Origin of the sequence: Listeria valentina (assembly GCF_011800755.1) — a bacterium.
Taxonomy (GTDB): domain Bacteria; phylum Bacillota; class Bacilli; order Lactobacillales; family Listeriaceae; genus Listeria; species Listeria valentina.
In genome coordinates this window covers 1-55,823 of sequence record NZ_JAATJW010000003.1, presented here as the reverse complement: position 1 = coordinate 55,823, position 55,823 = coordinate 1, and the positions used below count along the sequence as shown (strand labels likewise).

The 55,823-nt window shown below is 41.7% G+C and carries 68 protein-coding genes (1 of these 68 running past the window's edge); 53 read left to right on the top strand and 15 right to left on the bottom strand.

All coding sequences use genetic code 11. The annotated features are described in order from the left end of the window. Positions 1-687, bottom strand: partial view of a rhamnulokinase gene (gene rhaB, locus HCK02_RS01495; RefSeq protein WP_167628431.1) — the 5' end (the start) only. It extends 762 nt beyond the left edge of the window; only the first 687 of its 1,449 coding nucleotides appear in the window; its start codon is at positions 685-687; the stop codon falls past the left edge of the window. Between the two features lie 2 nt (positions 688-689). After that, on the bottom strand, positions 690-2,009 hold the full coding sequence (locus HCK02_RS01490) for an MFS transporter (protein WP_167628389.1): 1,320 nt from the start codon (positions 2,007-2,009) through the stop codon (positions 690-692). A gap of 115 nt (positions 2,010-2,124) precedes the next feature. On the opposite strand from HCK02_RS01490, the gene HCK02_RS01485 reads away from it, so the two are divergent. Beyond that, positions 2,125-3,120 (top strand): helix-turn-helix domain-containing protein, encoded by a 996-nt coding sequence (locus HCK02_RS01485; protein WP_167628388.1) that lies wholly within the window; start codon positions 2,125-2,127, stop codon positions 3,118-3,120. Positions 3,121-3,174: 54 nt separating this feature from the next. Here the strand turns inward: HCK02_RS01485 and HCK02_RS01480 are convergent, their stop codons facing one another. The 3 genes from HCK02_RS01480 to HCK02_RS01470 all read right to left on the bottom strand — a co-directional run bounded on the left by HCK02_RS01480 (position 3,175) and on the right by HCK02_RS01470 (position 5,212). Next, positions 3,175-3,486 carry a PTS sugar transporter subunit IIA gene (locus HCK02_RS01480; RefSeq protein WP_115753668.1) on the bottom strand — a complete coding sequence of 104 codons (312 nt, stop codon included), beginning with the start codon at positions 3,484-3,486 and terminating at the stop codon, positions 3,175-3,177. A gap of 41 nt (positions 3,487-3,527) precedes the next feature. After that, positions 3,528-4,817, bottom strand: a complete 1,290-nt coding sequence (gene celB, locus HCK02_RS01475) for a PTS cellobiose transporter subunit IIC (RefSeq protein WP_167628387.1) — start codon at positions 4,815-4,817, stop codon at positions 3,528-3,530. Between the two features lie 89 nt (positions 4,818-4,906). Next, entirely contained in the window at positions 4,907-5,212 is a 306-nt protein-coding gene (locus HCK02_RS01470) for a PTS sugar transporter subunit IIB (RefSeq protein ID WP_167628386.1), read from the bottom strand. Between the two features lie 346 nt (positions 5,213-5,558). Between HCK02_RS01470 and kdpA the strand changes: the two genes are divergently transcribed. The 6 genes from kdpA to HCK02_RS01440 all read left to right on the top strand — a co-directional run bounded on the left by kdpA (position 5,559) and on the right by HCK02_RS01440 (position 16,025). Then, a complete protein-coding gene (kdpA, locus tag HCK02_RS01465; protein WP_167628385.1) occupies positions 5,559-7,250 on the top strand; it encodes a potassium-transporting ATPase subunit KdpA in 1,692 nt (563 codons plus the stop codon). Positions 7,251-7,262: 12 nt separating this feature from the next. Next, a complete protein-coding gene (gene kdpB / locus HCK02_RS01460; RefSeq protein ID WP_167628384.1) occupies positions 7,263-9,308 on the top strand; it encodes a potassium-transporting ATPase subunit KdpB in 2,046 nt (681 codons plus the stop codon). An 11-nt stretch (positions 9,309-9,319) separates the two neighbouring features. Further along, the gene (gene kdpC, locus HCK02_RS01455) at positions 9,320-9,850 is read left to right on the top strand and encodes a K(+)-transporting ATPase subunit C (protein ID WP_167628383.1); all 531 of its coding nucleotides are present in this window, start codon (positions 9,320-9,322) and stop codon (positions 9,848-9,850) included. Next, positions 9,837-12,500: an ATP-binding protein gene (locus HCK02_RS01450; RefSeq protein ID WP_425482829.1), complete on the top strand. Its 2,664-nt coding sequence runs from the start codon at positions 9,837-9,839 to the stop codon at positions 12,498-12,500. Before kdpC ends, HCK02_RS01450 begins: the two co-directional genes overlap by 14 nt. Further along, positions 12,490-13,191 carry a response regulator gene (locus HCK02_RS01445; RefSeq protein WP_167628380.1) on the top strand — a complete coding sequence of 234 codons (702 nt, stop codon included), beginning with the start codon at positions 12,490-12,492 and terminating at the stop codon, positions 13,189-13,191. Before HCK02_RS01450 ends, HCK02_RS01445 begins: the two co-directional genes overlap by 11 nt. Before the next feature lie 335 nt (positions 13,192-13,526). Further along, positions 13,527-16,025 carry a bacterial Ig-like domain-containing protein gene (locus tag HCK02_RS01440; RefSeq protein ID WP_167628378.1) on the top strand — a complete coding sequence of 833 codons (2,499 nt, stop codon included), beginning with the start codon at positions 13,527-13,529 and terminating at the stop codon, positions 16,023-16,025. Between the two features lie 337 nt (positions 16,026-16,362). On the opposite strand, the gene rpiB is transcribed toward HCK02_RS01440, so the two are convergent. From rpiB to HCK02_RS01425, 3 genes are all read right to left on the bottom strand, one after another. Then, positions 16,363-16,818 (bottom strand): ribose 5-phosphate isomerase B, encoded by a 456-nt coding sequence (gene rpiB / locus HCK02_RS01435; protein WP_167628376.1) that lies wholly within the window; start codon positions 16,816-16,818, stop codon positions 16,363-16,365. 165 nt (positions 16,819-16,983) lie between these two features. Beyond that, positions 16,984-17,448 (bottom strand): universal stress protein, encoded by a 465-nt coding sequence (locus HCK02_RS01430; protein ID WP_167628374.1) that lies wholly within the window; start codon positions 17,446-17,448, stop codon positions 16,984-16,986. Between the two features lie 80 nt (positions 17,449-17,528). Continuing rightward, positions 17,529-18,092, bottom strand: a complete 564-nt coding sequence (locus HCK02_RS01425) for a class I SAM-dependent methyltransferase (protein ID WP_167628372.1) — start codon at positions 18,090-18,092, stop codon at positions 17,529-17,531. A gap of 156 nt (positions 18,093-18,248) precedes the next feature. On the opposite strand from HCK02_RS01425, the gene HCK02_RS01420 reads away from it, so the two are divergent. From HCK02_RS01420 to HCK02_RS01390, 7 genes are all read left to right on the top strand, one after another. Continuing rightward, positions 18,249-19,643 (top strand): deoxyguanosinetriphosphate triphosphohydrolase, encoded by a 1,395-nt coding sequence (locus tag HCK02_RS01420; protein ID WP_167628370.1) that lies wholly within the window; start codon positions 18,249-18,251, stop codon positions 19,641-19,643. Positions 19,644-19,664: 21 nt separating this feature from the next. Further along, positions 19,665-20,072: a DUF2871 domain-containing protein gene (locus HCK02_RS01415; protein ID WP_167628368.1), complete on the top strand. Its 408-nt coding sequence runs from the start codon at positions 19,665-19,667 to the stop codon at positions 20,070-20,072. Between the two features lie 396 nt (positions 20,073-20,468). Continuing rightward, entirely contained in the window at positions 20,469-20,882 is a 414-nt protein-coding gene (gene rpsL, locus HCK02_RS01410) for a 30S ribosomal protein S12 (RefSeq protein ID WP_115753688.1), read from the top strand. Positions 20,883-20,923: 41 nt separating this feature from the next. Next, positions 20,924-21,394 (top strand): 30S ribosomal protein S7, encoded by a 471-nt coding sequence (rpsG, locus tag HCK02_RS01405; protein WP_115753689.1) that lies wholly within the window; start codon positions 20,924-20,926, stop codon positions 21,392-21,394. Positions 21,395-21,473: 79 nt separating this feature from the next. Then, a complete protein-coding gene (gene fusA, locus HCK02_RS01400; RefSeq protein WP_167628366.1) occupies positions 21,474-23,561 on the top strand; it encodes an elongation factor G in 2,088 nt (695 codons plus the stop codon). A 119-nt stretch (positions 23,562-23,680) separates the two neighbouring features. Continuing rightward, complete coding sequence (gene tuf / locus HCK02_RS01395; protein WP_167628364.1) at positions 23,681-24,865, top strand: elongation factor Tu; 1,185 nt, start codon at positions 23,681-23,683, stop codon at positions 24,863-24,865. 117 nt (positions 24,866-24,982) lie between these two features. Beyond that, positions 24,983-25,375 (top strand): hypothetical protein, encoded by a 393-nt coding sequence (locus HCK02_RS01390; RefSeq protein WP_167628362.1) that lies wholly within the window; start codon positions 24,983-24,985, stop codon positions 25,373-25,375. A 41-nt stretch (positions 25,376-25,416) separates the two neighbouring features. Here HCK02_RS01390 and HCK02_RS01385 read toward each other — a convergent pair whose 3' ends face one another. From HCK02_RS01385 to HCK02_RS01370, 4 genes are all read right to left on the bottom strand, one after another. Then, positions 25,417-26,397 (bottom strand): polyprenyl synthetase family protein, encoded by a 981-nt coding sequence (locus HCK02_RS01385; RefSeq protein WP_167628360.1) that lies wholly within the window; start codon positions 26,395-26,397, stop codon positions 25,417-25,419. A 23-nt stretch (positions 26,398-26,420) separates the two neighbouring features. Beyond that, entirely contained in the window at positions 26,421-26,963 is a 543-nt protein-coding gene (eetB, locus tag HCK02_RS01380) for a flavinylation system FAD exporter subunit EetB (protein WP_167628358.1), read from the bottom strand. A 32-nt stretch (positions 26,964-26,995) separates the two neighbouring features. Beyond that, the gene (locus HCK02_RS01375; RefSeq protein WP_167628356.1) at positions 26,996-27,436 is read right to left on the bottom strand and encodes a NusG domain II-containing protein; all 441 of its coding nucleotides are present in this window, start codon (positions 27,434-27,436) and stop codon (positions 26,996-26,998) included. Positions 27,437-27,593: 157 nt separating this feature from the next. Next, positions 27,594-29,486, bottom strand: coding sequence for an FAD-dependent oxidoreductase (locus HCK02_RS01370; protein WP_167628354.1), 1,893 nt, complete (start codon positions 29,484-29,486; stop codon positions 27,594-27,596). 434 nt (positions 29,487-29,920) lie between these two features. Between HCK02_RS01370 and pplA the strand changes: the two genes are divergently transcribed. The 32 genes from pplA (at position 29,921) to rplQ (ending at position 47,779) form a co-directional block, all read left to right on the top strand. Further along, the gene (gene pplA / locus HCK02_RS01365) at positions 29,921-30,820 is read left to right on the top strand and encodes an extracellular electron transfer flavoprotein PplA (protein WP_167628352.1); all 900 of its coding nucleotides are present in this window, start codon (positions 29,921-29,923) and stop codon (positions 30,818-30,820) included. 148 nt (positions 30,821-30,968) lie between these two features. After that, positions 30,969-31,928: a 1,4-dihydroxy-2-naphthoate polyprenyltransferase gene (menA, locus tag HCK02_RS01360; RefSeq protein ID WP_167628350.1), complete on the top strand. Its 960-nt coding sequence runs from the start codon at positions 30,969-30,971 to the stop codon at positions 31,926-31,928. A 20-nt stretch (positions 31,929-31,948) separates the two neighbouring features. Next, on the top strand, positions 31,949-32,749 hold the full coding sequence (gene fmnA, locus HCK02_RS01355) for an FAD export ECF transporter transmembrane subunit FmnA (protein WP_167628348.1): 801 nt from the start codon (positions 31,949-31,951) through the stop codon (positions 32,747-32,749). Positions 32,750-33,434: 685 nt separating this feature from the next. Then, on the top strand, positions 33,435-33,743 hold the full coding sequence (rpsJ, locus tag HCK02_RS01350) for a 30S ribosomal protein S10 (RefSeq protein WP_007474836.1): 309 nt from the start codon (positions 33,435-33,437) through the stop codon (positions 33,741-33,743). A 52-nt stretch (positions 33,744-33,795) separates the two neighbouring features. After that, positions 33,796-34,425, top strand: coding sequence for a 50S ribosomal protein L3 (rplC, locus tag HCK02_RS01345; protein ID WP_167628346.1), 630 nt, complete (start codon positions 33,796-33,798; stop codon positions 34,423-34,425). A 24-nt stretch (positions 34,426-34,449) separates the two neighbouring features. Continuing rightward, entirely contained in the window at positions 34,450-35,073 is a 624-nt protein-coding gene (gene rplD, locus HCK02_RS01340) for a 50S ribosomal protein L4 (RefSeq protein WP_167628344.1), read from the top strand. After that, positions 35,073-35,357 (top strand): 50S ribosomal protein L23, encoded by a 285-nt coding sequence (rplW, locus tag HCK02_RS01335; RefSeq protein WP_167628342.1) that lies wholly within the window; start codon positions 35,073-35,075, stop codon positions 35,355-35,357. The genes rplD and rplW overlap by 1 nt, the downstream gene beginning before the upstream one ends. A gap of 41 nt (positions 35,358-35,398) precedes the next feature. Further along, a complete protein-coding gene (gene rplB, locus HCK02_RS01330) occupies positions 35,399-36,232 on the top strand; it encodes a 50S ribosomal protein L2 (protein ID WP_167628340.1) in 834 nt (277 codons plus the stop codon). A gap of 90 nt (positions 36,233-36,322) precedes the next feature. After that, positions 36,323-36,601 (top strand): 30S ribosomal protein S19, encoded by a 279-nt coding sequence (gene rpsS, locus HCK02_RS01325; protein ID WP_167628338.1) that lies wholly within the window; start codon positions 36,323-36,325, stop codon positions 36,599-36,601. 21 nt (positions 36,602-36,622) lie between these two features. Beyond that, the gene (gene rplV, locus HCK02_RS01320; RefSeq protein WP_036072854.1) at positions 36,623-36,979 is read left to right on the top strand and encodes a 50S ribosomal protein L22; all 357 of its coding nucleotides are present in this window, start codon (positions 36,623-36,625) and stop codon (positions 36,977-36,979) included. Positions 36,980-36,982: 3 nt separating this feature from the next. Next, on the top strand, positions 36,983-37,639 hold the full coding sequence (gene rpsC / locus HCK02_RS01315) for a 30S ribosomal protein S3 (protein WP_167628336.1): 657 nt from the start codon (positions 36,983-36,985) through the stop codon (positions 37,637-37,639). Positions 37,640-37,641: 2 nt separating this feature from the next. Then, positions 37,642-38,076 carry a 50S ribosomal protein L16 gene (gene rplP / locus HCK02_RS01310; RefSeq protein ID WP_007474821.1) on the top strand — a complete coding sequence of 145 codons (435 nt, stop codon included), beginning with the start codon at positions 37,642-37,644 and terminating at the stop codon, positions 38,074-38,076. Beyond that, positions 38,066-38,257: a 50S ribosomal protein L29 gene (rpmC, locus tag HCK02_RS01305; RefSeq protein ID WP_036072858.1), complete on the top strand. Its 192-nt coding sequence runs from the start codon at positions 38,066-38,068 to the stop codon at positions 38,255-38,257. Before rplP ends, rpmC begins: the two co-directional genes overlap by 11 nt. Before the next feature lie 28 nt (positions 38,258-38,285). Further along, positions 38,286-38,549 (top strand): 30S ribosomal protein S17, encoded by a 264-nt coding sequence (gene rpsQ, locus HCK02_RS01300; protein ID WP_036072860.1) that lies wholly within the window; start codon positions 38,286-38,288, stop codon positions 38,547-38,549. Positions 38,550-38,617: 68 nt separating this feature from the next. Continuing rightward, positions 38,618-38,986, top strand: coding sequence for a 50S ribosomal protein L14 (rplN, locus tag HCK02_RS01295; RefSeq protein WP_003723686.1), 369 nt, complete (start codon positions 38,618-38,620; stop codon positions 38,984-38,986). A gap of 35 nt (positions 38,987-39,021) precedes the next feature. Beyond that, entirely contained in the window at positions 39,022-39,333 is a 312-nt protein-coding gene (rplX, locus tag HCK02_RS01290; protein WP_115753705.1) for a 50S ribosomal protein L24, read from the top strand. A gap of 31 nt (positions 39,334-39,364) precedes the next feature. Next, entirely contained in the window at positions 39,365-39,904 is a 540-nt protein-coding gene (gene rplE / locus HCK02_RS01285) for a 50S ribosomal protein L5 (protein ID WP_122865647.1), read from the top strand. A gap of 28 nt (positions 39,905-39,932) precedes the next feature. After that, positions 39,933-40,118: a type Z 30S ribosomal protein S14 gene (locus tag HCK02_RS01280; RefSeq protein ID WP_036072865.1), complete on the top strand. Its 186-nt coding sequence runs from the start codon at positions 39,933-39,935 to the stop codon at positions 40,116-40,118. 31 nt (positions 40,119-40,149) lie between these two features. Next, the gene (gene rpsH, locus HCK02_RS01275; protein WP_036072868.1) at positions 40,150-40,548 is read left to right on the top strand and encodes a 30S ribosomal protein S8; all 399 of its coding nucleotides are present in this window, start codon (positions 40,150-40,152) and stop codon (positions 40,546-40,548) included. A gap of 25 nt (positions 40,549-40,573) precedes the next feature. Then, positions 40,574-41,110, top strand: coding sequence for a 50S ribosomal protein L6 (rplF, locus tag HCK02_RS01270; protein WP_115753707.1), 537 nt, complete (start codon positions 40,574-40,576; stop codon positions 41,108-41,110). Positions 41,111-41,144: 34 nt separating this feature from the next. Then, complete coding sequence (gene rplR / locus HCK02_RS01265) at positions 41,145-41,504, top strand: 50S ribosomal protein L18 (RefSeq protein ID WP_167628334.1); 360 nt, start codon at positions 41,145-41,147, stop codon at positions 41,502-41,504. Positions 41,505-41,526: 22 nt separating this feature from the next. After that, positions 41,527-42,030: a 30S ribosomal protein S5 gene (gene rpsE, locus HCK02_RS01260; protein WP_115753709.1), complete on the top strand. Its 504-nt coding sequence runs from the start codon at positions 41,527-41,529 to the stop codon at positions 42,028-42,030. 16 nt (positions 42,031-42,046) lie between these two features. Continuing rightward, positions 42,047-42,226, top strand: coding sequence for a 50S ribosomal protein L30 (gene rpmD / locus HCK02_RS01255; protein WP_036072876.1), 180 nt, complete (start codon positions 42,047-42,049; stop codon positions 42,224-42,226). Positions 42,227-42,276: 50 nt separating this feature from the next. Then, a complete protein-coding gene (gene rplO, locus HCK02_RS01250) occupies positions 42,277-42,717 on the top strand; it encodes a 50S ribosomal protein L15 (RefSeq protein ID WP_167628332.1) in 441 nt (146 codons plus the stop codon). Beyond that, on the top strand, positions 42,717-44,012 hold the full coding sequence (gene secY / locus HCK02_RS01245) for a preprotein translocase subunit SecY (protein WP_167628330.1): 1,296 nt from the start codon (positions 42,717-42,719) through the stop codon (positions 44,010-44,012). The genes rplO and secY overlap by 1 nt, the downstream gene beginning before the upstream one ends. A gap of 63 nt (positions 44,013-44,075) precedes the next feature. After that, positions 44,076-44,723, top strand: a complete 648-nt coding sequence (locus HCK02_RS01240; RefSeq protein ID WP_167628328.1) for an adenylate kinase — start codon at positions 44,076-44,078, stop codon at positions 44,721-44,723. Positions 44,724-45,060: 337 nt separating this feature from the next. Further along, complete coding sequence (gene infA, locus HCK02_RS01235; RefSeq protein WP_036072884.1) at positions 45,061-45,279, top strand: translation initiation factor IF-1; 219 nt, start codon at positions 45,061-45,063, stop codon at positions 45,277-45,279. Positions 45,280-45,381: 102 nt separating this feature from the next. Continuing rightward, positions 45,382-45,495: a 50S ribosomal protein L36 gene (gene rpmJ / locus HCK02_RS01230; RefSeq protein ID WP_003720928.1), complete on the top strand. Its 114-nt coding sequence runs from the start codon at positions 45,382-45,384 to the stop codon at positions 45,493-45,495. Positions 45,496-45,524: 29 nt separating this feature from the next. Continuing rightward, positions 45,525-45,890: a 30S ribosomal protein S13 gene (gene rpsM, locus HCK02_RS01225; protein ID WP_036072887.1), complete on the top strand. Its 366-nt coding sequence runs from the start codon at positions 45,525-45,527 to the stop codon at positions 45,888-45,890. 27 nt (positions 45,891-45,917) lie between these two features. Beyond that, complete coding sequence (gene rpsK, locus HCK02_RS01220) at positions 45,918-46,307, top strand: 30S ribosomal protein S11 (RefSeq protein ID WP_036072890.1); 390 nt, start codon at positions 45,918-45,920, stop codon at positions 46,305-46,307. Positions 46,308-46,411: 104 nt separating this feature from the next. Further along, entirely contained in the window at positions 46,412-47,356 is a 945-nt protein-coding gene (locus HCK02_RS01215; RefSeq protein ID WP_036072892.1) for a DNA-directed RNA polymerase subunit alpha, read from the top strand. Between the two features lie 24 nt (positions 47,357-47,380). Further along, on the top strand, positions 47,381-47,779 hold the full coding sequence (gene rplQ / locus HCK02_RS01210; protein ID WP_167628326.1) for a 50S ribosomal protein L17: 399 nt from the start codon (positions 47,381-47,383) through the stop codon (positions 47,777-47,779). A gap of 206 nt (positions 47,780-47,985) precedes the next feature. Here the strand turns inward: rplQ and HCK02_RS01205 are convergent, their stop codons facing one another. After that, entirely contained in the window at positions 47,986-48,648 is a 663-nt protein-coding gene (locus tag HCK02_RS01205; RefSeq protein WP_167628324.1) for an MgtC/SapB family protein, read from the bottom strand. Positions 48,649-48,768: 120 nt separating this feature from the next. Between HCK02_RS01205 and HCK02_RS01200 the strand changes: the two genes are divergently transcribed. The 7 genes from HCK02_RS01200 to HCK02_RS01170 all read left to right on the top strand — a co-directional run bounded on the left by HCK02_RS01200 (position 48,769) and on the right by HCK02_RS01170 (position 53,659). Further along, positions 48,769-49,608: an energy-coupling factor ABC transporter ATP-binding protein gene (locus HCK02_RS01200; protein WP_167628322.1), complete on the top strand. Its 840-nt coding sequence runs from the start codon at positions 48,769-48,771 to the stop codon at positions 49,606-49,608. Beyond that, entirely contained in the window at positions 49,584-50,456 is an 873-nt protein-coding gene (locus HCK02_RS01195; protein ID WP_167628320.1) for an energy-coupling factor ABC transporter ATP-binding protein, read from the top strand. The genes HCK02_RS01200 and HCK02_RS01195 overlap by 25 nt, the downstream gene beginning before the upstream one ends. Continuing rightward, positions 50,453-51,250 (top strand): energy-coupling factor transporter transmembrane component T family protein, encoded by a 798-nt coding sequence (locus HCK02_RS01190; RefSeq protein WP_167628318.1) that lies wholly within the window; start codon positions 50,453-50,455, stop codon positions 51,248-51,250. The genes HCK02_RS01195 and HCK02_RS01190 overlap by 4 nt, the downstream gene beginning before the upstream one ends. A gap of 15 nt (positions 51,251-51,265) precedes the next feature. Beyond that, positions 51,266-52,024, top strand: coding sequence for a tRNA pseudouridine(38-40) synthase TruA (gene truA / locus HCK02_RS01185; protein ID WP_167628317.1), 759 nt, complete (start codon positions 51,266-51,268; stop codon positions 52,022-52,024). A 222-nt stretch (positions 52,025-52,246) separates the two neighbouring features. Next, a complete protein-coding gene (rplM, locus tag HCK02_RS01180; RefSeq protein WP_167628316.1) occupies positions 52,247-52,684 on the top strand; it encodes a 50S ribosomal protein L13 in 438 nt (145 codons plus the stop codon). A 21-nt stretch (positions 52,685-52,705) separates the two neighbouring features. After that, positions 52,706-53,098: a 30S ribosomal protein S9 gene (gene rpsI, locus HCK02_RS01175; RefSeq protein WP_036072905.1), complete on the top strand. Its 393-nt coding sequence runs from the start codon at positions 52,706-52,708 to the stop codon at positions 53,096-53,098. Between the two features lie 234 nt (positions 53,099-53,332). Then, positions 53,333-53,659, top strand: a complete 327-nt coding sequence (locus tag HCK02_RS01170) for a hypothetical protein (RefSeq protein WP_167628314.1) — start codon at positions 53,333-53,335, stop codon at positions 53,657-53,659. 237 nt (positions 53,660-53,896) lie between these two features. On the opposite strand, the gene HCK02_RS01165 is transcribed toward HCK02_RS01170, so the two are convergent. Both HCK02_RS01165 and HCK02_RS01160 read right to left on the bottom strand, forming a co-directional pair. Beyond that, positions 53,897-55,081 carry an ABC transporter permease subunit gene (locus HCK02_RS01165; protein WP_167628312.1) on the bottom strand — a complete coding sequence of 395 codons (1,185 nt, stop codon included), beginning with the start codon at positions 55,079-55,081 and terminating at the stop codon, positions 53,897-53,899. Continuing rightward, positions 55,011-55,727, bottom strand: coding sequence for an ABC transporter ATP-binding protein (locus HCK02_RS01160; protein ID WP_167628310.1), 717 nt, complete (start codon positions 55,725-55,727; stop codon positions 55,011-55,013). The genes HCK02_RS01165 and HCK02_RS01160 overlap by 71 nt, the downstream gene beginning before the upstream one ends. Positions 55,728-55,823 lie beyond the last annotated feature (96 nt).

Here is a 55,823-nt window from a genome sequence, read left to right as displayed (position 1 = left end):
GATGACATCCGTATCCGGCAAGTCGAATTTTTCATGCCATTCGGGCTTCAGTTTGCCAAGATACGTTCCGGCATCACGAAGCTCCGCAAATTTGCACGGGTCAATCCCGAGGTGTTCTAGCAAGTCCGAATCAAACAACTGCTCCCGCAAATTGAGCATCTGCGTTGTCGATGAATTGGTGGTTTCGGCAACTTGCTTGCCGGTCAAGACGAATCCAATGTAGTCTGGAATCAGTAGAATTTTGTCTGCTGCCGCAATTAAATCCTTGTCCTCCACATAAAGCTGATAAAGTGTGTTTAATTCGAGAAATTGAATCCCCGTTTTCTTGTAAATATAATCTTTCGGGTATTCACTTGTTAGCTCGCTAATTTTGCCCGTCGTTCGACTGTCGCGGTAGCTTACCGGGTCGCCAAGTTTGTTTCCCGCCGAATCGACGAGGACGTAATCTACGCCCCACGTGTCGATTCCAAGCGTGCACGAGGAAATCCCCATTTGTTTCACTTTTTCAAGACCAGCAAAAATTTCGCGAATCAGCGAGTCAATATCCCAGCGGTCATGCCCGTCGCGGAAAGTAAAGCCATTTTTAAAACGATGGATTTCGCTTAGTTCCAATTTTCCGTCTCGAATATTTCCAAGTAGGAGTCGCCCACTTGATGCCCCAATGTCAATGGCAACATAGTTTTTCATCATCATTCACTATCCTTTAAAATGCCTGCCGCTTCTTTTTTTACAAGGTTAGGCTCTAAATTTCCATAACGTTCTTCTGTAATTTCATCAAGTTTTCGTCCGCGCGTATTTGGCGTCCAAATAACACCAATTAGAAGGGAAACTATAAGAAGTCCGATCATAATGGTTCCTGCAACTGTGAAACCGAGATTTGCAAGGATCACAGGGAAAATAATCGACCAAATTCCTGCACTACCGCGAACGAGGAAGAACATGATTCCTTGAACCCCGCCACGATATTGAGTTGGGAAGAGTTCCGTTGACCAAAGTGCATAAAAAGCTTGCGCGCCGATTCCGGCAGAAATGCCCCAAAGAACAACGAATGTCCAAAGTCCAAGCCAGCTCATACCCACATAAGTAAGGACGACCCAAGAAGCAACTGCCATTGCTGCGCCAACAAAGAATAAAAGGCGATGGCTTACGCGGTCGCCAAGTTTGGCGAAGCCGAAATATGTTCCAGCAGCTGTTAGAATCCAAAGTACCGCTTGTAGCAGGTTGGCTTGTGTGTTAGTCAGTCCGCCAACGGTTTCATAAACGAATGGCATGAAGAAGCCCATTGCCCCGGCAACAAGGTTCCAGAACATGTAAACTCCAACAAGGAATAAAATCGATTTGATGTTCACTAAGTTTGAAAAAGCGTTTTTTATTGGATGAGCAGGTTTTGCTCCGGATGCTTTTATTTTCGCTTGCTCCGCTTCCCAGTCTTTCGATTCATCGAGTTTGCGTTGTAAATTCCAAGCCACAACCGCAACGATCAAAAGAGATAAGAAAAGTAAGCGGTTTCCAAGAAGACCAAGTGGTGAAAGTAAAATGCCAAGGGTGAAAATGATGGCTGGACCGCAAGACCAGGCGAACTGGGAAATTCCGATGTTTCTTGCCCGAGTTTTAGGGTCTGCCATTTCAGAAATATAAGTCCAAGAAGCGGGAACGCCCGCGCCGACTGAGAGGCCGGTGATTAAAAATCCTGCTAAAAGCATGGCGAAGTTCATCGAAAACATGATGATGGCAACGCCGAGAATGTAAACTAACATGTTATAAGTATAGATGAATTTACGACCATATTTATCGGACAAATGCCCACCGATAAGGGCGCCGAAAGCGGATCCAAACGCATTTGCGCTGACCGCTCCTAAAAGTCCAACGGCAAAACTGCTAAGTCCAAATTGTTGTGCCCATAAAGTAAGCCCACTAGCACCTGCAACAATACAACCTGAGTCTAGATAATTCGTTAATGATACTGCGATAGTTCCTTTTTTACTACTACCATTTGCAACACTACTCACAATTAACCCTCCTACGTATTTTGTTAAGCGCTTACTTATAATATATGATTAAATGGTTGCGCTTACAATATCGAAGAGTTATGATAATAGTATCAAATATACAGGTGGAGATTCTATGGAAGAACGTGTTGAAAAGCAGCTATATCGTTTAAACGCCAAGGAAAAACGGCAAAAAGAAACCGGGCAATTTTCGATGGATTACCCGAAAAATTCTTTTTCTGAGAAAAATGGCACGATGAATTTGTTAAATGAATATTTTTTTCGCAATAAGGATATTTATGTGAGCAAGCACAACCGATTTGCGGATTATCCGGCGCATTCGCACCAGTTTTTGGAACTAAATTACATGTTGCGTGGTGAGTGTAAGCAGGTGATTGAAGGGAAGGAAGAAACTTTGCAAGAGGGGGAGTTACTGCTACTCGATATTGGCTGTCATCACTCGATCAAAGCGACGGGAGAAAATGATATTTTGATCAACATTCTTTTCCGCGATCAAAACATTAATTTGGAGTGGCTCACGGGGATTAAAAAGAAAAATAGTTTAGTTTATGACTTTTTGTTAAACTCAGCGGTGGACGGCCAACGAATGAAAAAATATATTATCTTTAAAAGCGCCAATATCCCACATATTAAACGAGTTTTGGAACAAATTATTGTAGAATATTTTTTAGATGAAGAGTTTTCAACAAAAATAATAACGCTTTATTTGCCGATATTATTTACTGAACTGGTGCGGAAGTGCGATACGTATTTATCAGATGAAGTGAAAAATTTATATTCGGAAACGAATAATATTGCTTTAAACACGCTGCAGTTAATCGAAAAAGAGTATCGCGAACTAACTCTAAGTGGCGCAGCAGAAGCGCTCGGGTATAATAAAAATTATTTAAGCAATGTAATCAAACAAAAAACGGGAAAAACGTTTACTGAGCTTGTGAACAAGCAAAAGTTACTTGCGGCAGATCTTTTGATTGAATCAACGAGTTTGCCAATTAGCGAAGTCATTGAACAAGTTGGTTTTCAAAACAAAACTTATTTTTACGCGCTTTATAAGAATCGTTATGGCATGTTACCACTTGAAAAGCGGAATACAAGTGGAGGAGTAAAATAAACACAAAAAAGCCCGCTTAGTTCAGCTAATCTGAACTAAGCGGGCTTTTTGGTTTTAACGTACGCGATACAATTCAACGATTTCTTTTGCTAGGTCTTTGAATGTAATCCCGTTCATCAAGTGATCTTGCGCGTGAACTAATAATAATGATACAGGCGTTCTTTCACCGCGCGCCTCACCTTGGATAAGGGCTGTTTGCGAATGGTGAGCTTCAAGAAGTGCTTTGTCTGCTTCATCAAGATACTTATCCGCTTCTTCGAAATTACCTTCTTTAGCGGCTTGAATAGCAAGCATTGCATTACTTTTCGCATTTCCGCCATTGACAATGAGTCCCATGATTGTTTGTTCTAGATTTTCTGTATCCATTTTAACACGTCCTTAATTCTTTAATACTATATACAAGGTGATTAAGCTTCTGCTTCTCCTTTTTCACGACGAAGCTCTTGGATTTGAGCCATTTTCGCGAATGGAAGATAAATCAAGACAGCTACAATCAAGTTAACGGCTGCAAGAATACCACCTGCAACACTTTGCGTTGCGAGCGCGCCACCGATAACTGGCGGCATTGTCCAAGGCGTAATGATCGTTGCTGCTGGAACAAGCCCCAATTTTGTTGCAAAGTAAGCAATTGTTACAAGAACCATTGGTGTTAAGATATATGGAATGAACATGATTGGGTTCAGTACAATTGGAAGACCGAACATCATTGGTTCATTGATATTGAACACACCTGGTGCTGCTGAAAGTTTTGATACAGTCATGTAAGCTTTGTGCTTACGAGCAACGATGAAGATCGCGATGATCAAACCGATTGTTGCCCCTGTTCCACCCATGTTAACGAACGAATCGAAGAAAGGTTTGTTAACGATGTAAGGAAGTTCTTTACCAGCTTTAAGTGCTTCTTGGTTAGCTGTGATTGCTGGAGCATTGATTGTTTGCATGAACGGGTCGATGATGTTCGCGCCGTGCAAGCCGAAGAACCATAGGAATGCCGAGATAAACGCAAGTAAAAGTGCTACTCCCCATGAGTTTGCAAGTCCCATGAACGGTTCTTGGATAAGTTTATAGAATTCATTTACAAGGTTTGTAATTCCAAATGCTTGGAAAAGAGCTGTGATTAAAGCAAAGATTGAAACTGTAATCATCGATGGGAATAGTGCTGCGAATGAACGAGATACTGCTGGCGGAACACCGTCAGGCATTTTGATGATTAGTTTTGGATTTCCACTTAAACGTGTGAAAATTTCAGTAGATAAAATAGCAACGATAAGAGCTAAGAAAAGACCGACAGAACCAAGTCCGCCAACTCCTGGGATCCCTTTATCATCAGGAGCAATTGCACCAATCGTGAAGAAAGTGGCAACTGAGATGACACCAGAAGACAACGCATCTTTATCGTAAGATTTGGCAAGGTTATAAGCTACTGTAAAAGCAATTAAAAGTGCAAGAATCGCAAATGTACCATTCCAGATGTTTCCACCGAAGTTTTGCCATTTTCCTTCGCCGAAAATATTATTCATGAAATCTAAATAACCAGGAATTGGTAAGTTGTTAATTAGTACTGCGAATGATCCTAGAATCATTAGCGGCATTGTCGCGATGAATCCGTCACGGACAGCAACTAAGTGACGTTGCCCACCGATTTTAGCTGCGTATGGAATAAAGTGTTTTTCCATAAAAGCGATAAAACCATTCATTTTAATACTCTCCTTTTTGTGATCCAACTTGGATCGTTATTAGTATTTATAGAAACAACTTGTCAAAAGAAGTTGTTCGCTAACAAAAATTACTTCATTAACTCTTTAGCTGATGCAAGAACTTTTTCGCCATTCATTGTACCGTAATCAGTCATATCGATAACGCCAACCGGTATACCTTTTGGTTCAAGTTTTTCTTTCATTTTCCCTTCAAGGAAACGAACTTGTGGTCCAAGCATTAAGACGTCAATCTCATCAAAGTGATTTGCTGCTTCTGCTTCAGCGACAGCGAAAATATTTGCTTCAAGCCCTTCTGCCTCAGCTGCTTTTTGCATTTTGGTTACCAGAAGACTTGTTGACATTCCAGCGGAACAAACTAACATAATGGTTTTCAAAATCAAAACCTCCTAAAATTTCATTTTATATTAACTATATATGCAACTTCCGTGCCAACTTTTAAAAACCCTGAAATGGCTTTAATAATAGCGTTTTCAAAAATGTTTTTGCGTTACACATACAAAAATAACTGTGTAAAAGTTACACGGATGTCTTAACGAAATCTTTATGCCATTGCAAAAGACCTTAACACTGTCTTTATATGCTTTTTGTTAGGATGGATACGTAGAAAAAGTGTGGATTTAAAGGAGTGGGAAAAGTGGCTGTTTTAACTGGAATCATGATCTGCATCACTGCGGGCTTGATGGTTTATTTATTTTATATCCTGTTTCGAGGTGAAGACATATGAGCAGGATTGTGATGCAAGATATCGTTTTTCTTCTACTATTAATAGCGCTTGCGATACCTGTTGGGATTTATATTTACCGGATTCTAACATTTAAGCCTGTATTTTTAACGAAAGTGATCGCCCCACTTGAGAAGTTGGCGTATAAAATGATTGGAAAAAATGCGGAAGAAGAAATGAGTGCAAAAAGATACGCCACATCCGTCGTTTTATTCAGCGGAGTGGGTTTGCTTTTTTTAATGGCGATACTCATGCTTCAAGGTGTGTTGCCGCTTAATCCAGAGCATCAAAAAGGGATGTCGCTCGGGCTTGCTTTTAACACGGCAGCGAGTTTTGTCACAAACACAAACTGGCAAGCTTATTCTGGGGAAAGCACGCTTTCGTATCTCTCGCAAACGCTCGGACTCACGGTGCAAAACTTTGTCTCGGCGGGAACAGGGATCGCCGTATTGTTTGCGCTTGTACGCGGTTTTATTTTGAAAAAAACACATTCGGTCGGGAACTTTTGGCAGGACTTGATTCGAGTCACATTGTACTTGCTCGTTCCGCTGTCGCTCATTTTGGCTATTCTTCTTGTTTCGCAAGGAGTTGTGCAAAGCTTCGCACCATATGTGACGACGGAAACACTCCAAGAAGGAGCGAAACAACTGATTCCACTTGGTCCAGCCGCAAGTCAAATTGCAATTAAACAACTTGGGACAAATGGCGGCGGCTTCTTCGGAGCAAATTCGGCATTTCCATTTGAAAACCCAACCGCTTTTAGCAACTTATTAGAAATCCTTGCAATTCTTTTGATTCCGGCAGCGCTTGTCGTTGCATTCGGACGTGCTGTGAAAGATGCAAAACAAGGACGCGTGCTCTTTACAGTAATGCTGATTTTATTTTCAGTAGGACTCATTGCCATGACAGCTGCTGAACAATTTAGTTTACCTAATACGGCGGGTGTAGCAGATTCAGCTGGGAATATGGAAGGGAAAGAAGCACGCTTTGGTGTTTCAGGCTCGATGCTATTTGGTGTCGCCACGACAGCTGCCTCGAACGGCTCGGTGAATGCCATGCATGACAGTTTAACACCGCTTGGCGGAGCTGTGCCACTCTTTATGATGCAACTCGGGGAGATTGTCTTCGGTGGCGTCGGGAGCGGACTTTACGGCATGATCGCCTTTGTCATTTTAACGGTCTTTATTGCGGGACTATTAATTGGGCGGACTCCCGAATACCTAGGCAAAAAAATCGAGCCATTTGATATGAAGATGGTCTGCTTGATTATTTTAGGGCCGCCGCTTCTTACATTGTTTGGGACTGCGGCCGCCGTACTTTTACCAGCTGCAACGAGCTGGCTAACCAATTCAGGAGCCCATGGTTTTTCCGAAATCCTATATGCCTTTACGTCTATGGGAAACAATAACGGGAGCGCCTTTGCGGGATTTTCAGCAGACACCGCTTTTACCAACTGGATTGGCGGCATCATTATGATTCTTGCAAGGTTCTTACCCTTGATTGCGACTTTATTCTTGGCAGGAAATCTGGCACAGAAAAAAGTGGTTCCTGAAAGTAGCGGGACGCTTTCGACAAAAAATGGGATGTTTGCAGGACTTTTGATTGGCGTTATTTTACTAGTAGGCGCCCTTAGTTTCTTGCCAAGTTTGGCGCTTGGACCAATTGCTGATTTTTTCACGGCTGGTAAGTAGGAGGACTTGAAGATGAAGAAAAAAGAAATTTATACGGATGCAGCGGCACAGTCTTTCTTTAAGCTGTCGCCGAGAATTCAAATTAAAAACCCAGTTATGTTTGTGGTGTATTTAGGAGCAGTCCTAACGACAGTTCTCTACTTCCTTGGTTTTTTCGGCATTCAAGATGAGGCGCGCTGGTATACATTTGCGATTGCCCTTCTTTTATGGTTTACGGTTCTTTTCGCAAATTTTGCGGAGGCGATTGCAGAAGGACGCGGCCGGGCGCAAGCGGGAAGTTTGCGCGGAGCAAGGAAAGACGTTTCGGCGCGGAAATTGCAAGATCCAGAAAATCACGATCTTTATACGGAAGTGCTTTCAAATGAACTCAAGAAAAATGACGTAGTCTTAGTGAAGATGGGGGAACAAATTCCGATGGACGGTGAAGTTGTCACTGGAGCGGCTTCGGTCGATGAAAGTGCAATCACCGGGGAATCGGCTCCTGTGATTCGTGAGTCGGGTGGCGATAGAAGTGCTGTCACTGGCGGGACAACGCTCGTTTCGGATTGGCTCGTGATTCGGATTACGGCTGAAGCGGGGGAAAGTTTTCTTGATAAGATGATTGCGATGGTAGAAGGCGCTGCGAGAAAGAAAACGCCGAATGAAATCGCTTTGCAAATTTTACTTGTCACACTGACGATTATTTTTCTGGCGGTTTCAGCGACACTCATTCCATTTACGGAGTTTTCAAGTAAGCTTGCTGGGAAGGGCGAAGCGATTTCGATTACCAATGTTATTGCGCTGCTTGTTTGTCTCGCTCCAACAACGATTGGTGCACTGCTTTCTTCGATCGGGATCGCTGGGATGAGTCGCTTGAATGAAGCAAATGTTCTCGCAATGAGTGGTCGGGCGATTGAAGCAGCTGGAGATGTGGATGTCCTCTTGCTGGATAAGACGGGTACGATTACGCTCGGAAACCGGCGAGCAAGTGAATTTTTGCCCGTAGCGGGTGTTTCGGAGCGCGAATTAGCAGATGCGGCGCAGCTTTCCTCATTAGCTGATGAAACGGCTGAGGGAAGGAGCATTGTGGTGCTTGCCAAGGAACGCTTTGATATTCGCGGGCGGGAGCTTTCACAGTCGGAAGCGGAGTTTATTCCTTTTACGGCGAAAACGCGGATGAGCGGTACAAATTTTGGTGGCGATGAAGTTAGGAAAGGTGCCGCGGATGCGGTGAAACAATATGTCGAATCGGTGGGATCGGTTTATCCGGCAGAGTGTGAGAAACTCGTTTCGAAAGTTGCACAGGCTGGTGGGACGCCGCTTGTTGTTGTGAAGAATAAGCAGGTGCTCGGCGTCATTTACTTAAAAGATATCGTGAAAAATGGCGTCAAGGAGAAGTTTCAAGATTTGCGCGCAATGGGGATTAAAACGATCATGATTACGGGCGATAACCCCATGACGGCGGCAGCGATTGCGGCAGAAGCTGGCGTGGATGACTTTTTGGCGGAGGCGACTCCGGAAGCGAAACTGGACTTGATTCGTTCGTATCAAAAGGAAGGTCACTTAGTTGCGATGACGGGCGATGGCACGAATGATGCGCCGGCGCTTGCGCAGGCGGATGTGGCGGTGGCGATGAATTCGGGCACGCAAGCGGCAAAAGAAGCGGGAAATATGGTCGATCTTGATTCTAGCCCAACGAAATTAATTGATATTGTGAGAATCGGGAAGCAGCTTTTGATGACACGTGGCGCGCTTACGACATTTAGTGTTGCAAATGATATCGCTAAATATTTTGCGATCATCCCCGTGCTTTTTTACGGGATTTATCCTGAACTCGAAGTGCTCAATTTGATGCAACTAACGAGCCCAGTCACAGCACTCTTATCAGCTGTGATCTACAATGCGTTTATCATTGTCTGCTTGATTCCATTGTCGCTAAGAGGTGTGAAATATCGCGAACTTCCAGCACAAAAATTACTAGGACGGAATATTTTGATCTACGGACTAGGCGGTATTATTGCGCCATTTATAGCGATTAAAGCGATTGACATATTGCTTACGGTGATCGGGATTTCTTAGGAGGCGAGAAAATGAAAGTTTTGATGAAACAGGCTTTATTGGCATTTTTGTTTTTGACACTAGTTTGCGGTGTGGCATATCCGGCGGTTGTAACTTTGATCGCGCAAGCTGCTTTCCATGACCCGGCAAATGGAAGTATAATAGAAGGAAACAAAGGTTCAACATTAATAGGTCAGACCTTCACGGATCCTAAATACTTGCTTGGCCGACCAAATGAAGCGGCTTCGAATTTGAATCCAGCTAGCCAAGAAGCAAAACTTGAGCGGGAGGAGCGTACAAAAAAATGGCAACAGCTTGATCCAAACCAAGACGCTTTTGTTCCTGCTGATTTAGTAATGGGTTCTGCGAGTGGAGTTGATCCGCACATTTCAGTTGCGGCGGCGGAATATCAAGCGAAGCGGATTGCGAATGAACGCGGGATTTCAACTGAGCAAGTTGAAGAAATTACCCGGAAGCACACGACGAAGCGCTTGCTTGGCTTTATCGGCGAACCTGTCGTGAATGTACTAGCCGTTAATTTAGAACTCGATCAAAATGGATAAAGGAGGGGAGCCCGCTTTGGAATTAGTAAATCGGGATGAGCAAAATGAAAAACGTGGCAAGCTGAAAATTTATTTTGGCTATGCGGCAGGCGTTGGCAAGACTTACGCGATGCTAAACGATGCGCGCGAGGAGCTCGCGCGCGGTGTGGACATTCGGATTGGCTATCTGGAACCGCATATGTGGAAAGAAACAGCCGAGCTTGCAGCAGGGCTTCCCCAAATTCCGCTCAAGTCGATTCGCCACCGCGACATCGACTTAGCGGAGCTAGATTTGGATGGCATCTTGGATGAGCATCCGGATGTTGTACTTGTGGATGAACTGGCGCATAACAATCCCGAAGGCATGCGAAATCGCAAGCGGTATCAAGATGTGAGTGAGCTCCTAGATGCGGGCATCAGCGTGTATACGACCGTTAACGTGCAGCATATTGAAAGCTTGAACGACCTTGTTTCGGGCGTAACGGATAGCGAAATGACAGAAACCATCCCAGATTGGTTTTTTGACCGGGCAGACCAAATTCGCTTGATCGATATTGAGCCGGACGAACTCATTAAGCGGCTTGAAGAAGGGAAAATTTATTCCAAAGATAGCATCCAAGTGGCGCTCACGCATTTTTTCACGAAGCCTAATTTACGCCTCTTACGGGAAATGGCGACGCGCAAGGCGGCTGACCGAATTAGTTCCTCCAATCAAAAAGAAGCATGCCGCGGCGAAACCAACTGGCTCGTATGCGTTGATGCCTCCTTGTCCGCCAAAAAACTCATTCGCTGGACAGCGCGTGCCGCAGAAGCTTTCCACGGTTCCTTCACCGCTTTACACGTTGCAAGTGGCAAATCGCTTTCGAAAGAAGAAACAGAGCGGCTTCGCGAAAACATGGAACTTGCAGAAGAACTTTCGGCAGAAGCCGTTACCATAACAGGGAGTGAGCTTGCGACCGCGATTTCCGAATATGCGAAGCTGTCCGGGGTGACAAATATCGTGATCGGCAAGTCGAAAAAACACAACTGGATTTTTGGCGAAGAGCTGGAAGATACACTGTTTCGTTTGCTAGATAAAACCGAAATTCATATGGTGAAAACTGCGTCAGAAAAAACTAAACGGGGGACGCGGTTTTCTTTGCGTGACACAATTAGTTGGAGCGATACCTTCAAGATGCTATTTGCGCTCATCCTAGCAACGCTTGTATCAGAAGTCTTGCTACGCCTCGGGATCGGCGACCAAAATATCATCATGGTCTACCTTTTAGCGATTGTCATCCTTTCACGTATAACGACCGGCTACTTCTATGGCATCATCGGATCGTTTTTTGCCGTTTTGATGTTCAACTTTTTTTTCATGCGACCGCTTTACACCTTCGATACCATCCAAGCCGGTTATCCCGTCACATATGGCATCATGCTGATCGTAGCGCTCACAACGAGCGCACTTACCGTTCGAATCAAAAATTTGGCCAAACAAGCGGTCATCAGAGAGAAGCATACCGAAATTTTATACGAATTAAATCGTAAGCTGCTAGCCGCGCAAAATATACAAGCCATCCTCGAGCTGTCGACTAATTACATGTTGCGGTTGTTTGCGCGATCTGTTGTTTTCTACCCAAAAGATCCTGAAAACGAGTCAAATGCAGTTTTCTTGCAGGCAGAAGATGAAGCGAAAGCCGGGGAACTGCTTACGGAATCGGAGAAAGCGGTTGTTCACTGGGTGTTTCATAACGGAAAAGCGGCTGGGAAATCGACGGATACACTAAGTGGTGCGGCGGGTTACTATATGCCAGTCATTGCGCAGGGTCAGGTGCTTGGCGTCATTGGCCTCTACGTCAGTCGTGAAAAAGACGCCATTTCGCAGGAGGATCGGAATTTCTTGCGAATGATCGGGTCGCAAATCGCGTTAGCGTTGCTCAAACAAAAACTTTCGGATGAGCAAAATGAAATTTTAGTTGCTGCTGAAAAAGAAAAAATGCGTGGCAACTTGTTGCGAGCCGTGTCACATGACTTACGTACGCCGCTTACGGGCATCCTTGGCGCGAGCTCGGTGCTACTTGAAAATGAAACGAAGCTCGACGGGGAAACGAAGACGAAACTGGTGCGAGATATCAAAGAAGATTCCGAGTGGCTAATTCGGATGGTAGAAAATTTGCTGTCGGTTACGCGCATTAGTGATAAAGAATTTACGTTAAAACCCGAAAATGAAGCGGTTGAAGAAATTGTAGGCGAAGCGGTCGAACGTGTGCGTGCAAGATTTCCTGGACGGGAAATCAACGTACAAGTTCCAAATGAAGTCATTTTCGTACGCATGGATGGTACACTGATTGAGCAAGTTTTAATTAACTTAATGGAAAATGCACTGCGACATGGCGGGGAGTCGGCGCGCGTTTGGATTACGACGATGCTTGCTAAAAACGAGGTGCAGTTTACAGTGAAAGATGATGGAAAAGGAATCCCGTCCGAAAAAAGGGCGCATCTCTTTGACGGGATTTCTGCTTTAGAAGCGAGTCGAGTCGATCAGTCACGCGGGCTCGGGATTGGTCTTTCGCTTTGCATGTCGATTATTCAAGCACATGGTGGTAAAATGGAGGCACTAGAAAATCCAGGTGGCGGAACGATTTTCCGTTTCACACTGCCCTTAGGAGGAAACGCGGATGGGGACTAATCAATTCGTACTCGTAGTTGAAGACGAAGAAGGCATTGGCCGGTTTATTCAAGCTGTATTAGAAGCGAGCGACTATAAAGTTTTGAGCGCGAAAACGGGTAAAGAGGCATTGAGTATGGCAGCATCACACACGCCAGATATCATCTTGCTAGACTTGGGATTGCCTGATATGGATGGGCTTGAGTTATTAAAATCCCTTCGTGTTTGGTCAAGCATCCCCGTGATCGTAGTATCGGCTAGGCTTCATGAGCGAGAAAAAGTAGAGGCGCTTGATTTAGGCGCTGATGACTACATTACGAAGCCTTTTGGAACCTCCGAACTACTCGCGCGAATTCGAACAGCACTTCGTCATCGCAGTAGCCATCCTGCAAGCGGGCAAGATGGAGAAGTGACAACCTTTCAGCTGGCGGATTTACGGCTTGATTTTTTGAAGCGGCAAGTTACTTTAAGGAATGAGGAAGTTCACTTTACGCCGATTGAGTATAAAATTGTTGCCTTGCTTGCTTCTCACGCAGGAAAAGTCTTAACGCATGATTTCATCATGCATGAAATTTGGGGTCCATATGCGAATGAAAATCAAGCCTTGCGAGTCAATATGAGTAATATTCGCCGAAAAATTGAAGAAAACCCAGCAGAGCCACGCTATATTCGAACGGAAGTTGGCGTAGGCTATCGAATGACAGAAGAATAAGAGCGGAAGCAGAAATCAATTCAATTGGTTTCTGTTTTTTTGTTTCTTGAACAAGTGTTCGTAAGTTAAAATACTTAATTTTTTTAATTATGTCTAAACGGTGAATAAATTTTGTCTAAAATGTGTCGAATAAAAATATTTTGAGCAAACGAGATAGACTTTAAAGAAACGAGTTGATAGAGTAAGGGGAGTAAGGTAATCAAATATGAGTATGTTCTTTGAGGGTTTTTGGAACATCAATATTGGGGGGGATGTGGACGTTACTTAGGTAAATACTGAATGAGTTTTTTCTATGTATTCGGAATTTTAAAATAAATAAAAAGGGTTGAGGGTAAATGAAAAAGCTAGTCATCTTAAGTTTATGTACATTGCTTCTTTTTCCGTTTTCGCTGCAAGGGCAAGTAAAAGCTGAAGAAGTTCAAGGAGAGCCTGTAGAAATACAAAAAAATGAAGGCTCAGTGCTTGAAAATGTAGTGGAACAGGAGGATACACTTAGCGATCAAGCGGATTCAAAGGAAACAAATGTAGCTGCTTCAAAGAAAACACAAGAAAATGAACAAACAGAGCCGAATGCTTTACCAGAAGTGAAAGAAAAAGCGGCGGCAAAGGCAGAGACGGATACAAAACCGGAAGCGGAACAAAAGCCAGAAGCAAAAGAAGTCAATAATGATTATTTGATTCCAGATGTGGAATTCCGTAAAGTCGTTAATAAAAGTTTAGGGAAACTGGGTGGCTATTCTGCAACAAAAGAAGAACTTGCCGGCATTAAATTCCTAAATGTACAAGGAACAAGAACGAAACAATTAAAGATTGATTCTTTTGAAGGATTAGAGTATCTAACAGGACTTGAGACGTTGCAAGTGACATATTTAACTACAGCAGCAGATTTTCTAACGCAAATTGGGAAATTGTCTAGCTTGCAAGATTTAAAACTGAATACAGTCCTTTTTACGGGGACAGATGATATCCTTACAACCAGTTCTGGTGAGAGAGTGGAAATTCAACAAGATGTAGACTTTTCACCGATAGGCAATGCAACGACGCTTAAAAGTTTGTCACTAACTTTTATTAATACACGTACGGTTAACTATCAATCCTATAATCGACTTCGTGCAGGCCTAATAGGACTTGGGAAATTGTCAAATTTAGAAAAATTGACTATTGGGCAGATGGGAGACTTGGATGATCCAAGTGCTGCTTGGCTTAAGAATTTAACGAAGTTGACGTCGTTTTCTGCAACAGATACGGCGCTGAACAGTGTAGCAGGTCTGGGAAATTTATCTAATTTGGAGTTTTTAAATGTTAGTGACAATGCCATTAGAGATTATTCAGCTGTAGCGGGAAAAGCTTACTTCCAAAATACAAGCTCCAATAATTTTATTCTAGATACTCAGTTTATGTATGATGACCCAACAAAAGGTGATAACTTAGTTACGATTAAAGATATCATTAAGGTTGGCGAAGTTGGACTTTCTTCTGTTACTGTTCAAAAATTTACTGCTTTCCAGAATTATGATTTTGTGTCAGCTAAACAAAACGAAGTTGGGTCACTAGATGTGACGCTGAAAATGACAAGCCTTGCCAATGTTAATGTGTATAACTGGAAAACAGGAGAGAATGATATTAAAATTCGTGGGACAGCTGTTCCATTTGTGGTAACACTAGGAAATGGTAAGACGATTTCTGCTTATGGGATTATGCCTGTAGGGACTGTCATTACTTATGATGAAAACTATGAAGGCGGTGCTAAACACATTCATAGTTACGATCCCTATGCGAAAATCGAAAACATCGAGCCAAACATTCGACCTGGCTATGCCTTTGATGGTTGGTATGTGGATAAAGAAGGAACAACACCATTTGATTTCTCGCAAGATGTAGCGCTGAACAAAACACTTTATGCAAAATGGCGTACAAGTTATGCTTCTGTTGAGGCCAAGGATTCTGAAATTTATGAGGGTGACAGTTGGAGCCCACAAGATAATTTTATTTCAGCAACAGATCAAGATGGAAATGAAGTTCCAAACTTTGATTCTGTGAAAGTTACTGGTCAAGTGGATACAACAACACCGGGAACTTATGAAATGACTTATAGCGTGGCAGATGCTTCGAAGACGATTACTGTAACGGTAAAACCAGATCAAAGCGCTGTGCACGTCAAAGATTCGGTTCTTTATGTAGGAGATACATGGAATGCTGAGGATAATTTTGAATCTACAGCCGACAAAGACGGGAAGATCGATCCCACGTTTTCCCCCGAAAAAATCCAAGTCAGTGGATCGGTAGATACGACCAAAAGCGGTGAATACCGAGTGACTTATAGTGCCAATGGACGAAGCGCGACAGCCGTTATAACAGTCAAAGATGATCTTACAGAAGTGAACGCGCATGATTCAGAGATTTATGTGGGCGATTTGTGGGCAGCAGCAGATAACTTCGACGGCGCACTTGATAAAGACGGAAAAGAAGTTCCGTTTGCAGAAGTGACGGTAACAGGCGAAGTGGACACAACAACGGCGGGAGTTTATCCAGTCGTTTACAGCTTTGACGATGTTCAAGTAGAGGTAAACGTAACGGTGAAGCCAAAAGGAGCAGCCGTTCTTCCTCCGAAACCAGCTGATCCCGCAAAACCTCAGCTGGAAAAAAATGAAATTATGAAAGAAAAGCCAGTGACACAAACCAAAAAACCAACTAAAGCGCCAGGAAACAAAGGCAAGATTCCTTCAACAGGTGATATGCTTTGGGATACTATCCTCTATGGATCACTTGGACTTGCTCTCGTTTTACTCGCAGCACGTATTTTACTACAAGCTCGCGTTCGAAAAGAAAAATAAGCAGTTAAGAAAAAACAGTCGCCAAATCGTAAATTTGATTTGGCGACTGTTTTTTTATGGAAATGGAGGAAAAGAAGCGAATCTGAAAAAGTTATCCACAATCTAAAAAAGATGGCTGAAAAAGGGATTGTGGATGGCAATTGTGGAAAGTGTGGATAACTTGTGAGTAAACGATTGGCTTTTTGACGGGCAAATAGGTATTTTTATACAAAAATATACAGAGGGAAATGGCTTTGTTAAGCGAAACAGCACTTTTTCAAACGTATGAAAAAGAGATATCCACAAACTATTCACAGAATTTGTTCCTGTTGATAACTTGTGGATATCTCGAATAAGTTTAGAGATGCTCGCGCTCGAACGCGTTAATTTGGTCAATTCGATTTGCGTGTCTGCCACCTTCATATTCAGTATGCAGCCAAATTTTTACAATATCAGAAGCGAGGCCAGGCCCGATGACGCGGGCTCCAAGTGCGATCACGTTTGAATCGTTGTGTTCACGAGTTGCGTGCGCGGTAAATGTATCTCCGACGAGAGCGCAGCGAATTCCTGGCACTTTGTTTGCAGCGATACTCATACCAACGCCAGTTCCGCAGATGAGGATACCACGATCGACTTCGCCACTTTTGACTTTTTCAGAAACCGTAAAAGCAAGTTCAGGATAATCCACAGATTCCGGCGTTTCCGGACCAAATTCCTGATAAGTGATTCCGAGCGATTCCAGTAGTTGAACGATCGATTTGCGGAGCTCAATTCCGCCGTGATCAGAAGCAATAGCAACAGTTAAAGCAGACATAAATCAAAATCCTCCTCGCGTAATCTTATTTTCCTCTCTATTATAACCTTTTCTGCAAGAAATAGGGAGGGGGCTTGCAGTATTTCATGAGCAGACAAAAATACTGAGCGATGCTAGTAGATTTTCAGAAACGTTCCATAAAAACCCACTATTCGCTCAGTATTTTCATATAGTTTTCTTTTTTTTATTCCAAGCTTCGCTGCGAACTACAATTACATCGCAAGGCGCGTTTTCGGCAACGTATTCCGTGACGCTTCCAAGTATCATTCGTTCGGTTGAACTCAGCCCAGTTGCGCCAACAAGTACAAGGTCGGCATGGAAATCAGCTAGAATTTTTTTCACGAATGTACTTTTTGGAGTGCCAAAGTGGACAAAGGTTTCAACTTGTTTTACTCCAGCTTTTTTTGCTTCATTCTCATAAATTCCGACAAGCTCTTCTCCGTAGTTTCTTGCCTTGTGAACAAAGGTTTGCTCATAGTCAATTAGTGGGACAATGCGGCGGATATCTGCAACGAAAGCGATGCCAAGCACGGCTTCATCGCTAGCAGCCATTTTTGCTGCACGACGGAAAGCTGCCTCGGCCTCGTTAGAACCGTCAACACCAACTAAAATGCGGCTATAAGTCGTCATTTTTCTCATCCTTTCAGATGTGCCTTTTTCTCTCCTATACCCGCTTTTGCTCGTTATAGACGCAGATAATCTGTAAAATTTTAGGGTTTTATAACAAGCGGTTTATGTGCATCCAAAATGATCGATACCATCCCAAGTTTTTCGGTACTATTTCGCGTATCATAACGAAATGAGCGTCCGACTAAGCCGTCATCTGGATTCCAATAATGGAAGTGAAAGTCTCCATCCGAATCGCAGTATTCTAATAAATGAGTGACAAACCCGGCGGCTTCAAAAATGGCTGTCAATTGTTCGGCGTCGTAAACAATTTTATGACTAGCTGCCGGGTGGTCGGCGGGTCCGGGCCCGCCGATTTGGACCAATTCTTGATAAGCTTGATTCTGGAAATTCCGATCAGGAACGGCCGCACGGATGTATCCGCCAGGCTTTAAAAAGTGGAAACAATTTTTAGCAGCTAGAATGCCCTCTTCGACATCCAAGTGTTCAAAGACGTGCTCGGCTAGAAGGGCATCAATACTATTCGCAGAAAACTGCCGGTTCCAGCTTGCTATGTTGAGTAAGTCAAGTTCATTTTCCTGTGTTGCGATCCAGCCCGGGTAGCGCGTTTCGCCAGCGCCAATAATAATTTTTAAAGCTTCTGTCAAAAAATCACCCCATATTTTATTATTTTATAGGACAAGTATAGCAAATTTTCTGCTGATCTCTCGAAATGTGTGCGAAAACGCGATTTAATGTAGAGCGCAAAATCTCACTTTTTCTGTTATAGTAAGAGAGAAACCTTGAAAAGTGAGGGATGCTAAATGGATTGGGATACACTTTTAAATGATAAACGTCGGCGTGAATCCTCTGTTACACGCAGTAAAAGTACGGATATTCGAAGTGCTTTTGAAAATGACTATCAACGAATCGTAATGAGCGCTTCGTTTAGGCGTTTGCAAGATAAAACACAAATTTTTCCACTTGAAAAAAGTGATTTTGTGCGGACGCGTTTAACGCATTCGATTGAAGTTGCAACGATTGCTAAATCAATGGGAAATATGGCCTCGCATAAAATTGTGGAAGGCGGGCTAGATCCGAGTTTTAAGCCTGAACACGCTGAAAAAATTGCGGATATCCTAGCCTGCACGGGATTGCTGCATGATATGGGGAACCCGCCGTTCGGTCATTTTGGTGAAGAATCCATCCGCGAATGGTTCAAAGAAAACTTGGAGCGTCTCGAATATGGCGGGAAGAAGTTAACAACTATTTTGACCAAGCAAATGAAGGAAGATTTCTATCATTTTGAAGGGAATGCACAGGTTTTGCGCGTTGTTTCCAAGCTTCACTACTTATTTGACGAGTATGGACTTAACTTGACCCACGCCACGCTGAACGGTGTGATCAAATATCCGGTTTCTTCGCTCGAAATTAATAAAAAACGAACTCGCAGTAAAAAATTAGGATACTTTTACGCGGACGAAGCCATATTTAAAGAGGTGACAGCCGCAACGGGCGCCTTTAACAAGCGCCACCCGCTCACGTTCCTGCTAGAAGTAGCCGATGATATCGCCTACTTGAACGCCGATTTAGAAGATGGTGTGAAAAAGGGGACGGTGACGATTCAGCAAATTTTACGGGGCTTTGAAGAATTTGATGAGCATAACTGGGTCACGTCAGCCTGCTTTAATGAGCTTAAGAAAAAAGCAGATCGTTACGAGGGTCAAGAAGAGGCTTTTATTGCGCAACAATGGCTGGCATCGAATGTGCGTGGTCAACTTATTAACCGTGCGCTCGAAGTCTTTTATGAAAACTACGAAGCCATCATGAAAGGTGAATTTGATGACTCCTTGTTAGATGCGTCTGAAGCTTCTCAGCTCGTTCAAGTCTTACAATATCTATCTCGTACGTATATTTACACGAATCAAGGTGTTGTCGAATCGGAAATCGCAGGAAGTGAAATCATCTCGGCGCTACTTGACAGTTACATTCCGGCCGTTTTATATTTTGATAGTGAAGAAGGCAAACAAACGGCAAAAGATAAACGATTAATGTCACTCATTTCGGATAACTATCTAGGTTGCTATCGTAAAAACGCAGCGGACCAAGACGAAATCGTGAAGTTGTATCTGCGTTTGCTGCTTGTCACAGACTTTATCTGCGGGATGACAGATAATTACGCCAAAGATTTATATCAAAAACTCAGAGGATTACGCTAAACAAAAAGGAGCAACTAATTTATGAAAAAACTGCTAACAACATCGCTTTTCTATTGTGTTCTAGGACTTATCTCAGGAATTTACTACCGAGAAATCACGAAATATACGGGTTTCACAGGAGAAACGCAACTCTCTGTTTTGCACACGCATTTACTGATGCTTGGCATGTTCATGTTTTTAATCGTGCTACTACTTGAGAAAAATTTCGGAATCATGTCGAGCAAAAAATTCAACGCCTTCTATTACATTTACAATGCAGGCTTGCTACTTACCGTGGGCTTATTAACTTTCCACGGCACAATGACAGTACTTGGGCAAGAAACAGGAGCGGCGGTTTCCGGCATAGCCGGCCTAGGCCACATACTACTCGCAGTGGGACTTGTCTTCTTGTTTGTGATCATGTACGAGAAATTGAAAGAGAAGAAATAATCTAGCTAGATAGGCGAAAAAGGAGGCTTTGTGTATGACATCATACACAAAGCCTCCTTTTATGATCTCCAAAATTATGGGAATCCGAATATTTATATGTCCATTTTTTAATAAAATATGTCTGTATTTTGAATTTTTGATGAGGTTGTAATGGTGGACCGATTGACGAGTCAAAGTAAGTTTCGCTCTTACTTAAAGTGGGGTAGAGTCTATTTGTATAGATCGGGAATATCTCTTGACACCCACAACTCAAAGTGCTATCATAATCAAGGTGCCTCTTCTATAGAGGTCTTGAAAATGAAAATTGTTGTAGATCATCTACAGCACTTTTATTTTTTCGAAAAAATGAACCACCTGGATGTGTGGAACTACTAAAGGAAAGGAGGAACCCATCCAATGCCTACTATTAACCAATTAGTTCGCAAACCGCGTCAATCTAAATCGAAAAAATCTGACTCTCCAGCACTTAACAAGGGACTAAACACTTTCAAGCGTGAACTTACTGATGTAAATTCTCCGCAAAAACGTGGTGTTTGTACTCGTGTTGGTACAATGACTCCGAAAAAACCGAACTCCGCGCTTCGTAAATATGCTCGTGTGCGCTTGAGTAACGGAATCGAGGTTACAGCTTATATCCCAGGTATCGGACACAACTTGCAAGAGCACAGCGTTGTTCTTATTCGTGGTGGACGTGTAAAAGACTTACCAGGGGTGCGTTACCATATCGTACGTGGTGCTCTTGATACAGCTGGTGTTGAAAATAGAGCTCAAAGCCGTTCTAAATACGGTACGAAAAAACCTAAAAAATAATAGATTTATTTTAAATCCAATTTATGAAAGGAGGATATCCAATGCCTCGTAAAGGTCCTGTTGCTAAACGTGACGTTTTGCCAGATCCGATTTACAATTCTAAACTTGTAACTCGTCTAATCAATAAAATGATGGTTGACGGTAAACGTGGAAAATCCCAAGCGATTCTATACGCTGCTTTCGATATCATTAAAGAAGAAACTGGAAACGATCCTATGGAAGTTTTCGATCAAGCGATCAAAAACATCATGCCAGTACTTGAAGTAAAAGCTCGTCGTGTCGGCGGTGCGAACTACCAAGTTCCAGTTGAAGTACGTGCTGATCGTCGTACTACTCTTGGTCTTCGTTGGTTAGTAAACTATGCGCGTCTTCGTGGAGAAAGAACGATGGAACTTCGTCTTGCTCGCGAAATCATGGATGCAGCGAACAACACTGGTGCGTCTGTTAAGAAACGCGAAGATACACACAAAATGGCGGAAGCAAACCGTGCATTCGCTCATTATCGCTGGTAATCAGAAATTGGCTGCTACTTTCATTTTTGAAACTCGGCTAGCCGTTTAAAAAAATGTTTTATGGAAGGAGAAAGACAACATGGCAAGAGAGTTCTCCTTAGAAAAGACACGTAATATTGGGATTATGGCGCACATTGATGCTGGTAAAACCACTACTACGGAACGTATTCTTTTCTATACAGGGCGTATTCACAAAATTGGTGAAACGCATGAAGGTGCCTCCCAAATGGACTGGATGGAGCAGGAACAAGAACGTGGTATCACGATCACTTCTGCTGCAACAACAGCTCAGTGGAAAGGTTACCGTGTAAATATCATTGATACACCAGGACACGTAGACTTCACAGTTGAAGTTGAACGTTCACTTCGTGTACTTGATGGTGCGGTTGCGGTTCTAGATGCACAATCTGGTGTTGAACCACAAACAGAAACTGTTTGGCGTCAAGCTACTACTTACGGGGTTCCTCGTGTAGTATTCGTCAACAAAATGGACAAAATCGGCGCAGACTTCTTATATTCTGTAAAAACTTTGCATGAACGTTTACAAGCTAATGCTCATCCGATTCAACTTCCAATCGGTGCGGAAGATACTTTCACTGGTATCATCGACTTGATTGATATGCACGCGTTGTATTATGAAGATGACCTTGGAAACGATCCACATGTCAAAGAAATTCCTGAAGATATGAAAGATCTTGCTGAAGAATATCATGGTAAACTTATCGAAGCAGTTGCTGAACTTGATGAGGAACTTATGATGAAATACCTAGAAGGTGAAGAAATCACAAAAGACGAACTTAAAGCTGCGATCCGTAAAGGAACACTAGCTGTTGAGTTTTACCCAGTCGTTTGTGGTACTGCATTTAAAAACAAAGGTGTTCAACCAATGCTTGATGCAGTTCTTGACTATCTTCCAGCTCCAACTGACGTTCCTTCTATTAAAGGTACTCTACCTGATGGTGAAGAATCTGAACGTCACGCAAGCGATGAAGAACCATTCTCATCTCTTGCATTTAAAGTTATGACTGACCCTTATGTTGGTCGTCTAACTTTCTTCCGCGTTTATTCTGGTACTTTGAACTCTGGTTCTTACGTACAAAACTCAACAAAAGGTAAACGTGAACGTGTAGGTCGTATCCTGCAAATGCACGCTAACCACCGTGAAGAAATTGATATTGTTTACGCTGGGGACATTGCAGCAGCTGTAGGACTTAAAGACACTACTACTGGGGACACACTATGTGATGAAAAGAACCAAATCATCTTGGAATCCATGGAATTCCCAGAACCAGTTATCTCGGTTGCAATCGAACCTAAATCGAAAGCTGACCAAGATAAAATGGGTCAAGCTCTTGCAAAACTTGCAGAAGAAGATCCAACTTTCCGTACTGAAACAAACACGGAAACTGGTCAAACGATCATCTCTGGTATGGGTGAACTTCACCTTGATATCTTAGTTGACCGTATGAAACGTGAATTCCGCGTTGAAGCTAACGTTGGGGCTCCACAAGTATCTTACCGTGAAACATTCCGCTCAGCAGCTGACGTCGAAGGTAAATTTGTTCGTCAATCTGGTGGTCGTGGACAATATGGTCACGTTGTAATTCACTTCGAACCTAACGAAGAAGGTAAAGGCTTCGAATTTGAAAATGCGATTGTCGGTGGGGTTGTTCCTCGTGAATATATCCCAGCTGTTCAAGCAGGCCTTGAAGGCGCACTTGAAAATGGTGTCCTTGCAGGTTATCCGCTAATCGACATTAAAGCAAAACTATTTGATGGTTCTTACCATGACGTTGACTCCAACGAAATGGCCTTCAAAGTAGCTGCTAGTATGGCGCTTCGTAACGCTGCTAAGAAATGTGACCCAGTTCTTCTTGAACCAATTATGGGCGTTGAAGTTGTTATCCCAGAAGAATACCTTGGGGATATCATGGGTAACATTACAAGCCGCCGTGGTCGTGTAGATGGCATGGAAGCTCGCGGAAATGCACAAGTTGTTCGTGCTTTCGTTCCACTTGCAGAAATGTTTGGTTACGCAACAGACCTTCGTTCATCAACACAAGGTCGCGGAACTTACACAATGCAATTTGACCACTATGAAGAAACACCTAAATCAATCACTGAAGAAATCATCAAGAAAAACGGCGGAAATAAAGGCGAAGAATAATCGTTGCATTTCTGACTGACATCAAGTATAACTTTAATTAAGGAAGTACTTGCCGAGTGAAATTCACTTGGCAGCTATTAAATATCATTTTTTTAAACATTAAGGAGGATTTTATTAAAATGGCAAAAGAAAAATTTGACCGCTCAAAACCCCATGTAAACGTTGGAACAATTGGACACGTCGACCATGGTAAAACTACACTAACTGCAGCTATCACTACAGTTCTATCTAAAGACGGAATGGCACAAGCATCTGCTTATGACCAAATCGATGGTGCACCAGAAGAACGTGAACGTGGTATCACTATCTCTACTGCACACGTAGAGTATGAAACTGCTAACCGTCACTATGCACACGTTGACTGCCCAGGACACGCTGACTATGTTAAAAACATGATCACTGGTGCTGCGCAAATGGACGGAGCTATCCTAGTAGTATCTGCTGCTGATGGCCCAATGCCACAAACTCGTGAACACATTCTTCTATCTCGTCAAGTAGGTGTTCCTTACATCGTTGTATTCCTAAACAAATGCGACATGGTTGACGACGAAGAACTACTTGAACTAGTTGAAATGGAAGTTCGTGAACTTCTAAGCGAATACGACTTCCCTGGCGACGACATTCCTGTAATCAAAGGTTCTGCACTTAAAGCTCTTGAAGGAGATGCTGAATGGGAAGGCAAAATCCATGAATTAATGGACGCTGTTGATTCTTACATTCCAACTCCAGAACGTGATCATGACAAACCATTCATGATGCCAGTTGAAGACGTATTCTCGATCACTGGTCGTGGTACAGTTGCAACTGGACGTGTTGAACGTGGACAAATCAAAGTTGGTGACGAAGTTGAAATTATCGGTATCAAAGATACTGCTAAATCAACTGTTACTGGTGTAGAAATGTTCCGTAAGCTTCTTGACTATGCAGAAGCTGGAGACAACATTGGTGCGCTTCTTCGTGGGGTTGCTCGTGAAGATATCGAACGTGGACAAGTTCTTGCTCAACCAGGATCGATCACTCCACACACTAAGTTCGAAGCTGAAGTTTATGTTCTAACTAAAGAAGAAGGTGGACGTCATACTCCATTCTTCTCAAACTATCGTCCACAATTCTACTTCCGTACAACTGACGTAACTGGTGTTGTTGAACTTCCAGCAGGTACTGAAATGGTTATGCCTGGAGACAACATTACAATTACAGTTGAACTTATCGCTCCAATCGCGATTGAAGATGGTACTAAATTCTCAATCCGTGAAGGTGGCCGTACAGTAGGCGCTGGCGTTGTAGCTAAAATCGACAAATAATAATTTTATTTGTTCTATAAAGTCGGTGAAGCATTTATGCTTCCCGGCTTTTTTTGTTGCTTTTCCGGCTCTGACAGGCGTATGCTTGACAGGGAAAAGGAAAGGTAGGGATAAAAGATGACAGCAGAAGAAAGAAGATTACAAATCAAAGCAAAATGTGCGGAGTTTGGCGGAGGTTATGCGCAGCTGGTTGAACCTATTAACGACATGCTACTTGCACTAGATGCAGATATTTCGCAGGAAACGGCAAGTCAAGTGCTTTTGAATATTGAACTCTATGCGAAAGGGGAGAAGTACTTGCCGGATTGCCATCTGGATGAAAGTAATCATTTTCTAGATGATGGCATAAAAGCGCTAAAAGCAGGCGACCTTGGGAATGCGGCCTTGCAGCTATTTGGAGCTGGGCTCAACTTTGCAAGTTTTGCTGCAAAAGCGAATGGCGTGAAAACGGTGGAAGCGCATCCGATGCTTGCTGAACGTTTCAAGCGCTTGAAGGAAATCGAGGACTAACAAAAAGGAACTTGGCATCCGCCAAGTTCCTTTTTCTACGCCTAAATTTGGCGGGTTAAAATTTCGTTTGTTAGCGCTGAAAGCTGATCGCGATAGGCACCTTTCGGCAACTTAGCGATTTCTTTTTGGGCTTTTTTCGTGTATTTACCTGCGAGCTCAAATGCCTGCGCCGTACCTTGATAGCGGTTGATAAGCGTTGTTAGCTCGCGGAGGTCCGCGTCTGTCATCTCTGCTTTCTTGCTAAGAAGAGGTTTAAAATCCTGCTTATGGCCACGCATAGCATAGATGAGCGGAAGCGAATAGACGCCTTGGAGAACATCGTTTAGCACAGGTTTTCCGAGGCCGTCATCCGTACTCGTGTAGTCCAGCACATCATCAATGATTTGAAACGCCATGCCGAGGTAATGCCCGATATTCCAAGCTTTGATCGCAAGTGCACGAGGAGCTTTGCTAGAAACTGCGCCAGAATAGCAACTCAGGGCAAACAGCTGCGCCGTTTTCCCTGAGATGCGCGCGAGATAGGCCTTTACGGACACATTTAAATCATAGCGCGTGCGCATTTGATCGAGCTCTCCCATCAAAATTTTCTCGATGTTTTTACTGCTAAATTCAATGTTCGAAATCGAATCCGAGTGCTTCGATAAAATCTTAAAACAAATTGTGAATAAGTAGTCGCCCGTGTAAACGGCATAATGATTGCCATATTTTGAATTAATAGTTGGCTTGCCACGCCGAATCGAAGACTCATCCACCACATCATCGTGAATGAGCGTTGCCATATGTAGAACTTCGAGAGCAGCCGCAACAGAAATAGCACGATCGCGGTCGTAATCCGGACCGAGGTTCGCTGAAAGCAAAGCGAAAGCCGGTCGAAGTAGTTTGCCGCCAGCATGAATCAGTACTTTGATGTTTTCCTCAACGCGTTTATCACGAATTTGAATGTTTTCCTCAATCGTTTGAAGCACATCGGCGAGATCGGTTTTTAGTTCTGGATAATGTTCCCACATGGAATGAAGTTGCATAGCGAAACTCCTTTTTTTTCTATTTATTCGAGTGTGCGCCGTTCTTGTTTAGCACTTAAAAATACGTGCAGGGTTTCAACGTTTTGCAGTAAATAATTAGCCGCAATTCCCACTGCGATTCCCGAAAGAATACCGATAAAAGAAAGGACAGGCAGGTAAAGCATAACGCTCCAAGAACCCGCGATCCAGCTTGCGACAACTAGTTGACCAACGTTGTGCAGGATTCCTCCGGTCGTGCTGACCCCAATGATGCTGACATTTTTAGGACCTAATTTTTGTACTGCCCACATGCCGATAAAGCTAAGTAGTGCTCCGGCTGCGCTATACAAAAATGTAGAAATAGTTCCGCCGAGTAAAGTGGAAAGCACGAGGCGGATAACAATAATCATAAAAGTGTCTTTCGTTGAGAGTGTATAGAGCGAAATACAAGTAATAATATTAGCGAGTCCAAGTTTTGCCCCTGGTGCGAACGCAAAGGGGAAGGGAATGGCCCGTTCTAGTAAGCTAATAACAACAGCTTGTGCCGCGAGCAGTGCAATGTAAACAAGACGCTTATTTTTCGTCATAAAATTCACTTTCCTTTTTTCTTCCTAAACAATCAAGAAGAAATAATCATATCATCGTCATCATTGTTGCTGTTTGAATCGCCATCCGTTGCCTTCACTTCGATGACAAGCTTGTGAGGCAGACAAACAATCGTTTCCCCGCGTTTAGTAATAGCGCCTGTTCGAACGCAAACTTGGTCGCCGCAAGTGGCTTTAGAAATTCGAATTTGTTCATCTTTGACTTCAATCGTGTTTGAATCGCCATCCTCTTGCGTAATCGTGAAGGATTCTGTGCCAGTGTGCCCAGTTAAAGCTACTTTTTTATATTCTTTGCCATCTACCGTAATGACCGCAGTAAGTCCTTGATCCGCCGTACTTTTTGGCTCATTGGCTTTAACGTATGAGAAAATAGCTAGAGGTAAAAAAGAAAGCAAAGTTAACAAAACGACAAGTACAATATCAAAACGGCGAATCATTTTTAAATAAGGTTTCATTTGCTTCCCTCCTCCAATTATTTTCCTATCCCTCTCATTGTATAGGATTTAAGTGGAAAAATATACCGTTTTTATTTTAAATCTGTGAATAAAATGACTGAAAATAAGAGGAGCGAAATCCACCAATGGGATTTCGCTCCTTGTTCAAAGTTATCCGTTATTTCCTGTCTGAATCCCGGTAAACAGCGCAAGGCTTACCGTACCAGAAGTTGCCAAGGTGTTTTTGGAACCAAGGAACAACCCAATAATCTAATCCAAATGTGCGACCTGCGCCATTTAGCATTGCGAACGAAGCAGGAAGTGCCCAGAATTTGTCCCATCCAAGCATAGCGCTCAGTGTGAACATGACTAGGAAGCCCATGCTTCCAACGCTAGCAAGCCAAGTGAATAATCCAACTACAAGAGCAAGGCCAATTGCAAGTTCAATGAAAGGAACAACCTTCTGCATGAACACGGCAACATCTTGGTTTGGCATTACGATTTTCATAATCCATTCGAACCAGCCCCACATGTGACTCAAAATAGGTGTTGTCACATTTTGTGCAGCATCTCCGGCAGCATCACCAGCAGCTTGACTCGCGCCCGATGTAGCGGCAGCTTGCAACCAATCAAAAGGCATTTTCGAAGTTGTTGCAGTTAGCCAAGAATCAGATCCAAGACCTTGGAACATCGGTTTAAGGTTTGTTAAGCTAACTTTATCCCAAGTTCCTTCACCGTAAATCTTCGCAAGTGCTTCATCAATCCAGAACCAACCTAGATAAACACGTAGCGGTAAGCTCCAAATGACATTTCCATAACGAGAAGTCCAACCGCGGAAAATGTTGCGACGATCTTTGATGTGGAAGAATTCGTGCATAATATATTGCCACATGTAGTAACCGCTTCGAATTCCGAAGAAGTAGTACAAGTTGACCATATGTTTCATGAAGATCGCAAACCAGCCAGAAAGGTGCATCCCAGAAAGGTTCGCAACCCCATACTTAGCCCCGATCGAAACCATCACGCCGTGGTATTTCCCTTGGAAAGGCGTTTTGTCTCCGCCGCTAATTTCAGCGATGATACTTTTCGCAGCAGTCATCCCAGTTTGTTCAGCTGCTTCAACGATTTGTGGAGTAGGTTTGCCTTCTTCTTCCTCAAAGTAAGCTAAATCCCCGATTACATAAGTGTTATCGTATTTCTCAGCTTCCATGTATTGGTTGACTTTAAGACGCCCAGCACGTGCTGATTCCATTCCATAATCTTTAGTATCCGAATTAGCACGAACACCAGCAGTCCAAATGAGTGTGTGTGTTGGAAGCTCTTCGCCAGATTTTAAAACAATACTTTCTGGTTTAACTTCAACGATCGCAGCACTCTTAAGAATTTTAATGCCTTTTTTCACCATGTATTTCTCAGCTTTGTCAGCATCACGTCGTTCTAACATGTTTAGGATCGTTGGAGCCGCTTCAACGACGATCAACTCAATTTCATCTTTGTCGATCTTATTGTCTTTTGCAAGACGATCTTTCCATTCAAGCAATTCGCCGACCATTTCGATTCCAGTGAACCCAGAACCACAAACTACAAAACGAAGCATAGCTTTGCGTTTTTCGACATCCTGCTCGCGGCTTGCCTTAGTTACGATCTCTTCAATATGTTTTCTCAAGCGAACCGAATCTTCCCAAGACCATAGTGTGAATCCGTTTTCTTGTACGCCCGGTGTACCAAAGTCATTTGGTTCTCCACCCATACCAAGCACAAGATAGTCATAAGGGTAGCTTCCGTGTTCAGTTGTAACAACCTTTTTGTCATGATCTACGTTTGTGACATTGTCAGTCACCAGATTTACTTTCGTGCGATTGAACAAACGACGTAAGTCATATTGAATGGCTGTCGGTTCAACGCGCCCACCAGCAACTTCGTGAAGTTCCGTCATCATTGTATGGTACGAATGACGGTCGATCAAAGTGATTTTTACATCTTGATCTCTTTTGTACTTTTTCGCAAGCTTTTTCGCTGCGTGTACACCTGCATACCCTGCCCCTATAAGAACAATGTTTTTTTCAGGCATATGCGTTCTCAACTCCTTGTTATTTTATTCACAAACAAATAAATTAGTGCAGTGTAAAAAGTATAATAATAACCTAACATAGTGTAACAGATTCTATAGATGCTTGTCTAGACCGTTTTCATGAAAAGATCGCAAAAACTAAAAAATAGTGCTTTATTGGAAACGAGCCGTTTTTTATGGGTGAATATACCTTAAGGTCAATAGGTATAATGGTTGTTTTGTTTGTTATTTATCACTTTTAGCAAGAAACTAGAGAGTTTACCCTTTGTTTAGTTTGTTTTTCATAAAATTCTATAAATTAAATCATTTTGTTATGTATAGACAAAGTATAGTGGTGATGGTATGATTTGATTGTAATCGTGATAACCGCTTTCAGATTAGCTTTTCTTGCTCGCGTTATCACAAACTTTATTAGTATAAGGTGGGAGCAAATTATGGAATTGAAAAAAGTTGCGATGGGGCTTACTGCTGTAGTAGCATCCAGCATGTTGTTAGTAGCTTGTGGGAATGACAATAGTTCTTCTGATAAGAAATCAAGCAACGATACAAAACAAGAACAAAAGAAATCCGCAGATGCTAAAACTGACGGAACAATGACAGATGGAACGTACAAACTAGAAGAAAAAAACTATGATGATAAAGGCTGGAAAGGCTTCATGTCCATCAAAGTAAAAGATGGCAAAATTACAGATGCGAATTATGACTATAAAAATAAAGATGGCAAGTTGAAATCTGAAGATGCAGATTACGAAAAAGCAATGAAAGCTAAAGTGAAAACTGGTCCGAAAGAATACTTGAAAGAACTTAATGATTCTCTTGTGAAAAACCAAGCGGCTGGCGCAGTAGAAGTAGTCTCTGGTGCAACGCATTCTTCGGATACATTCATCAACTATGCGAACCAATTGATCCAAGCGGCACAACGTGGCGACACAACAACAATCAAGATCAATAACGGTGAAAAAATGCAAGACGGTACTTACAAATTAGAAGAACAAAACTATTCGAATGGTTACCGCACAGTGTTCTCGATGACCGTTAAAGATGGTAAAATCTCTAAATCAGATTACAACTATGTAAACAAAGACGGTCAAAAGAAAACTGACGATGCAGACTACGAAAAAGCAATGAAAGCAAAAGAAGGTACTGGTCCGAAAGAATACATCCCAGCACTTAACGAATCTCTAGTTGACAAGCAAGAAGCAGGAGAAGTAGATACGGTTTCTGGAGCTACTCACTCTTCTGAACAATTCAAGATTTATGCTGAACAACTTATCAACGCAGCACAAAACGGAAATACAGCAACAATCAAAGTTTACAACAAAGTAGAAAAATAAGATTCTTTCCGAGTTGGAATAACAAAAAACCCCTAGAGTTAGGCGTCTAACTCTAGGGGTTTTTCGCTCGGAAGGGATGGCGTTTCGGCGGTTTTTAAGTTATAGTGATAAAAGATCACTTTTAAGGAGTGAAAGGGGAGGGAATCCAGTGTCTATCAAGGCATTTTTAGAGCTGGTCGAAATCAGAACAAAAATTGCAAGTGTCTACCCATTTGTTCTTGGCACATTGTTTGTCTTTTATCAGTTACAGACGATCAATCTAGAGAACACGCTTATTTTCTTTGTGGCCATGCTGATTTTTGATTTAACAACAACGGCGATCAACAATTATATGGACTACCGCAAAGCAACAGACAATCACGATTACGATTTTCGGGTTGAAAGTAACGTGATCGGAAAAATGAACATTCCGCAAAAAAATGTACTTATATTAATTTTCACAATGTTTTTCATTGCGACAGGACTTGGCGTTTGGCTCGTATTCCGAACAGATTTGCTAGTACTTCTAATTGGTTTTGTTTGTTTTTGCATTGGCATTTTATATACATTTGGGCCTGTTCCACTGTCACGCATGCCGCTTGGCGAAGTATTTTCAGGCGTAACGATGGGATTTGGCATTTTCTTTTTAGCTGTTTACATGAGCGCGTACGATGCAGGTGTCGCTAATTTATTGTGGCAAGGGGAGTGGATTGATATTCGCTTCAACCTGCTTCGAATCATTGAAATTGGCGTTGTGTCGCTTCCGTGCATTTTCACGATTGCGAACATTATGCTGGCAAATAACCTTTGCGATCTCGACGAAGATATCCGTAACCACCGCTACACGCTACCGTATTATATCGGCAGGAAAATGGGGGTCCTCCTTTTCAACACGCTTTATTACGCTTCATTTGCCGCCGTGGTTGCCGCAGTCATTTTGAGCTACCTAAGCTCGATTATGCTCCTTGTATTACTTACGATCCCGCTTGTTTATCGCAATCTCAAAAAATTCAACCAAGAACAAGTTAAATCGAAAACCTTCGTAGTAGCTATCCGAAATTTTGTACTCATCAATGCGACGCTTGTCGTACTACTTGCGGCGAGCATCCTTGTTAAATATCTATTTTAATTGGAAGGAGGGCCATTCGGATGATTGATAAACTCATATTTGGCCGCTTTGTCCCGGGAGAATCCTGGATCCATGCGCTAGACGCACGCACGAAACTGCTTGGCGGCTTCTACTTTATTGCGATCATATTTTTAGCGAACAATCCTTATGCCTATGCACTCATGATTGCTTTTACTTTCGGCGTCATCTTCCTAACAGGAATCAAAGTCAAAGTGTTCATCAAAGGCGTGCGGCCGTTGCTTTGGCTAATTTTATTCACCGTCATCATGCAAATGCTATTTACAAGCGGTGGCGTCATTTATTTTGAATTTGGTCCCTTCCGGATTTCATCTTTTGGAATTATAAATGGCATCTACGTATTCATCCGCTTCACACTCATCATTATCCTATCTACGGTCATCACGCTAACGACAACGCCGATGGATTTAACAGATGCGATTGAATACTTATTGCGGCCACTCAAGTATCTCAAAGTGCCGGTCGCAGATATTGCTTTAATGATTACCGTTGCGCTCCGCTTTATCCCAACGCTCATGGAAGAGACAGATAAAATCATGAAAGCGCAACGAGCGCGCGGCATAGAGTTCGGAGAAGGTAATCTGTTTGAGCAAATGAAAGTAGTTGTTCCAATTTTCATTCCGCTGTTCGTTAGTTCATTCAATCGCGCGGAAGATTTAGCCGACGCGATGGAAGTTCGTGGTTATGATGGCGGCAAAGGGCGTACCAAATTCAGGTTGTTGCACTGGCATTGGATCGACTTAATTGCTGTAGCTGTGCTTGCCTTGCTCACGGCAGCGCTTATCTTTTTACGAGGTTACTAACTTGAATAGTTCCCACCAAAAGTTAGGTTCACAGCTTAATTTTTGGTGGTTTTTTATAAAGTGCGCTCGGGTTATCTTGTTATGGGCTTAATGTTCCCTAATATCATTCTGTGTTAAATTGCAACTCGAAGCAACTCATGCTCTTATGATGAAAAGCACCAATGTTTCATCTATTAGTATAAAATTGAAGACTGGTTTAGATGAAACATTGAACCCCTGAATAGATAGTGATAGAGAAAAAGTACATAAAGTGATGAACTAGACTGTGATTTGCGAATGAATTGTTTGTTCGTAAATCACAGTCTTTTTAGTTAGGGGAAAGGTTATGATGGAAGCCGGCGAGAACAGCTTATTTCCTGAAGAATAAATCAAATTCTAGTTTTTTTCTTCCATATATAAATGTAATTATTTTGTTACTAGAAATCTAAAAATAAAATCACTGGCTTTAATCTGAAAGTTTTTCAAAAAACGGTTGATTCGTAAGGGCAACCCGTGTATAATAGATAAAGTGCAAATGGATAGGCACTCGTCTGCCCTTTTGTGCCCACAACCCCCTGATTAGTGGGTTGTAGATGTGATGAAGTGGAAGGTTGCTGACACACCCGGCCGCTTTGCCATGGCGGGTACTCAGGTAATTTCCATGGAGAATGTCTATTTTAAAAATAGGCGAGAAGGAGGGAAAATAATGGCAAAACAAAAAATTCGTATTCGTTTAAAAGCTTATGATCACCGTATTTTGGATCAATCAGCTGAAAAAATCGTTGAGACTGCGAAACGTTCTGGCGCTTCTGTGTCTGGTCCGATTCCGCTTCCGACAGAAAAATCTGTTTACACGGTTTTACGTGCGGTTCACAAATATAAAGATTCGCGCGAACAATTCGAAATGCGTACGCACAAACGTTTAATCGACATCGTTAACCCAACACCACAAACGGTTGACAGCTTGATGCGTTTGGATCTGCCAAGTGGTGTAGATATCGAAATCAAACTTTAATAAATTGGGCAAAATGCCCACAAAAAATAACAATTAACAGGAGGTGTGACTCATGACCAAAGGAATCTTAGGTAGAAAAGTAGGGATGACACAAGTTTTCACTGAAAACGGGGAACTTATTCCAGTTACAGTAATCGAAGCAGGCAACAATGTTGTGCTTCAAAAGAAAACTGCTGAAACAGACGGCTACGAAGCTATTCAAATCGGCTTCGAAGACAAACGTGAAGTTTTAGCGAACAAACCCGAAAAAGGTCATGTAGCAAAAGCCAATACTACTCCTAAGCGCTTCATTCGCGAATTACGCGATGTAAACTTAGACGAGTATGAAATTGGTGCAGAAATCAATGTAGATGTATTCGCAGAAGGTGACGTCGTGGACGTGACAGGCGTATCGAAAGGTAAAGGGTTTCAAGGCGTTATTAAACGTCACGGACAATCTCGCGGGCCAATGGCTCACGGTTCCCGTTACCACCGTCGCCCTGGTTCAATGGGTCCTGTAGCACCTAACCGTGTTTTCAAAAATAAACTTCTTCCAGGACGTATGGGTGGAGATCAAATCACTATCCAAAACTTGGAAATCGTTAAAGTAGACGCAGAAAAGAACTTGCTTTTAGTAAAAGGTAATGTTCCTGGTGCCAAAAAATCATTAGTTCAAATTAAAACTGCTATTAAAGCAAAATAAAAAGTTGGAAAGGAGGACTAACGAATGCCAAAACTAAGCTTACTTAAACAAGATGGATCACAAGCTGGCGAAATTACGTTGAACGATGCTGTTTTCGGTGTTGAACCAAATGAAAAAGTTGTTGTTGACGTTATTTTGAGCCAAAGAGCTTCCTTACGCCAAGGAACTCACAAAGTAAAAAACCGTTCTGAAGTACGTGGTGGTGGTCGTAAACCATGGCGTCAAAAAGGTACTGGTCGTGCTCGTCAAGGTTCGATCCGTTCGCCGCAATGGCGTGGTGGTGGTACCGTATTTGGACCAACTCCTCGTTCATATGCTTACAAATTACCGAAGAAAGTTCGCCGTTTAGCGATCAAATCGATCTTATCTTCAAAAGTTCTTGATAATGATATCGTAGTACTTGAAGATTTAGCATTTGAAACGCCAAAAACAAAAGAATTTGCGGCTTTCCTTAAAAATATCTCTGTAGATACAAAAGCTCTTGTTGTCGTTGGTTCTGAAAGCGAAAATATCGAACTTTCTGCACGTAACATTCAAGGCATTACTGTTATTCCGGCTGAAAGTATCTCAGTACTAGAAGTTGCTGGACATGATAAACTTATTGTCACACAAGCAGCTGTTCAAAAGATAGAGGAGGTGCTTGCATAATGGATGCACGCGACATCATTAAGCGCCCGGTTGTAACCGAGGAATCTACAAGTGTTCTTGATGACAAGAAATACACTTTTGAAGTAGACACTCGTGCTACAAAAACTCAAATCAAACATGCAATTGAAGAAATCTTTGAGGTTCAAGTAACGAAAGTAAACGTTATGAACTACAAAGGCAAGAAAAAACGCATGGGTCGTTACGTTGGTTACACGAACAAGCGTCGTAAAGCAATCGTAACTTTGAGTGATGATAGTAAAGAAATTCAATTCTTTGAAGTTTAATACGAACGTTTTTGAATAAAATCTAACGAGGAGGGAAAAAAATGGCGATTAAAAAGTACAAACCTACCACAAACGGCCGCCGTCATATGACAAGTTCTGATTTCGCTGAGATTACTTCAAGTACTCCAGAAAAATCTTTGCTTCGTCCTATGAAAAAGAAAGCTGGTCGTAACAATCAAGGTAAGTTAACTGTTCGTCATCACGGTGGCGGTCATAAACGTCAATACCGTGTGATCGATTTTAAACGTAATAAAGACGGCGTTCCTGGACGTATCGCTACAATCGAATACGATCCAAACCGCTCGGCTAATATCGCGCTCGTTCACTACGCTGATGGAGAAAAACGCTACATCATCGCAGCGAAAGGTCTAAAAGTTGGCCAAACAATTTATTCTGGAGCAGAAGCTGATATTAAAATCGGAAATGCTTTAGAACTTAAAGATATTCCAGTGGGTACTGTTGTCCACAATATCGAACTTAAACCTGGAAAAGGCGGACAACTTGTTCGTTCTGCTGGAGCAAGTGCTCAAATTCTAGGTAAAGAAGGTAAATATGTTCTTGTTCGTCTTAAATCTGGTGAGGTTCGTATGATTCTTGCTACTTGCCGTGCTACAATTGGTCAAGTTGGTAATGAACAACATGAACTTATTAACATCGGTAAAGCAGGTCGTTCACGTTGGATGGGTAAACGCCCAACTGTTCGTGGTTCGGTTATGAACCCTAATGATCACCCACATGGTGGTGGTGAAGGTAAAGCGCCAATCGGACGTAAATCTCCAATGTCTCCTTGGGGCAAACCAACACTTGGTTACAAAACTCGTAAGAAAAACAACAACTCCGATAAATTTATCGTACGTCGTCGTAAAGGTAAATAAGATCTGGGATAAAATTACGTTAATTATGATAGCAGGGAGTTTGCGGAGGCTTAACTCCGACTTCCTAGCTATACGAAGGGAGGTTCCGTCATGGGTCGTAGCTTAAAGAAAGGACCTTTTGTCGATGAACATTTGATGAAAAAAGTGGAAGCAGCAAATGAAAGTGACAAGAAACAAGTGATTAAGACTTGGTCGCGTCGTTCCACTATTTTTCCAGTATTCGTAGGTCAAACAATCGCTGTATATGATGGACGCAAACATGTTCCTGTTTATGTTCAAGAAGACATGGTTGGACACAAACTAGGTGAATTCGCACCAACTCGTACTTACCGTGGACACGCGGGAGACGACAAAAAAACAAAACGATAATTTCGAGAGGAGGATATCTAAATGGCAAGTGAAATTACAAGTGCAAAAGCCGTTGCCAAAACGGTACGTATTGCTCCTCGTAAAGCGAGAATCGTTATTGATTTAATCCGAGGCAAGCAAGTTGGCGAAGCAATTGCGATTTTGAAGTTTACTCCAAAAGCAGCTTCACCAGTTATTGAAAAAGTATTGAAATCTGCTATGGCAAACGCTGAACATAACTATGATTTAGACGTAAACAATTTAGTGGTTTCGGAAGCTTTCGTTGATGAAGGCCCGACACTTAAACGTTTCCGTCCGCGTGCACAAGGTCGTGCAAGTGCAATCAATAAACGTACAAGCCACATCACTGTTGTGGTATCTGAAGTGAAGGAGGGATAAACGTTGGGTCAAAAAATACATCCAATTGGTATGCGTATCGGCGTCATTCGTGACTGGGATTCAAAATGGTACGCTGAAAAAGATTACGCTAATTTCTTACATGAAGATTTGCGCATTCGTGATTACATTGCAAAACGCTTGGCTGACGCTTCCGTTTCGCGTGTTGAGATCGAACGTGCTGCTAACCGTGTGAATATCACTATTCATACAGCTAAACCAGGTATGGTAATCGGTAAAGGTGGTTCAGAAGTTGAAGCACTTCGTAAATCCCTAAACGATTTAACTGGTAAACGTGTCCACATTAACATTGTTGAGATCAAACGTGCTGATCTAGATGCAAAACTTGTGGCTGAAAATATTGCTAGACAACTTGAAGGACGTGTTTCTTTCCGTCGCGCACAAAAACAAGCTATCCAACGTACAATGCGTGCTGGTGCGAAAGGAATTAAAACCCAAGTATCTGGTCGTCTTGGCGGAGCTGATATTGCTCGTGCTGAACACTATAGTGAAGGAACTGTACCGCTTCATACACTTCGTGCTGACATTGATTATGCATGGGAAGAAGCAGATACAACTTATGGTAAACTAGGCGTTAAAGTTTGGATCTACCGTGGTGAAGTCCTTCCAGCGAAGAAAAACAATGTGGAAGGAGGAAAATAATTATGTTAGTCCCTAAACGTGTAAAATACCGTCGTGAATTCCGTGGAAATATGCGCGGTCGTGCGAAAGGCGGAACAGAAGTCGCATTTGGTGAATATGGTCTTCAAGCAGTTGAAGCTTCTTGGATCACGAACCGTCAAATCGAAGCTGCTCGTATTGCGATGACTCGTTACATGAAACGTGGCGGTAAAGTTTGGATTAAAATTTTCCCTCATAAATCTTACACATCTAAACCAATCGGAGTTCGGATGGGTAAAGGTAAAGGTGCTCCGGAAGGCTGGGTAAGCCCAGTTAAACGTGGCAAAATTATGTTTGAAATCGCAGGTGTGCCTGAAGAAGTTGCGCGTGAAGCGTTGCGTCTTGCATCACACAAACTGCCGGTCAAAACAAAGATCGTAAAACGTGAAGAAATTGGTGGTGAAGCAAATGAAAGCTAAAGATATCCGTGAACTATCCACTACCGAAATCCAAGATCAAGAAAAAGCGCTAAAGGAAGAGCTTTTCAACTTGCGCTTTCAATTAGCTACAGGACAATTGGAAAATACTGCTCGCATTAAAGAAGTACGTAAATCCATTGCTCGTATGAAAACAATTGTGAAAGAAAGAGAACTTGCTTAAGACGAAACTAATAAGGAGGTTTTAATACATGGCTGACCGTAACCAACGTAAAGTCTATACAGGTCGCGTTGTATCCGACAAAATGGATAAAACGATCACTGTAGTTGTTGAAACATACAAAAAGCATGGTTTGTATGGTAAACGCGTGAAGTATTCGAAGAAATTCAAAGCTCATGATGAAAATAACACTGCAAAAACTGGCGATATCGTTCGTATCATGGAAACTCGCCCTCTATCTTCAACTAAACATTTCCGTTTACTAGAAGTAGTAGAAGAAGCAGTAATTATTTAATGGTTTTATAAAATAGTGAGAGATCCAGGTGTTTCTCTTACCTGTTATTCTGGAAGGAGGGTGTCCTAATGATTCAACAAGAAAGTCGTATGAAAGTGGCTGATAACTCTGGCGCACGTGAAGTACTAACAATTAAAGTGCTAGGTGGATCAGGACGCAAAACTGCTAACATTGGTGATGTTGTTGTATGTACTGTTAAACAAGCAACACCAGGCGGCGTTGTCAAAAAAGGCGAAGTCGTTAAAGCAGTAATCGTTCGTACTAAGAGTGGAGCACGTCGTCAAGATGGTTCGTACATCAAATTTGATGAAAATGCATGTGTCATTATCCGTGATGATAAAAGTCCTCGTGGAACACGTATTTTTGGACCTGTTGCTCGCGAACTTCGTGAAAACAACTTCATGAAAATCGTTTCTTTAGCTCCAGAAGTTCTTTAATAAACAAGTTTCAAACCAAGGAGGTGCTAAGACTAATGCATGTCAAAAAAGGTGATAAAGTACAAGTTATTACTGGTAAAGATAAAGGCAAATCCGGCAAAGTTCTTGCTGCATTCCCAAAAAAAGATCGTGTAATTGTTGAAGGAATCAACATGGTGAAAAAACATACGAAACCTTCCAATATCAATCCACAAGGTGGAATCTTGAATGTTGAAGCACCAATTCACGTATCTAACGTAATGCTTATCGATCCTAAATCTGGCGAACCAACTCGTGTGAGCTATGAAGTAAAAGGCGATAAAAAAGTACGTGTAGCTAAAAAATCCGGTGAAGTCATCGATAAATAATTTAAGTAATTGAGGAAGGAGGCAACATTACATGAATCGCCTTAAAGATCGCTATCTTAAGGAAATTGTTCCTGGTATGATGAGCAAGTTTAACTATTCTTCTGTTATGGAAGTACCTAAAATTGAAAAAATCGTAATCAACACTGGTGTTGGTGATGCAGTAGCAAACGCTAAAGTTCTTGACAGTGCTGTTGAAGAGCTTGCATTAATCACTGGTCAAAAACCAGTTGTCACAAAAGCTAAAAACTCGATCGCTGGATTCCGTCTTCGTGAAGGAATGCCAATCGGTGCGAAAGTAACGCTTCGTGGTGACCGTATGTATGATTTCTTAGACAAATTAATTACTGTTTCACTTCCACGTGTTCGTGACTTCCGTGGGGTTTCGAAAAAAGCTTTCGACGGCCGCGGTAACTACACGCTGGGTGTGAGAGAACAATTGATTTTCCCTGAAATTGATTATGATAAAGTTTCTAAAGTTCGTGGTATGGATGTTGTTATCGTTACAACTGCAAAAACTGACGAAGAGTCCCGTGAGTTATTAACTCAAGTTGGAATGCCGTTTCAAAAATAATCAATAATTAAAGTAGGGAGGCGAAAACGTGGCTAAAAAATCAATGATCGCTAAGCAAAAACGTGAACCAAAATTCGCAGTTCAAGGTTATACTCGTTGCGAACGTTGTGGGCGTCCACATTCCGTTATTCGCAAATTTAAATTATGCCGTATTTGTTTCCGCGAACTTGCCTATAAAGGTCAAATTCCTGGCGTTAAAAAAGCAAGCTGGTAAACCTAAGTTTAAGGAAGGAGGATAATAACACATGGTGATGACAGATCCAATTGCAGATTTTCTAACTCGTATCCGTAATGCGAACATGGTTAAACATGACAAATTAGAATTGCCTGCATCGAAAATCAAAAAAGAAATTGCTGAAATCTTAAAACGTGAAGGTTTTATCCGTGACGTTGAGTATATTGAAGATGAAAAGCAAGGCACAATCCGTGTTTTCTTGAAATATAGTCCATCTGGCGAACGCGTAATCACTGGTTTGAAACGTATCAGTAAGCCAGGGCTTCGTGTTTATGCTAAATCGAACGAGGTACCTAAAGTTCTTAACGGCTTAGGTATTGCAATCGTATCTACTTCTCAAGGTGTCCTAACTGACAAAGAAGCTCGCGCTAAACAAGTGGGCGGAGAAGTACTTGCATACGTTTGGTAAAATTTATTCATAAGGAGGTGCGACAATGTCCCGTATCGGTAAAAAGCCTATTACAATTCCTGCTGGTGTAACAGTTACACTTGATGGAAATAAGGCAACAGTTAAAGGTCCTAAAGGTGAACTTGTAAGAGAGTTTAACCCTGAGATTAAAATTGAAATCGAAGGAAGTGAAATTAATATTTCACGTCCATCTGACAATAAAAATCACCGTGCTCTTCATGGCACGACTCGTGCAGTCCTAAATAACATGGTTGTTGGAGTCTCTGAAGGCTACGAAAAATCACTTGAATTAGTCGGTGTCGGTTACCGTGCTCAAAAACAAGGTTCAAAACTTGTTCTTAACGTAGGGTATTCCCATCCAGTCGAATTTGAAGCGCCAAAAGGTGTTGAAATTGAAGTTCCTGCGAATACGAAAGTAATTGTAAAAGGTTTCAATAAAGAACACGTTGGTGAACTTGCTGCTAACATTCGTGCTGTACGTCCGCCTGAGCCTTATAAAGGTAAGGGTATCCGTTATGAAGGCGAATATGTACGCCGCAAAGAAGGTAAAACTGGTAAATAATGCCGCGTAAGCGATAAGAGAAGAGGTGAGTCGTGTGATTACTAAAATCGATAAAAACAAAGTTCGTAAAAAAAGACATGCTCGTGTTCGTTCTAAAATTACTGGAACAGAAAGCCGTCCTCGTCTAAACGTTTTCCGTTCTAATAAAAATATCTACGCTCAACTAGTTGATGACGTAAATGGCGTAACACTTGTAAGTGCTTCGAATTTAGATAAAGACTTTGGTTCTGCTGAATCAAAAGTTGATGCTGCTAGCCAAGTTGGCAAATTAGTTGCAAAACGTGCTTCTGAAAAAGGAATTTCTGCAGTTGTTTTCGACCGCGGAGGGTACTTGTACCATGGCCGTGTTAAAGCGCTCGCTGAAGCAGCTCGCGAAAATGGATTAGAATTCTAATAAAGAAGGAGGGAAAACTTAGATGGCTGAAATTATTGATGGAAACAAATTAGATGTAGAAGAACGTGTTGTTACAATCAACCGTGTTGCTAAAGTTGTAAAAGGTGGTCGTCGCTTCCGTTTCACAGCACTTGTTGTTGTCGGTGATAAAAACGGTCATGTCGGTTTTGGTACTGGTAAAGCTCAAGAAGTTCCAGATGCAATCCGTAAAGCTGTTGAAGACGCTAAGAAAAATATGGTGTTTGTACCAACTGTTGGAACTACAATTCCGCACACAGTTGTTGGTCGCTTTGGCGGTGGGGAAATCCTACTTAAACCAGCGAATGCCGGTTCTGGAGTAACAGCTGGTGGTCCAGTTCGTGCCGTCCTTGAACTTGCTGGTGTTGCTGATGTATCATCTAAATCACTTGGATCAAACACGCCAATCAACATGGTTCGTGCAACAATTGATGGAATCAAACAACTTAAAAAAGCTGAAGAAGTAGCTAAACTTCGCGGTAAAACAGTTGAAGAATTGTTAGGATAAGGAGGGAATTATCATTATGGCTAAATTAGAACTTACTCTAAAACGTAGCTTAATCGGTCGTCCCGGAGATCAACGTGAAACAGTTAAGGCACTAGGCCTTCGTAAGACACATTCCGTTGTTGTCAAAGAAGATAATCCTGCAATTCGTGGGATGATTAACAAAGTTAGTCATCTTCTGGACGTAAAAGAAGTTTAAGCTAGTCATTTTTAATGAAATGAACAAGAAATAGGAGGAGGTGCTTGAACATGAAACTACACGAACTAAAACCTGCTGAAGGTTCGCGCAAAGAGCGTAATCGTGTTGGTCGTGGAACGAGCTCTGGTAACGGAAAAACTGCTGGCCGTGGACATAAAGGGCAAAAAGCCCGTTCAGGCGGTGGCGTACGTTTAGGATTTGAAGGTGGACAACTCCCACTTTTCCGTCGTTTACCTAAACGTGGTTTTACAAACATCAATCGCAAAGAATTTGCTATTGTAAACTTAGATGTTTTAAATCGTTTTGAAGACGGCACTGAAGTAACACCTGAACTTCTCATTGAAACAGGTGTTGTGAGCAATGCTAAATCTGGTATTAAAATCCTTTCGAATGGATCTATTGAGAAGAAACTTACAGTGAAAGCTAATAAGTTTTCTGCAGCGGCTAAGGAAGCAATTGAAGCTGCTGGCGGAAAAGCTGAGGTGATCTAATGTTTCAAACGTTAGTAAACTTTTTTCGAGTAAAAGATATTCGAAATAAGATTTTCTTCACTCTTGCAATGCTCATCATTTTCCGTATTGGAACATTCATACCTGTGCCTGGGGTGAATGCAGCAGCATTGCAACAAACAATGGAAGGCGGCATTTTTGGGTTCCTAAACACTTTTAATGGTGGGGCGCTTAAAAATTTCTCCGTTCTCGCGATGGGGGTTATGCCTTACATCACTGCGTCTATCATTGTACAGCTGTTACAAATGGACGTTGTTCCAAAACTCACCGAGTGGTCTAAACAAGGTGAAATGGGACGTAAAAAACTCAATCAATTGACGCGTTATTTGACAATTGGTTTGGGACTTATTGAAGCCTTCGGTATGGCTTACGGATTTAACCGTTTGTCAGGCTCCACACTTATTTTCAATGCTTCTGTTGCACAGTACATCGTTGTTGCGATTGTACTTACAACTGGGACAATGTTTTTAATGTGGCTTGGGGAACAAATTACGGTTAAAGGTGTCGGAAACGGGATTTCCATCATCATCTTCGCGGGGATCGTAGCTCGTATTCCAGATGGGATTCGTCAAGTTTACGTTCAACAAATCGAAGATGCAGGCGATCAACTTTTCCTTCACATTTTAGTTCTTGCTGGGATTGCACTTGCTGCACTACTAATCGTTGTTGTAGTAATTTACTTCCAACAAGCACTACGTAAAATTCCGATCCAGTATTCAAAACGTGTAGCTGGAAACAAACAAGCGGGTGCACAAGCTACTCACTTACCATTAAAATTGAACTCTGCTGGGGTTATTCCAGTAATCTTTGCAAGTGCGTTCATCATTACGCCGCAAACGATCTTGACGTTCTTTGATAATAGTAATGGAGTTGTCTCTGTACTGAAAAACGTATTTGATTATACAAAACCGATTGGCATGGTCTTGTATGTAGCTCTGATCATTGCATTCACTTATTTCTATGCTTTTATCCAAGTTAACCCTGAAAAAGTGGCTGATAACTTGAAAAAGCAAGGTGGATACATTCCTAGTAAACGTCCGGGAAGGGAAACACAAGCTTATCTTACTTCGGTACTTTATCGCTTAACCTTCATCGGAGCTCTATTCCTTGCCGCAGTTGCAATCATTCCGACAATCGGAACGACAGCATTTGGGTTACCTCAAACGCTCGCAATCGGTGGTACGAGTCTTCTAATCGTTATCGGGGTAGCACTTGATACAACGAAACAATTGGAAGGACAACTTGTTAAACGGAATTATCGGGGATTCATCAAATAACGCGCGGGCACTTGCTATGGGTTTCCTAGCAGGTCTGCCTTGCGGGTACAAGGAGTGAATCAATTGAAACTAGTATTAATGGGCCTTCCTGGTGCCGGTAAAGGTACGCAAGCCGAGAAAATTGTTGAAAAATATCATGTTCCGCACATTTCAACAGGAGATATGTTTCGTCAAGCAATGAAAGATGAAACTGAACTAGGACTTAAAGCTAAATCTTATATGGATAAAGGCGACTTAGTTCCTGATGAAGTGACAAATGGTATTGTTCGCGAACGTCTAGCTCAAGATGATGCAAAAAATGGTTTTCTGTTAGATGGTTTTCCAAGAACAGTTGCTCAAGCTGAAGAGCTTGAATGTATTTTAAGCGACTTTGGGACTGAACTTGATGCGGTCATCAATATTGATGTGCCAAAAGAAGCTTTGATGAAGCGTCTAACTGGACGCTGGATCTGTCCAACTTGTGGCAGAACTTATCACGAGCTTTACAATCCGCCAAAAGTAGCTGGAAAATGCGATGTCGATGGTTCTGAACTTTATCAACGTGAAGATGATAAAAAGGAAACTGTTGAAAATCGATTAAATGTTAATTTAAAGCAGACGCAACCTTTGCTTGATTTTTACACGAAAACAGGTAAACTTCATAGTATTAATGGCGAACAAGAAATTAATAAAGTTTTTCTTGATGTAGATCAAATTCTTGCTTCTTTTTAAAGGAGAACGGCTGAACACTGCTGGAAATTTTAAACGTGCAAATCCTGTTGATTTGTAGTATAATGGATAATTGGCAGTGGAATATAAGCATCTTTGCAAATCATGATGAACGAGAGAACCATTTGAAGAATATCCGAAACATTTGCTAAAACGAACTTTAGTCCCCGTGCTCGAGTTCTCCGGATTACGGATCTCACTTTTCAGGTTGTCTAAAGGCAGGTCGGCTTTTGAAATGAAAGAAGCAGATCTCTTTTCACGTTTTTTCATGTAATCAAGTTTTTACACTGATAAAATCGGAACCAAGTGGTCTAGTAACCGAGAAGGAGGTAGCGAACATATGGCTAAAGAAGATGTAATTGAAGTTGAAGGCGTAGTACAAGAAACTTTGCCTAACGCAATGTTTAAAGTTGAACTCGAAAATGGGCATGAAGTGCTTGCCACTGTTTCAGGTAAAATTCGTATGCACTACATCCGTATTTTACCAGGGGATAAAGTAACTGTTGAACTTTCCCCATACGATCTAACTCGTGGAAGAATCACTTATCGTTTTAAATAATTTGCGCTCCGAAAATTGAATTTATATACCGGTCTGGTTCGCCAGCTTAGTAGTTATCGGTTTATAGAGACATTTTCTCTAGTAAACAAGGAGGTATATGGAATGAAAGTAAGACCATCTGTTAAACCTATGTGCGAAAAATGTAAAGTTATTCGTCGTAAAGGTAAAGTTATGGTAATCTGTGAAAACCCTAAGCATAAACAAAAACAAGGTTGATTATAGAATATAAGGAGGTGCTTGATTAGATGGCACGTATTGCAGGTGTGGATGTTCCACGTGAAAAACGTATCGTGATCTCACTAACTTACATCTACGGTATCGGAAAAGCAACAGCTGCTAAAGTCTTGGAAGAAGCAGGCGTTTCTGAAGATGTACGTACAAGAGATTTAAGTGAAGAAGAATTAGGTAAAATCCGTGAAATCGTAGACCGTATTAAAGTTGAGGGGGATCTTCGTCGTGAAGTGAACTTAAACATTAAGCGTCTAATCGAAATCGGTTCTTACCGCGGTATGCGTCACCGTCGTGGACTTCCTGTTCGCGGACAAAATACAAAAAATAATGCGCGTACACGTAAAGGTCCTTCTAAGACTGTTGCAGGTAAGAAGAAATAAACGAATAGTAAAGGAGGTAATTAGTGAATGGCACGTAAAACAAACACTCGTAAACGTCGTGTGAAAAAGAATATCGAAAACGGTATTGCACACATTCGTTCTACATTTAATAATACAATTGTAACGATTACTGATACACATGGTAATGCTTTATCGTGGTCTAGTGCTGGTGCTTTAGGCTTTAAAGGTTCTCGTAAATCTACTCCTTTTGCAGCTCAAATGGCAGCAGAAACTTCAGCAAAAGCTGCGATGGAACATGGTCTTAAATCTCTTGAAGTAACAGTTAAAGGTCCTGGTGCAGGTCGTGAAGCAGCAATTCGTGCTCTTCAAGCTGCAGGTCTTGAAGTTACTGCAATTAAAGATGTTACTCCGGTTCCTCATAATGGATGTCGTCCTCCAAAACGTCGTCGTGTATAAGTAGTCGTCTTTGTGCGTAACTTTTAAAACAGCGATATTTTGAAGCACAATTGAGGTTCGACTAGGTTTCTGAAATAAGACGTTTTGAAGGAGGGTATATTTGAATGATCGAAATTGAAAAGCCAAAAATCGAGACGATTGAGATCAGCGATGATGCCAAATATGGAAAGTTTGTTGTAGAACCACTTGAGCGTGGATATGGTACAACTTTGGGTAACTCCTTACGTCGTATTCTATTATCTTCACTTCCAGGCGCTGCTGTAACGTCCATTCAAATTGATGGAGCTTTACATGAGTTCTCTGTAATTGAAGGTGTAGTTGAAGATGTGACAACCATAATTTTGAATATCAAAAAACTGGCACTTAAAGTTTACTCTGATGAAGAAAAAACATTAGAGATTGATATACAAGGACCTGGTGTTGTAACAGCTGGAGATATTAATTATGATAGTGATGTCGAAATTTTGAATCCAGATCTTCACATCGCAACGTTGAGCGACAACGCGAAATTTCATGTTCGCCTTAACGCTGCTCGTGGCCGCGGTTATACGCCGGCTGATCAAAACAAACGTGAAAGCATGCCTATCGGTGTCCTTCCGATAGATTCTATTTTCTCGCCGGTAATTCGTGTGAACTACCAAGTTGAGAATACACGTGTTGGTCAATCTACAAATTATGATAAGCTAACTTTTGATGTTTTAACTGACGGAAGCATTAGTCCAGAAGAAGCAGTGTCACTTGGCGCTAAAATTCTTTCTGAGCACTTGAGCATTTTCGTTAACTTAACAGACGAAGCGCAAAAAGCTGAAATCATGATTGAAAAAGAAGAAAGCCACAAAGAAAAAGTACTTGAAATGACAATTGAAGAACTTGACTTATCAGTTCGTTCTTATAATTGTCTGAAACGTGCTGGAATTAACACAGTTCAGGAACTCGCTGACAAATCTGAAGATGATATGATGAAAGTTCGTAACTTAGGTCGTAAATCTTTAGAAGAAGTTAAAGTGAAACTGGCTGATCTTGGCTTAGGTCTTCGCAACGAAAACTGATTAGAAATGTAAGGAGGGAATTCCATGGGTTACAGAAAATTAGGTCGTACAAGTTCGCAACGTAAAGCATTACTTCGTGATCTTGCAACGGATTTAATCGTTCATGAACGTGTCGAAACAACTGAAACACGCGCTAAAGAAGTTCGTAAAGTTGTAGAGCGTCTTATTACTTCTGGTAAAAAAGGTGACTTGCACGCTCGTCGTCAGGCTGCGGCATACATCCGTCATGAAGTAGCTAGTGTTAAACAAGTTGATGCAAAAGACGGCGGTAAGAAAAACCAAGCTGTTTATGCACTTCAAAAACTATTTGACGATGTTGCACCACGTTATGCAGAACGTCAAGGTGGATACACTCGTATCTATAAAAAAGGTCCTCGTCGTGGTGACGGAGCGCCAATGGTTATCATTGAACTAGTTAAATAATGAACTTTAAAGCAAGTAGAGTGTGATGATAAGCGAAAGCAACATTCTTTGTCTTGTCTAGCTCTGTGTGTTCCCTGCGAGTTTTCTCGTGGGGAGCGCAGGCTTTTTTTGTTTTCGATTCGCTCAAAGTGTATATCTACTTTGAGTTTTTTTATACAAAAGAGCCTCGAGGAACTGTTTAAATAGTTCCTCGAGGCTCTTTGTTTTTATTCCATCCTTTCAATTGTGACATGGGGCAGATTTTGGATATATTGAAAGATCTCTCTTTCTTCTTGAATGGATCTTGATTTAATTTGCATGGTTACTTGGTAAGCGTCTATATCACCGAACGGCTCACGCTTCGTCTCATATGTAGAGATCATATAGTCATGCTCGTGAAGATAGTTCGTGATGGATGCAAGGTTGCTTTTATCATTTGTTGAATAAACAAGTAAAACTGTATGGAAACCAACTGATTTGCTAAAGAGGCTGAGTGCTTCGAGTCCAATTAGTGTGAGGACCGTTGCACCGACACCAAGTGCATAAAGCCCAGCTCCTGTAGCGAGTCCAATGCCTGATGTTGCCCAAAGACCAGCAGCGGTTGTTAATCCGCGAACAAATTGCTTTTGGATGATAATAGTTCCGGCACCAATAAACCCTATGCCACTTACTACTTGAGCGGCAACCCGACTGGGGTCAAATGAAACATTCGAATGCCCCGTCACACCAAAGAAACCATATTGTGAAACAATCATGATTAGAGCGCTGCCTAGTGAAACTAGAAAGTGCGTCCTGAAGCCAGCTTCTTTAGCCCGAAGTTCACGATCGAGCCCGATGATACCTCCTAAAATTCCTGCGACAGATAAGCGTAATAAAAATTCAAGCCACATAAAATCACTCCTCATCCCCCTCCTTTTCCCTTTTTTCAAAAGAAAAAAACAAGCTTTGCTTAAGAATTCGCTTTATACTATAATAAATAGGTGTTAACCATTCGAAATGGGGTGCGAGGCTTGTCTGAAGATTTTGTGCGTTTAGAGCACGTTTTTTATAAATACGAAGAAGAAGAAAATTTTGCAGTAGAAGATGTCACTTTTTCTGTGGAAAAAGGAGAGTGGCTTGCGCTTGTTGGGCATAACGGCTCAGGGAAATCGACACTTGCCAAACTGTTGAACGGCTTACTGTTTCCTGAAAAAGGCTTAATTAAGATTGGCCATTTTGCTTTAAGTGAAACAACAATATGGGAAATTCGCAAGCAAGTGGGCATGGTTTTCCAAAATCCAGATAATCAATTTGTTGGGGCGACTGTTCAGGATGATGTTGCTTTTGGCTTAGAAAATCATGGTGTGCCACATGAAGAAATGGTCAAGCGAGTGGAAGATGCCCTCAAGGAAGTAGGTATGACCGATTATGCTTTACACGAACCAGCAAGGCTTTCTGGTGGTCAAAAACAACGTGTCGCGATAGCGGGTGTATTAGCTCTCCAACCAGATGTGATTATTTTGGATGAGGCAACTTCAATGCTTGATCCGCGCGGGCGAGCAGAAGTGATGGCGACGATTCGCAATTTACGTGAACGTGAAGAAATCACCGTTATTTCCATTACGCATGATCTCGATGAAGTACTTTATGCGGATCGTGTAATTGTAATGAACGAAGGAAAACGATTTAAAGAAGGGACGCCACAGGATATTTTTAAAGCACCGGAAGAGATGAAACAAATTGGACTTGGTGTGCCGTTTATCGTTGAACTGGAAGAAAAACTCTCGGAACGCGGCATTCGAATAGATGAGCCGATTCTCTCGGAAGGAGCGCTGCTTGAATTATTATGGCAATTAAACTCGAACAATTAGGTTTTTGTTACCAAAAAAATAGTCCTTTTGAAAAACGCGCGTTAGAAGATGTGACCGTTTCGTTTGAAGATGGTAGTTACACCGCGATCGTCGGGCACACTGGCTCCGGGAAATCAACGCTTTTGCAACACTTAAATGCACTTTTGCTCCCGACGGAAGGTAAAATCACGATATTCGACCGGGAAATTCTAGCGGGTGAGAAGCAAAAGAAATTGAAAAATATTCGCAAGAAAGTGGGGATTGTCTTTCAGTTTCCAGAAGCGCAGTTGTTTGAAGAAACGGTACAAAAAGATATTTGTTTTGGCCCGTTGAATTTCGGCGTCCCACTGGAAGAAGTAGAAAAACGTGCCCGGGAAGCCATTCACGAGGTCGGACTCACAGAAGACATTCTTGAACGCTCTCCATTTGAACTTTCAGGTGGGCAGATGCGCCGCGTGGCCATTGCAGGCGTGCTTGCGATGGAGCCTGAAGTTTTGGTTTTAGATGAGCCTACAGCGGGACTTGATCCAAGTGGACGCAAAGAAATCATGGAAATGTTTTACGAGCTGCATGAACGGAAAAACTTAACCACAGTCCTTGTGACACATAGCATGGAAGATGCGGCTCAATATGCTGAAAAAATCGTTTTGATGAAAGAAGGAACAGTAGACCAAATCGGAACTCCTCGCGAGATTTTTCGAGAATCTGAACGCCTGTCGGAGCTTGGATTGCTCGTTCCTGAGGTTGTTCGCTTTCAACGCGATTTCGAGAAGAAATTTTCGGTATCTTTCTCTAAAGTTTGTTTGAATATGGATGAACTTTTGGAAGAGATGATACCCTTTTTACCTGAAGGCAGGAACCCACTATGATGGATAAAATGATTTTGGGGCGCTATATTCCAGGGAATTCGTGGCTCCACTCGATTGATCCGCGAGCAAAGATTACAGCGGTCATGTATTTCATTGTCATTGTCTTTTTAGCGAACAATTGGCTAACTTATTTGCTCTTATTTGTTTATGTTCTTTATTTAGTTTTTAGCTCCAAAGTTCCTTTCATGTTTTTTGTGAAGGGGCTCCAGCCAATTATGGTTTTGATTTTACTTACACTATTGTTGCAAGTTTTTTTCACACAAGGTGGAGAAACATTACTTGCGCTTGGCCCGATCAAAATTACGACGTTAGGCCTTCTAAACGGGATCAAAATCTTTTGCCGCTTTGTATTGATTGTCTTTATGACGACGCTATTGACACTTACGACAAGTCCAATTGAACTAACGGATGGACTTGAAAAAATTCTGATGCCATTTCGTGTTTTACGTTTGCCAGTTCACGAGCTGGCGCTTATGCTGAGCATTTCACTTCGATTTATTCCAACGCTTATGGACGAGACAGAGAAGATCTTGAAGGCGCAAAAGGCACGAGGCGTGGATTTTACAAGCGGCAAGATTATGGAACGAATTAAGGCGATTGTTCCGCTTTTGATTCCGCTTTTCATCAGTGCGTTTAAGCGTGCGGAAGATTTGGCGATTGCGATGGAAGCAAGAGGCTATCGTGGTGGTCAGGGGCGAACAAAATTCAGATTGTTAAAATGGCGCTTGCGAGATACACTTTTATTGGCATCGCTAGTCATCTTAACTGGACTTTTATGGTTCTTTAGGAATTAGGAGGAAAAATATTTCATGACACGCTATAAAGCGATTATTGCTTATGATGGAAGCGGCTTTTTTGGCTATCAAGTTCAGCCGGGAAAGCGGACAGTGCAAAGCGAAATTGAACAAGCCCTTCAAAAAATGCACAAAGGGGATTTCATTCGAGTAACGGCTTCAGGACGCACGGATGCTGGCGTTCATGCGAAAGGACAAGTCATTCACTTTGATTCTCCGCTTGAAATTCCTGGGGATTCTTTTCGGATGGCGCTTGAAACGAGGACGCCTCGGGATATTAGTTTTCGGTCGGTTGAAGCTGTAGGTTCGGATTTTCATGCTCGTTTTGATACGACTGGGAAGGAATATCGCTACCTGATTCAGTGCGGGAAACTGTTTGATCCGTTTATGCGCCACTTTGCTTGGCATTTTCCTTATCCGATTGATCTTCAGAAGATGGAAGAAGCAGTCGCAATTTTGATTGGCGAGCATGATTTCACGACATTTTGTAGTGCGAGAACAGAGATGGAGAATAAGGTTCGAACGCTTTATCAGATCAAAATGGAGCAAGTGAATGACGAACTTTTTGCGATTACCTATCGTGGTGATGGGTTTTTGTATAACATGGTGCGGATTCTGACTGGCGCGTTATTGGATGTTGGACAAGGAAAGCTTTCGCTAGAGGATCTAAAAAAAGCCTTGGATGCTAAAAACAGAGAAGCATTGCGGAGTAAAACGGCACCTCCAGAAGGTTTGTATTTGATGAACGTGTTTTATGATGAATTCGGAAAATAGCGTACTGCGAAAGCGGAGTTTAATTTCTTTCCCCATCCGACTTTTTTCCTGAAATTCATTGACTTTTAAGGACAGAAATTGTATTATGGACTATGGTATTGTTTACCCCACAATAAGCCCCGGAAGGTTGTTGTGTTGAAAAAACAATAGAAGTAAGATAAAGATGTTTCGGAACAAGGAACGGTTCCGGGCGCAATTTTTAATTTATTAGGAGGGTAACTCATGCGTACAACTTATATGGCGAAACAAGGCGAAGTAGAACGTAAATGGTACGTGATCGACGCTACTGATGTTTCTCTAGGTCGTTTGTCGAGCGAAGTAGCAAGTATTCTTCGTGGCAAAAATAAACCGCAATTTACTCCACACATTGATACTGGAGATTTTGTAATTGTAATTAATGCAGGTAAGGTAGGTCTTACTGGTAAAAAAGCAACGGATAAAATTTATTACCGTCACTCGCAATATCCAGGCGGTTTGAAATCTCGTACAGCAGGTGAAATGCGTGCGAACTATCCTGAGAAATTGATTGAGCTATCTGTAAAAGGAATGCTTCCAAAGACTTCTCTAGGACGTCAACAATTCAAAAAATTACACGTATACGCAGGCGATGTGCATGAACATGCAGCACAAAAACCAGAAGTATACGAACTACGCGGTTAATATTAAAGGAGGGAAATAATAGTGGCAGAAGTACAATATTACGGAACTGGTCGTCGTAAAAGCTCAGTAGCACGTGTACGTTTAGTACCGGGCGACGGCAAAGTTGTTATCAATAATCGTGACTGGGAAGATTACATCCCATTCGCAGCATTACGTGAAGTAATCAAGCAACCACTAGTTGCAACTGAAACTCTAGGAAGCTATGACGTACTTGTAAACGTACATGGCGGTGGATACACTGGACAAGCTGGTGCAATCCGTCACGGCGTTGCACGTGCACTTCTTCAAGTAGCACCTGAATACCGTTCAGCTCTTAAATCAGCTGGTCTTCTTACTCGTGATTCTCGTATGAAAGAACGTAAGAAATACGGTCTTAAAGCTGCTCGTCGTGCTCCTCAGTTCTCGAAACGTTAATATTTACAATTCAAGCCTCTTCTTGTTTTTGCAAGAAGGGGTTTTTGTGTTTCATGGATTTAAAAGATGTGAGAACTAGTGTTGAATATAATTCTATAAGTGGTACTGGAAAAGGGAAAGAAGACCAATTTTTAGTCATTTAAGACCCAAAGTAGACATTTCATTATATTTTTGGTTCTACGGAAGATTTTTATGTTATACTCAGCTCCTAAAACAATGAAAAGAGGACATCATATGAAAAATAGCTTAAAGTTTTGTTGTGCGGCGCTTGCTCTAACAATGGGGTTGTCAATAATCACGCCAAGTATAAGAGCATATGCTACTGAGTATGAAAATACGTATATTAAATTGGACATAGGTGAAAATAATAAATACGAAAGGAAACAAATTGAAACTATTTTAAAAGAAGTGAGAAAAGAAACGGGTATAAGTACTGATTATCAAGAAACTCCCTCATCGAAAGTACAGGAAAGAAAAGTAGTTTCTTTATTGACTAAACTAGCTAAAAAGTTAGGTAAGGGGTATATAGCACAAGGTGTAGTTTGGGCGTTGTTGCCATGATAAACATCATTTTAAATGTTCTAGGCGCTTTTCTTTTACTCATTCTGTCTTTAATAAATTTTTTGAGTCAGCATTATGTATACGGCTTATTCATGATTTTATGTTGTATGTTCTTTTTAATGAATTTGATAAATTTAGTAAGGCGTAAATAAATTTGCCTGTCACTTTAACGTTAAGAAAAGTAAGCCAATCTCTAATCGAAAAATAGGGATTGGCTTTTTGTAGCCTATATATTGATTAGATTTTTTTCTGACTCCTAGTTATAACGAAGATAACGATGTAAAGTAAAATAATAAATGCACTGCATGACCAAATGGCGTTTGTAAAGGTTAACTGAGCATTCTGCGAGAGAGCTTCTCCGGAAAGGAGACTCGGGATATTGAGATAGGAAGACGGTAGGAAAGGCATAATTTTATCGAATCCGTTGTTGTATTTACCAAGCGCTGATGGCAGGAACAAAATGGCTAGAAGGATCATGGCATTCACAACGTCACCCGTGGAAATTTTACTAATTAAAATAGCAGTGAGCGTGATCAGTAAAATGAATAACAATGCTAAGCCGAAATATTTTAAGAGCCACGCGCCGATGGTATCAATGTGAATTTGATCAGTGGCGGGATTGTGAAATAATACAGGATAGCGAAATGTACCCAAACCTTTCCCGATTAATCCAGTGAGAAAACTAGTAATAGCCGTTACGATGACAAGAAAAAACGCAAAGGAAGCATTTAGCAAAAGTTTGATTTGAATCAACTTGTTTTTACTAGTTGGAACCATATTCATGAAATCGCGTGTTTTTAATTTTTTTTCATTGTTTAGAATATCAATAACAGCGAAAAGGACTAAGACAAATATTAGAAAGGGAGTTGTTATCGACAGAAATTGCTGTGCGTAATTGATTCCATAGCGATCAGCGCCACTAATTTCTGGTTCTAAATGGTACTTTTCTAAGTAAGTATTGAGTTTTATTTGTTTGTGAATACGAGAAAGTTCCTCGGCATCCAAAGGTATGCTCCCTTCTTCGATTCCTTTAAGTTGCAACTGGTCGTATGCGATTTGATGTTTTAAAAAAGTAGCCCAGTCATTACTAGAAACATCAGAAACAAGCTGTTCAAGTATTGTAGCTTCTTCTTTAGTTTGTTTTGCCGCTTGCTTTGCAGCAGGCTCATTTTGTGAGATATCCTCAATTTGTTGGGCTGAATTTTCTGCTTCAGATGCTTGAATAGCAAAATCCGCACGTTCTGTTTCATGAGTATCAAAGAGGCCGCTCAATATATAATTAAGAATAGGAAGTGAAATAGCAAGAAGTAGTAGAACGAGTGTCTTTTTCTTACGCAAGAATTTTAAGGTTTCAAAATGTAGTAGATTCAAAGATGTCATTCCTTTCATATAAGTTGTGATAAATCTCTTCTGATTTTTCACTTGGAGTTTCAGCAAAATTTAGAATATATTCGATTTTTTTATTCTGGAGAAAAAATACTTTGCTACAAGTTTGGTCAATGTGATTTAACATATGGGAGGAGAAAAGAAAGGCTTTGCCAGCTTGCGCAAGTGAATGAATAGCTCTAGTCACAATATGTACACTTGTAGGATCGAGTCCGTTAAACGGTTCATCCATTAAAATATTAGGCGCTCCACTTGTGATCGCCATTGCAATCACAAGGTGTTGTTTCATTCCAAGTGAGAGTTTAGATGTTTTTTTATGCTGATAAGCTGTCATTTGGAGTAAATCTAATATTTGATCGATTTGCTGATCAGATTTCCAAGTGTACTTAACAAAGCGCAAATGTTCAATAACAGTTAGTTCTGGATAAAGCAAATCAACATTTTGTAAGTAGAAGAAGGAACGACAATAGTTTGTGTCAGCTTGCTTGATATCATGAGAGTCGAGAGAAATTTTTCCTGATGTTATTTTTTGCAAGCCGGAGATGGAACGCAAAAGAGTTGTCTTCCCTGTTCCGTTTGGAGCAACGAGTCCGATGATTTCGCCAGAACTGATCTTGAGAGATAAGTGATCTAAAATGAGGCTTTTCCCGAGTTTTACGGATAGATTTTCGATTGTTATCATAGTTGAACACCTCTTGAAGTTTTATTTATATTGCTATTAATTATAATGGTGCCTTATCATAAAATCAACCTAATTAACAGATAAATCAATATAAAC

Bases quoted from the DNA above. Each gene is read 5' to 3' on its own strand.
- HCK02_RS01485 (WP_167628388.1), top strand. From the start codon at position 2,125: ATGGAAGAACGTGTTGAAAAGCAGCTATATCGTTTAAACGCCAAGGAA.
- HCK02_RS01480 (WP_115753668.1), bottom strand. From the start codon at position 3,486: ATGGATACAGAAAATCTAGAACAAACAATCATGGGACTCATTGTCAAT.
- celB (WP_167628387.1), bottom strand. From the start codon at position 4,817: ATGAATGGTTTTATCGCTTTTATGGAAAAACACTTTATTCCATACGCA.
- kdpA (WP_167628385.1), top strand. From the start codon at position 5,559: ATGAGCAGGATTGTGATGCAAGATATCGTTTTTCTTCTACTATTAATA.
- kdpB (WP_167628384.1), top strand. From the start codon at position 7,263: ATGAAGAAAAAAGAAATTTATACGGATGCAGCGGCACAGTCTTTCTTT.
- kdpC (WP_167628383.1), top strand. From the start codon at position 9,320: ATGAAAGTTTTGATGAAACAGGCTTTATTGGCATTTTTGTTTTTGACA.
- HCK02_RS01445 (WP_167628380.1), top strand. From the start codon at position 12,490: ATGGGGACTAATCAATTCGTACTCGTAGTTGAAGACGAAGAAGGCATT.
- HCK02_RS01440 (WP_167628378.1), top strand. From the start codon at position 13,527: ATGAAAAAGCTAGTCATCTTAAGTTTATGTACATTGCTTCTTTTTCCG.
- rpiB (WP_167628376.1), bottom strand. From the start codon at position 16,818: ATGTCTGCTTTAACTGTTGCTATTGCTTCTGATCACGGCGGAATTGAG.
- HCK02_RS01430 (WP_167628374.1), bottom strand. From the start codon at position 17,448: ATGACGACTTATAGCCGCATTTTAGTTGGTGTTGACGGTTCTAACGAG.
- HCK02_RS01420 (WP_167628370.1), top strand. From the start codon at position 18,249: ATGGATTGGGATACACTTTTAAATGATAAACGTCGGCGTGAATCCTCT.
- HCK02_RS01415 (WP_167628368.1), top strand. From the start codon at position 19,665: ATGAAAAAACTGCTAACAACATCGCTTTTCTATTGTGTTCTAGGACTT.
- rpsL (WP_115753688.1), top strand. From the start codon at position 20,469: ATGCCTACTATTAACCAATTAGTTCGCAAACCGCGTCAATCTAAATCG.
- rpsG (WP_115753689.1), top strand. From the start codon at position 20,924: ATGCCTCGTAAAGGTCCTGTTGCTAAACGTGACGTTTTGCCAGATCCG.
- fusA (WP_167628366.1), top strand. From the start codon at position 21,474: ATGGCAAGAGAGTTCTCCTTAGAAAAGACACGTAATATTGGGATTATG.
- tuf (WP_167628364.1), top strand. From the start codon at position 23,681: ATGGCAAAAGAAAAATTTGACCGCTCAAAACCCCATGTAAACGTTGGA.
- HCK02_RS01390 (WP_167628362.1), top strand. From the start codon at position 24,983: ATGACAGCAGAAGAAAGAAGATTACAAATCAAAGCAAAATGTGCGGAG.
- HCK02_RS01385 (WP_167628360.1), bottom strand. From the start codon at position 26,397: ATGCAACTTCATTCCATGTGGGAACATTATCCAGAACTAAAAACCGAT.
- eetB (WP_167628358.1), bottom strand. From the start codon at position 26,963: ATGACGAAAAATAAGCGTCTTGTTTACATTGCACTGCTCGCGGCACAA.
- HCK02_RS01375 (WP_167628356.1), bottom strand. From the start codon at position 27,436: ATGAAACCTTATTTAAAAATGATTCGCCGTTTTGATATTGTACTTGTC.
- HCK02_RS01370 (WP_167628354.1), bottom strand. From the start codon at position 29,486: ATGCCTGAAAAAAACATTGTTCTTATAGGGGCAGGGTATGCAGGTGTA.
- pplA (WP_167628352.1), top strand. From the start codon at position 29,921: ATGGAATTGAAAAAAGTTGCGATGGGGCTTACTGCTGTAGTAGCATCC.
- fmnA (WP_167628348.1), top strand. From the start codon at position 31,949: ATGATTGATAAACTCATATTTGGCCGCTTTGTCCCGGGAGAATCCTGG.
- rpsJ (WP_007474836.1), top strand. From the start codon at position 33,435: ATGGCAAAACAAAAAATTCGTATTCGTTTAAAAGCTTATGATCACCGT.
- rplC (WP_167628346.1), top strand. From the start codon at position 33,796: ATGACCAAAGGAATCTTAGGTAGAAAAGTAGGGATGACACAAGTTTTC.
- rplD (WP_167628344.1), top strand. From the start codon at position 34,450: ATGCCAAAACTAAGCTTACTTAAACAAGATGGATCACAAGCTGGCGAA.
- rplW (WP_167628342.1), top strand. From the start codon at position 35,073: ATGGATGCACGCGACATCATTAAGCGCCCGGTTGTAACCGAGGAATCT.
- rplB (WP_167628340.1), top strand. From the start codon at position 35,399: ATGGCGATTAAAAAGTACAAACCTACCACAAACGGCCGCCGTCATATG.
- rpsS (WP_167628338.1), top strand. From the start codon at position 36,323: ATGGGTCGTAGCTTAAAGAAAGGACCTTTTGTCGATGAACATTTGATG.
- rplV (WP_036072854.1), top strand. From the start codon at position 36,623: ATGGCAAGTGAAATTACAAGTGCAAAAGCCGTTGCCAAAACGGTACGT.
- rplP (WP_007474821.1), top strand. From the start codon at position 37,642: ATGTTAGTCCCTAAACGTGTAAAATACCGTCGTGAATTCCGTGGAAAT.
- rpmC (WP_036072858.1), top strand. From the start codon at position 38,066: ATGAAAGCTAAAGATATCCGTGAACTATCCACTACCGAAATCCAAGAT.
- rpsQ (WP_036072860.1), top strand. From the start codon at position 38,286: ATGGCTGACCGTAACCAACGTAAAGTCTATACAGGTCGCGTTGTATCC.
- rplN (WP_003723686.1), top strand. From the start codon at position 38,618: ATGATTCAACAAGAAAGTCGTATGAAAGTGGCTGATAACTCTGGCGCA.
- rplX (WP_115753705.1), top strand. From the start codon at position 39,022: ATGCATGTCAAAAAAGGTGATAAAGTACAAGTTATTACTGGTAAAGAT.
- rplE (WP_122865647.1), top strand. From the start codon at position 39,365: ATGAATCGCCTTAAAGATCGCTATCTTAAGGAAATTGTTCCTGGTATG.
- rpsH (WP_036072868.1), top strand. From the start codon at position 40,150: ATGGTGATGACAGATCCAATTGCAGATTTTCTAACTCGTATCCGTAAT.
- rplF (WP_115753707.1), top strand. From the start codon at position 40,574: ATGTCCCGTATCGGTAAAAAGCCTATTACAATTCCTGCTGGTGTAACA.
- rpsE (WP_115753709.1), top strand. From the start codon at position 41,527: ATGGCTGAAATTATTGATGGAAACAAATTAGATGTAGAAGAACGTGTT.
- rpmD (WP_036072876.1), top strand. From the start codon at position 42,047: ATGGCTAAATTAGAACTTACTCTAAAACGTAGCTTAATCGGTCGTCCC.
- rplO (WP_167628332.1), top strand. From the start codon at position 42,277: ATGAAACTACACGAACTAAAACCTGCTGAAGGTTCGCGCAAAGAGCGT.
- secY (WP_167628330.1), top strand. From the start codon at position 42,717: ATGTTTCAAACGTTAGTAAACTTTTTTCGAGTAAAAGATATTCGAAAT.
- infA (WP_036072884.1), top strand. From the start codon at position 45,061: ATGGCTAAAGAAGATGTAATTGAAGTTGAAGGCGTAGTACAAGAAACT.
- rpmJ (WP_003720928.1), top strand. From the start codon at position 45,382: ATGAAAGTAAGACCATCTGTTAAACCTATGTGCGAAAAATGTAAAGTT.
- rpsM (WP_036072887.1), top strand. From the start codon at position 45,525: ATGGCACGTATTGCAGGTGTGGATGTTCCACGTGAAAAACGTATCGTG.
- rpsK (WP_036072890.1), top strand. From the start codon at position 45,918: ATGGCACGTAAAACAAACACTCGTAAACGTCGTGTGAAAAAGAATATC.
- HCK02_RS01215 (WP_036072892.1), top strand. From the start codon at position 46,412: ATGATCGAAATTGAAAAGCCAAAAATCGAGACGATTGAGATCAGCGAT.
- rplQ (WP_167628326.1), top strand. From the start codon at position 47,381: ATGGGTTACAGAAAATTAGGTCGTACAAGTTCGCAACGTAAAGCATTA.
- HCK02_RS01205 (WP_167628324.1), bottom strand. From the start codon at position 48,648: ATGTGGCTTGAATTTTTATTACGCTTATCTGTCGCAGGAATTTTAGGA.
- HCK02_RS01195 (WP_167628320.1), top strand. From the start codon at position 49,584: ATGGCAATTAAACTCGAACAATTAGGTTTTTGTTACCAAAAAAATAGT.
- HCK02_RS01190 (WP_167628318.1), top strand. From the start codon at position 50,453: ATGATGGATAAAATGATTTTGGGGCGCTATATTCCAGGGAATTCGTGG.
- truA (WP_167628317.1), top strand. From the start codon at position 51,266: ATGACACGCTATAAAGCGATTATTGCTTATGATGGAAGCGGCTTTTTT.
- rplM (WP_167628316.1), top strand. From the start codon at position 52,247: ATGCGTACAACTTATATGGCGAAACAAGGCGAAGTAGAACGTAAATGG.
- HCK02_RS01170 (WP_167628314.1), top strand. From the start codon at position 53,333: ATGAAAAATAGCTTAAAGTTTTGTTGTGCGGCGCTTGCTCTAACAATG.
- HCK02_RS01160 (WP_167628310.1), bottom strand. From the start codon at position 55,727: ATGATAACAATCGAAAATCTATCCGTAAAACTCGGGAAAAGCCTCATT.